A 57033-nucleotide genomic window follows, 5' to 3' on the forward strand; every position below is an offset into this window, starting at 1 on the left:
GGATCGTCCACGGCCCATTCGCCATGCGTGAGCGCAACCAGCGTGCGGCCATCCTCAAGATCGGAGAGCTGAAAAGAGAGGGTTTTTCCGGCGTGGCTGTCGGTTTCAATCAGCGAGGTCTGAACAATGCGTTTGTCTTGCTCAAGCGTCTCTGTACGCCAGCTAAAGTGGGTTTCCGGTTTCGGCCGCAGCGTCAGGATTTTACCTGCGACAATTTCCCCTTCGATTTCACCTGCATGCCAGGCAGCCATCTGTTCGATATCGGTCAGTGCGGCATATACCGCCGGGCGCGGCGCGGCGATCTTAATCGCGTGATGAAGCGTGATCATAATAACCTCGCAGGAGGAGGCCCTGGCGGGCCGGTAAGCAGGAACTACAACTGATGAGAGTATAGGCAGGTCATCAGCCGCGTCCGTCAGAGTTACGTTTTGATATGTAACAAAACTCCTGATGTACGCTTACCGGCTTATTCACCTGGAATGATCAGCGTTTTACGGCGAAAGCGGTCCCTCTCACTTTCATCAGGGTCAATGTCATAGAGGCCAGCGCCAGCAGAATAAGGATCGCGCCCAGCGCAGCCATGGCGTGAAACCCCGCCAGCCGAAACAGCCAGAGCCCGGCGATGCCGCCGCCCAGAAACGAAAAGATCGTCGTCAGATGCGTTTTTAACTGCTTCTTTTGCGCATGCGCGTTTTTCGACGGATCGCGTCGCAGCATGGCGCTGAGCACAGACGCCAGCGAGATGCCCGCATCGGTCAGGGTGCCGGTAATGTGAGTGGCGCGCACGCGCCCGTTAGATAATTGCGTCGAAGTGGCGTTATGTACGCCCATCAGAAAACCCAGCAGCACCAGTATTTCCCGGTTATTGCCGGAAGAGTAGAAAAAGATTTCGAACAGCGACAGAGACAGCAGCGCAACGCCTTCCACTGCCAGCACCTGACAAAATATGGTGCGCTGATTGTGTTTAAGGCCAGCGATAACCGCCAGTCGCGCCGTTACCGCACCCGCGACAAAGGCAAGCAACAGGCAGCCGAGAAAAGTAAGGTCGCGCAGATCGCTGTTATTCACTTCGCTGGAGAGCTGCGACGTATTGCCCGACATATGCGAAGGAAAAAAACCAAATGCGCCCAACGCCATGGCATTCAGCAAACCGGCCGCCGTCGCCAGCCAGACAGCAAGATAACGGTCTTCAGTATGCGATCGCTCTCGCTTCATTTTTATTAACATGCACGCTTCACCTTTTATTAATGCCTGAGATTAAGCGTAGGGAGGGAAGCGATCCTTGTCGCAGCGTGAAACTTAAAGGAGTGAATAAAAACGTTAGTTAACTTCAATAAAACGGCGCTATCTCAGTTACTGTAAAGGCGCGACAGCGTTAAGAAAAAGTCAATCAGCGGCGGGAGCAATAGTGCGCCAGCCGCAGGAATGGCTGGCGCTGAGGGTAACGCTTAGCGGCGGGCTCTTACCACCTGATACCGACGCGTGAGGTATTCCACCGGCGCGCTCCAGACGTGAACCAGACGCGTGAAGGGAAACACCAGGAAGATCGTCATACCGAGGATCAGGTGTACGCGGTAAATCCACTCTACCCCATCCAGCCAGTGCGAGGCGTTGCCCTGGAAGGTAACGATCGCCTGCGCCCAGCCGACCAGCTTCATCATGCCCACGCCGTCGAGATGCTGCATGGAGAAGAGGATCGAGGTCAGGCCCAGCGTGCACTGCACCACCAGAATACCGATGATGACGATATCGGCGCGTGTTGAGGTGGCGTGGATGCGCGGGTTAAGCAGACGACGTTTCAGCAGCAGGAAACCGCCCACCAGCGTCATGATGCCGAAGACGCCGCCTGCGCCCATGGCGATTTTCTGCTTGGTGGCGATAGCGAGGAACGGCTCATACATCCAGTGCGGCGTCAGCAGGCCAAACAGATGGCCGAAGAAGATGCCGAGAATGCCGATATGAAATACGTTCGAGGCGAAGCGCATGCCCTTTTTATCCAGCATCTGGCTGGATGAGGCGCGCCAGGTGTACTGACCGTAGTCATAACGCAGCCAGCTTCCGACAAGGAAGATGGTGCCGCACAGATAAGGGTAAATATCAAAGAACAACACATTTAAATAGTGCATCAGGCTGTTCCTCCAGCGGAGAGATCAAGATATTGCGGCGCGGTTTCGGCGCGAAAGCGCCGCTGATGTTGCTGTTGCGCCGAGCCGTCGCAGGCGTTGTTATCCATAAACTTCACCTGCTCCTCTTCCCAGACCGCATCCATCGCAGCGGGCGTATCGTCACGCGTCTCGCTGGCGACCTGAGCCGCCACGCTTTCGCTGCTCAGCGGGCTGTTCGCCACCTTCAGCAGCGTATCGAATAAGGCGCTGAAGTCGCTGCCGCGCTCTTTCAGGCGCCCGCCGATCAGCGCCAGGATTGGCGCGACATCCAGCAGTCCCTGCTGCGCCTCAGCCTCCGGTTGCAGGCTGAGATACTCCAGGTAGAGCGGCAGGTAATCCGGCAGTTCGCGGCAGTCCAGTTCCAGTCCGGCGCGCTCATACTGCGCCATCAGATCGACCATCGCCTGACCGCGATCGCGCGACTCCGCATGCACATGCTCAAACAGCAGCAGCGAGGTTGCGCGGCCGCGTTCGAACAGCGCGCACCATTCCGCCTGCATATCCAGCGGCGGCGTGGCGAAGTAGCGGTCAATAAAGGGCAGCAGCGCCGGATCCTGCGCGCTGACCGGTTCGCGAACGTCGTCCTGCAACGGCCAGAGCGCCTCGTCGGGATACTCCAGCAGCAGGGCGACAACTTTAATCAGCACCATTATTCGCCTCCCGCTTTATCGCCGATATTGATCGCGTCAATACGACGGCTGTTGAACAGGTTGAATTTGGTGTCGCTGCCGTGGCAGCCGTCGCCAAAGGTAAAGCCGCAGCCGTTGCGCTCCGGGAAAGCTTCGCGCGCCAGTTCGCGATGGCTGGTGGGGATCACGAAGCGGTCTTCGTAGTTAGCGATCGCCAGATAGCGATACATCTCTTCTACCTGCGCCTCGCTCAGGCCCACCTCTTCAATGGCGCGCGTGTCGGTCACGCCTTCCACGCTCTGCGCGCGTTTGTAGTGACGCATCGCCATCATGCGCTTCAGGGCGCGCAGCACCGGCGCGGTATCGCCAGCGGTCAGCAGGTTGGCGAGATACTGCACCGGAATACGCAGGCTTTCGACGTCCGGCAGCACGCTGCTCTGCGATACCAGTCCGCCCGCATCCACCACTGACTGGATCGGCGACAACGGCGGCACATACCAGACCATCGGCAGCGTGCGATATTCAGGGTGCAGCGGCAGCGCCAGTTTCCAGTCCATCGCCAGCTTCCACACCGGCGACGCCTGCGCGGCATCAATAACGTTTTGCGGGATGCCCTGCTTCAGCGCCTCTTCGATCACCTGCGGATCGTTGGGATCGAGGAAGACGTCGCACTGACGTTCGTAAAGATCGGTTGCGTGCTCGGTGCTGGCTGCTTCGGCGATCTTGTCGGCGTCATACAGCAGCACGCCGAGATAGCGAATGCGGCCGACGCAGGTTTCCGAGCAGACGGTCGGCATACCCGACTCAATGCGCGGATAGCAGAAGATGCATTTTTCCGACTTGCCGCTCTTCCAGTTGAAGTAGATCTTTTTATAGGGGCAGCCGCTGACGCACAGACGCCAGCCGCGGCATTTGTCCTGGTCGATCAGCACAATGCCGTCCTCTTCGCGCTTGTAGATCGCGCCGCTCGGACAGGTTGCCGCGCAGGCGGGATTCAGGCAGTGTTCACACAGGCGCGGCAGATACATCATGAAGGTGTTTTCGAACTGTCCGTACATCTCCTTCTGCATCGCATCGAAGTTTTTATCCGCCGAACGCTTGCTGAACTCGCCGCCGAGGATCTCTTCCCAGTTCGGGCCACCGTGGATTTTGTCCATGCGCTGCCCGCTAATCAGCGAGCGCGGGCGCGCCGTCGGCTGGCTTTTGCCCGCTTTGGCGGTGTGCAGATGCTGGTAGTCGAAGGTAAACGGCTCGTAGTAATCGTCAATGCCGGGCACCACCGGATTGGCGAAGATTTTCATCAGTACCGAGGAGCGGTTGCCGAGGCGCGGCTCCAGACGGCCTTTAATGTTGCGGATCCAGCCGCCGCGCCATTTTTCCTGATCTTCCCAGGCGTGGGGATAGCCGACGCCAGGTTTCGTTTCCACGTTATTGAACCAGGCGTATTCCATCCCTTCGCGGCTGGTCCAGACGTTTTTACAGGTGACGGAGCAGGTATGACAGCCGATGCACTTATCGAGATTCAACACCATGCCGACCTGAGAGCGGATTTTCATTTTGTCGCCTCCTGTACCTGATCGCGGCCTTCATCATCCAGCCAGTTCACCTTGTTCATCTTGCGCACCATAATAAATTCGTCGCGGTTGGAGCCGACGGTGCCGTAATAGTTGAAGCCGTAAGCCAGCTGGGCGTAGCCGCCGATCATATGGGTCGGTTTCGGGCAGACGCGCGTCACGGAGTTATGAATGCCGCCGCGCTGGCCGGTCACTTCCGAACCCGGAATATTCATCAGGCGCTCCTGGGCGTGATACATCATGGTCATGCCAGCCGGGACGCGCTGGCTGACCACCGCACGCGCCGTCAGCGCACCGTTAGCGTTGAACACCTCGATCCAGTCGTTATCCTCAATGCCCAGCTCTTTCGCATCCGTTTCACTCATCCAGACAATAGGGCCGCCGCGTGACAGGGTCAGCATCAGCAGGTTTTCGCTGTAGGTGGAGTGAATGCCCCATTTCTGGTGCGGCGTCAGGAAGTTGAGCGCCTTCTCCGGGAAGCCGTTAGAGGGGATATGACCCAGGTTCTGCACGCTGCGCGTATCGACCGGCGGTCGGTAGGCGCAGAACGCTTCGCCGAAGGCGCGCATCCACGGGTGATCCTGATAAAGCTGCTGGCGGCCAGAGAGCGTACGCCATGGGATCAGCTCATGCACATTGGTGTAACCGGCGTTGTAAGAGACATGCTCATCTTCCAGGCCTGACCAGGTTGGGCTGGAGATGATTTTGCGCGGCTGCGCCTGAATATCGCGGAAGCGGATCTTCTCTTCCTCTTTCGGCTGCGCCAGATGGGTATGGTCGCGGCCGGTAAACTCGCCCAGCGCCTGCCAGGCTTTAACCGCTACCTGGCCGTTGGTTTCCGGCGCCAGGGTTAAAATCACCTCGGCGGCGTCGATGGCGCTGTTGATCATCGGCTGGCCTTTGGCGACGCCGTCCGCTTTGGTGTAGTTGAGACGGCGCAGCAGATCGACTTCCTTATCGGTGTTCCAGCTGATGCCTTTGCCGCCGTTGCCCAGTTTTTCCAGCAGCGGCCCGACAGAGGTAAAGCGTTCGTAGACGGCGGGATAGTCGCGCTGCACGCTGATAATCTGCGGCGCGGTCTGGCCGGGGATCAAATCACATTCGCCTTTTTTCCAGTCGCGCACCTCGCCTGCCGCCAGCTCGCCGGGGGAGTCGTGCTGCAGCGGCTGCAGCACCACGTCGGTCTCTTCGCCGAGATGGCCGACGCAAAGTTCCGAGAAGGTTTTCGCGATGCCTTTATAGATTTCCCAGTCGCTTTTCGATTCCCAGGCGGGATCGACCGCCGCGGAAAGAGGATGAATAAATGGATGCATATCCGAGGTATTCATGTCGTCTTTCTCGTACCAGGTGGCGGTAGGCAGCACGATATCGGAGAAGAGACAGGTGCTGGACATACGGAAATCGAGCGTGACTAACAGATCGAGCTTGCCTTCCAGCGCGGCGCTGCGCCACTCCAGCTCTTCCGGGCGCTCATCCTCATCGCTCAGCGGCTCGCCCTGAATGCCGCTCTCGGTGCCGAGCAGATAGCGCAGCATATATTCATGGCCTTTACCCGAGGATCCGAGCAGGTTTGAGCGCCAGATAAACATATTGCGCGGATGGTTATTGCCGTTGTCAGGATCTTCGCACGCCATACGCAGCTTGCCGGACTTCAACGCCTCGACGGTCCACGCCTGCTCAGACTGCCCGGCGCGTTTCGCCTCTTCGGCGATGCGCAGCGGGTTGATGCCAAGCTGCGGTGAGGATGGCAGCCAGCCCATACGTTCGGCGCGCACGTTGAAGTCAATCAGCTGGCCGCTGAACTGGCTGGCGTCGGCGAGCGGCGACAGCAGTTCGCTGACCTGCAGCTTCTCAAAGCGCCACTGACTGGCGTGGTTATAGAAGAACGAGGTGCTGTTCATCTGGCGCGGCGGGCGGTTCCAGTCGAGCGCGAACGCCAGCGGCGTCCAGCCGGTTTGCGGGCGCAGTTTCTCCTGGCCGACATAGTGTGCCCAGCCACCGCCGGTCTGACCGACGCAGCCGCAGAACACCAGCATGTTGATCAGCCCACGGTAGTTCATGTCCATGTGATACCAGTGGTTCATGCCCGCACCGACGATGATCATTGAGCGTCCGTGCGTTTTGTGCGCCGTCTCGCCGAACTCGCGCGCGATTTTTTCAATCTGGCTGCGCGGCACGCCGCAAATCTGCTCCGCCCAGGCGGGCGAATAGGCGCGCACGTCGCTGTAGTCGCGCGCGCAGTTAACATCGTCAAGGCCGCGATCCAGGCCGTAATGGGCCAGCGTCAAATCATAGACCGAGGCGACCGGCAGCTGGCGTCCATCGGCCAGCGTCAGGATTTTGACCGGCACTTTATGCAGCAGCACTTCATCCTGTTTCACATGGCGGAAATGCGGGTTTTCGATGCCGCCGAAGTAAGGGAAAGCGACGTCCATCACCGCATCGCGCCGATCGAGCAGCGAGAGGGTAAGCTCAATCGCCGTACCCGCCGCTTTCGGCTCAAGGTTCCATTTGCCCTTTTCGCCCCAGCGGAAACCGATCGAACCATTCGGCACAACCAGATCGCCCTCCTGGTTACAGGCCACGGTTTTCCACTGCGGGTTGTTCTCTTCGCCGAGGCTGTCGGCGAGATCCGCCGCGCGCAGCTGGCGTCCGGGTACATAGCTGCCATCTTCGCGCGGTTCCAGCAGTACCAGCATCGGCATATCGGTGTAGCGACGCGCGTAGCTGAGGAAGTAGTCGCTGGGGTTTTTCAGGTGGAACTCGTTCAGGATAACGTGGCCCATCGCCATCGCCAGCGCGCTGTCGGTACCCTGCTTCGGCGCCAGCCACTGATCGCACAGCTTGGCGACTTCTGAATAGTCAGGCGTGATAGCAACCGTTTTGGTGCCTTTGTAACGCACCTCGGTAAAGAAGTGGGCGTCCGGCGTGCGCGTCTGCGGCACGTTGGAGCCCCAGGCAATAATGTAGTTAGAGTTGTACCAGTCGGCGGATTCAGGCACGTCGGTCTGTTCGCCCCAGGTCATGGGCGACGCCGGCGGCAGATCGCAATACCAGTCGTAGAAGCTCAGGCAGGTTCCGCCAATCAGCGACAGATAGCGCGTCCCTGCCGCATAGGAGACCATCGACATGGCCGGTATCGGCGAGAAGCCCGCAATGCGGTCTGGACCATAATGTTTAATGGTCCAGATATTGGCGGCGGCGATCAGCGGGTTCAGCTCTTTCCAGCTGGCGCGCACGAAACCGCCGCGGCCGCGCTGCGATTTATAAATTTTGCTCTTTTCGCTGTCCGCCATAATGGCGTTCCAGGCATCGACCGGGTCGCTGTGCTGCGCCAGCGACTCGCGCCACATCTCCAGCAGCACCTTGCGCACCAGCGGATATTTCAGCCGGTTGGCGCTGTAGAGGTACCAGGAGTAGCTGGCGCCGCGTGGGCAGCCGCGCGGCTCGTGGTTGGGCAGATCGGGGCGCGTACGCGGGTAGTCGGTCTGCTGCGTTTCCCAGGTGACTAAGCCGTTTTTGACGTAGATTTTCCAGCTGCAGGAGCCGGTGCAGTTAACGCCATGCGTCGAGCGTACGATTTTGTCATATTGCCAGCGCTGCCGGTAACTGTCTTCCCAGTCACGGTTGGTGTTATAGACCTGACCGTGCCCCTCTGCGAAGCTGTCGCCTTTCTGTTTGAAATAGCGGAAGCGGTCGAGAAGTTTGCTCATTGCGCATCTCCAGTATGGTTAGTGCTCATTGCTCTGCTTAGTTGTTATTGGTTTTGCGACGGCCATACAGCAGCCAGGTCAACAGCAGACAAACGATGTAAAAGACCAGAAAAATTTTCATGGCGCCGACGGGCGAACCGGTCAGCGTGAGTGAGGTACCGAACGCTTTCGGGATAAAGAACCCACCCACCGCGCCCAGGGCGGAAATAAAGCCCAGCGCGGCCGCCGTATCGGTTACCGCGGCATGTTGCGCCTCTTCCGCGCTACGACCCTGCGCAGTCATGCGGTCCATGGTGATTTGGCGGAAAATCACCGCGATCATCTGGAAGGTTGAGCCGCTGCCGAGTCCGGCGGTAAGGAACAGCCCCATAAACACCACATAGAAGCTCAGGAACGAGCCGCCGGAGGTGCCGGGCAGGGTCAGGAACAGCAGCGCGGAGAAGATCGTCATCAGCAGGAAATTGATGGCCGTTACGCGCACGCCGCCGAATTTGTCAGAGAGAAAACCGCCTGCCGAGCGCGCCAGCGCGCCGAGCAGCGGGCCGAAAAAGGCGAGATGGATAATGTCCACCTGTGGAAACTGCGTTTTCGCCAGCATGGCGAAGCCCGCCGAAAAGCCAATAAAGGATCCGAAGGTAGCCAGATAGAGCAGCCCCAGCGTCCAGAGGTGTCCCTGCTTCAGCACCGGCAGCTGTTCGCGCAGCGAGGCGCGCATGCCAGCGATATCGTTCATTCCGTTCCAGGCGGCGATAGCGGCGATGGCCAGCAGCGGCACCCAGATCCAGGCCGCGTTCGCGAGCCACAGCTGGCTACCATCCTCCAGCGTCGCGCCGCCTACGAAGAACGGCACCACAATAATCAGCGGCGCGATCAGCTGCATCACGCTGACGCCCAGGTTGCCCAGGCCGCCGTTAATGCCGAGCGCCGAGCCCTGTTTGCTTTTGGGATAAAAGAGGCTGATATTGCCCATGCTTGACGCGAAGTTAGCGCCTGCCAGACCGCAGAAAAGCGAAATGATGATAAACACGCCATAAGGCGTATTGGGATCCTGAACGGCGAAACCCAGCCAGACGCAGGGAATGATCAACACGGCGGTGCTGATCACCGTCCAGAGACGACCGCCGACTACCGGCACGACAAAAGAGTAAGGCACGCGAAACAGCGCCCCGGAGAGAGAAGGCAGAGCCGTTAACAAGAAGAGCTGATCGACGGTGAAATTAAATCCCACCCGGTTAAGGTTGACCGCCACGGTGCTGAACAGCATCCAGACGCAGAACGCGAGCAGCAGCGCGCCAACGGAAATAATTAAATTACGCCGGGCAATATGTTTGCCCTGGCTCTCCCAGAATTGTTTATTTTCCGGCGCCCAGTTTTCAAGTGCGCTGTGCCTGGTGTGCGTGGAATGAGGTTTTACGCTCACATATCCTCCCAATAAGCAGCAGACGGATCTCTCCCGCTGTCTGCGAGTAGTATTTAAAATTAATAAATGAGAAACTGAATAAATCCGTATTTATACGAATCTGAATGATAATCAGATGACGACGCCAGAAACGTTTTGCCTTTAATAAAGAAATAGCGGTTAAATCAGGCGTCGTTATTCGGCGAAATATTCCGTCCTGTAGAATAGGTAATAAGCCTATCGCAGCAGGCCGTAAAAACAAGAGGATTTGTAGGGGCTTTTATGATTCAGCGCAAAGCAACGCTGAGTTGAGGAATAAGGGGCACAGAGTTAACTACCTAATTTTAGGTATATTTTAGCAGCCTTAAAATAGATGACCAGTTGCGCAGCGAGTCAATTTGATAAAAATCAAAGAAAATGGCAATAAAAGTCAGAAATAGCTTTAAGCTGCCCTTCCCTGAATCCTGTCCTTTAATACAAGAAAAAAATCAGAAAGCTTTTCGAGGGGAATAAAGATTCTTATCCATGGGCTATCGTTATTTACAAATATATATAACGATTTTTCAGGGAGCCTTTTCTGAGCGATATCAAATACAGCAGCTTTTGCTGGCTAAAAGCCGCATGAAATTAAAGCCAGAAAGTTCTGCCAGCGCCCTTTTCTGCTTCATTTTCCTCCCGTCTCTTTTTGCTGTTGGGCTTGTTTAAGCTGCACTGGGCACTTTGCTGACTGTTTTATTTATTTCTCACAAAGTATGTTGTAACTACAAAGTCCTTTACTTATCGCGACGCCTGCTTGTTCTGCTGTTCAGGTCTGCAGCAGACGCTGCTTCAGCGATCTCCCCGCTGAAACAGCCGCGCCACCAGCTCGCAACAATAGTCAGACGTGGGTTCGCGATCTTCAAACAAAATGTGATAGATCACCGGCGCTACGACGACGTCCATCGCCTCGTCAACGGAGAACCCCGTTTCGCCGCGCTTTATCGCGCGCTTTTGCAGTGTTTCCAGGTGCTGATAAGTAAAGCCGCAGCATTTCACCGTCGCGCTGCTGCCGCCGCTGCCGATAATATCAGCGAGCATCTGCCGCCCGACTTTCGACGACATCTCTTCGGCATACTGCTGGATAAACGCCTCCATGTCGCCCTGCATATCGCCTCTGTCTTCGGGTTCACTGACCGGACGCATATGCGCAACGGCGACGTCGGCCAGCAGCTGCGACAGGTCGCCCCAGCGGCGATAAATCGTAGATGGCGTGACGCCTGACGACTCTGCCACCATCGGTACCGTAAGCTCGTTGCGATCATATGTTTTCAGCAGCGTATTGACCGCCTTGTGCACTTCTTCCTGAATACGCGCGCTGCGTCCACCCTGCCTGATCATCTCCCTGGCCATCTTTTTCCTCTCAGCAAAGACTAAAAACGACAGAAATTGTTTAATGCAAAGATATTGCGTTAACGCAAAAAAGCAAGTATATCTCACTTAAAGCTAATATTTTGCTTTAAGGTGATTATCATGACTTCCGCTTCGCCAGCACTGCCCGCAGCCGACGCTGCACGTATTACGCTTTACAGCTTTGTCTGCGCTACGCTTATCTCCGCGACCAGCAGCGCGCCGACGCCGCTCTACCCGCTCTATCATGCCCTCTACCATCTGTCGCCGGTCACCATTACGCTGATTTTCGCCAGCTATGCATTTAGCCTGCTTATCGCCTTGCTGACGTTTGGCCGCCTTTCCGACTTTACCGGTCGGCGCGTGATGATCCTGGCGGCGCTCTTGTGCAATGCCCTGGCGCTGGCGCTGTTTATGCTGGCGGACTCGGCAGGAATGCTGATTGCCGCGCGCATTATTCAGGGCGTAGCGACCGGCATCGCGCTGCCGACCTTTGGCGCGACGATCCTCGACGGCGATAAGGTGCGCGGCCCGCTGCTGAATTCCATTACGGCCTTTCTTGGCATGCTGGCAGGGACAATGACAGGCGCGCTTCTGGTGACCTTCGCGCCTTTCCCCACCGTTTCGGTGTACGCCCTGCTGTTTATGCTGATGCTGCTGGCGCTGGCGCTGCTGCCCCTGATGCCCGAAACCGTATCCCCTGTGCCGGGCGCGCTACGCGCTTTAAAACCGAACGTCGCCATTCCGCCGCGTGCGCTTGGCCCACTACTGCGGCTGGCGCCGGTAAATGTGGCGACCTGGGCGCTGGGCGGATTTTATTTGTCGCTGATGCCGACGCTGGTCATCCTCACTACCGGGCTGACTTCGCCGTTCGTCGGCGGCTCCGTGGTAGCAACCTTGATGCTCAGCGCCACGGCATCGGTATTTATCTTCCGCCGCTGGCCGCCGCAGCGCGCGTTGTTTATCGGCACGCTCGCCCTGATAGCGGGCATTAGCCTGACCTTGATCGGCATTAATCATCATCTGACGACGCTGCTGTTTTTTGGCACGGCTGTAGCCGGACAGGGATTCGGTTCAGTATTTTCGACCATTATAAAAATCGTGATGCCGCTGGCGGAGAGCCATGAGCGCGCCGGGCTGTTCGCCGCTTTTCTGGTAAAGAGCTATCTGGCCTTTGCGCTGCCGGCGTTGCTGGCCGGTTTCGCGGTGCCGCTACTGGGCCTTGCCGCTACGGCTAACTACTACTGCTGGGGGATTATTTTGATGGCTGCGATGTCATTGCTGGCGGGACGGTCTGCGGTGCGCCTGAAGGCGGAGAGAGGATAAAAAAATGGCCGGTTCAACCGGCCATTTTCTTTTAGTTTGTCGCTTTATTTTTCAGGCCTTCAGCGCCTTGCTTGGTTTTATCCCAGGCTTTTTCGCTGCCCTGCTTGGTGCTGTGCCAGGCTTTCTGCGAACCTTCGCTGATTTTGCTGGTGGTCGCGTCGCTTTTACCTTCGGCAGCATGTTCCGCCTTCAGCTTCTGCTCGGAACCGGTGTCCTGCACTTTATGCAGTTTTTCTTTCGCCGTATCTGCGCCTTTATGCGCTTCAGCCACGGTGTCATCGGTAGCATGTGTAGTCGCCGCAAAAACCGGAGCAGCCAGCATCAGAGCAGAAAGTGCAATAATCGTCTTTTTCATGATTCCCTCACTAAAATTATCAAGTCCAGTTTCAGTATAGACAAATAATACAGTCGCACAGCAAAAGGCATGTAATTTGCCATGGATTCAGCATATTCCTGGATTTTTATCTGGCCTGATGCACTGACTCAGCGATGCCAGAGAGGAAGAGAGGCAGCGGCGGGCATCCCTCGCTACACTTCATCCAGTCTTTACTTATAAGGAATAGCAATGTTCTCTTTTTCCCCTACCGTCGAACTCACCGTCATCGCGCTGGCGCCGGGCTTTCGCGCGATCAGTATTCTCGTTGAGGCGAGCGAGGTGCAGCACCCACAGGTTGCGCGTGATGCGCTTAACGACGCCTGCCACGCTGTTATCGCCCAGGATGTGCCTTACGCTGAGGCGCATATTGCCGCCTGGCGCGAGGCCTTCAAAGCGTTCGGCGCAAAACCCGCCCGGACGCCGAGTTCGGTTGAAGCCTTACGTAAACGCGTTGTCCGCGATGGCTCACTGCCCGCCATCGATCCGGTCGTCGATCTCTATAACGCCATCAGTATTAAATACGCCTTGCCGATCGGCGGCGAGAACGCCGCAGCCTATGTCGGCGACGCGCGTCTGGTGCGCGCCGACGGCAGTGAGCGGTTTGATACCCTGAACGCAGGCGAACCCTGCGAAGAGACGCCAGAGCCGGGCGAGGTGATCTGGCGCGACGATCTCGGCGTTACCTGTCGGCGCTGGAACTGGCGCCAGGGCGTGCGTACCCGCCTGGACGCCAGCGCGCAACACATGTGGTTTATTCTGGAGAGCCTGCCGGAAATGCCGATGGATGCGTTGCATCAGGCCAGTGACGAGCTTATTGCGGGTCTGCAGGCGATGATGCCCGGCTGTCGTGTTGAAAAACAGCTGCTGGGTGCGGGCTTTAGCTAAGTCCAGGTTATCAATCAAAAAGCCTCTGTTGGATAAGCGGGGCTTTTTCTTTTTGATGCTCCGTCATGCTCCAGCCGTGGTGGCTGAGGGCGGCTCGCCCAGAACCAGGCGGATGAAATCCGCTATATCTTCTGTGGCAGTGCGGTGTTTTTCCGGGCTGGGGTTAACGATCAGGGTTTCCGCATAGCCGTTGAGGAGGGCTCCCAGCTGGCGGGTCACCCGGTTTATGTCTGCGGGCCGAAAGGCCTCTTTTTCTACGCCTTCATCAATGATCCCGGCGACCAGCGTCATCCATCGACTGATATTGGCCTCCGCCAGATCGGCATACGCCTGATTGTTGGCCGCCATGCGCCAGAGGGAGTCATAAAGCTGCCATTCAGCTAAGGGCGCGCTGGGAAGGTAGTAGCCCACCAGCGCGGTGAGTTTTTCCCATGGCGAAAGACCTGCCATCTTTACCGCAATCTCATCAAGTTCGCGTTCCATAAAGCGCGCCAGCGCGGCGAGGCAGAGTGATTGCCAGTCGCTAAAGTAATGGTAGATATGGCTGCGGGATATGCCCAGATAGCCGGTCAGTTCACGGGTGGTGACTTTTTCTATCCCTTTTTCGATGAACAACGCCACTGCGCCATCCAGTATGCGTGCTTTTAGCTCCTCTGCGTTTTTCTTCACCTACTCCCCCTTTGACTTTGAGCAACCGCTCAAATAGACTGCGGCAACATTATTGAGCAGTTGCTCAATATTTTTCTTACGTTGAAAATACACTATGCAACCCCTGAATTTAAATGAAAAAGCGGACGTAAAGCCAGGCGCAGCCACTACCCTGAAACTGCTGGGGCAGCGTCACCGCAGGAAACTGGCCGTGACGCTGATGCTGGTGGTCGGCGAAAATCTTATCTATCTGCTTTATCCGCTGCTGGCGGGCTTTGCCGTTAACGCCATCCTGGCAGGTAAAGCGATACATGCCGTACTTTACGCCGCGCTGGTTTTTGTTATGTGGTTGACCGGCGCCGCCCGGCGAAGCGTGGACACGCGCACCTTTGCGCGCATCTATGCCGAGCTGGCGGTATCTGTTGTGCTGGCGCAGCGTCGGGAAAATCATCCGCCTTCTACCGTTGCCGCCCGCGTCACGCTCTCGCGGGAGTTTGTCGACTTTTTTGAAAAGCACCTGCCGGTGCTGATCACCACAGTAGCATCGATCACTGGCGCGACGGTGATGCTGTTGTTTATCGAGTTCTGGTCCGGCATCGCCTGCCTGGGGATCCTGGCGTTTTTTAGCCTTTTCCTGCGGCGCTTTACCAGCACCAATGAACGGCTTTTCCTGCGGCTGAATAACCGTCTGGAAAAAGAGGTCAGTATGGTCAGCAGCGCAGCGGCATCTCCTCTGGTGCGCCACTACCGCGTGCTGGCCAGGCTGCGCATCGCCTTGTCGGACCGCGAGGCGCTCGGCTATCTCTCTATCGGCGCGGTGGCCGCCCTGCTTTTCGGTTCGACCATTCTGATGATGACAATGCGGGAAAGTCATGATGCCGGGCACGTCTATTCGGTCATGACTTACATGTGGATGTTTGCCATGAGCCTGGATGACGGGCCCCAGTTGCTGGAGAAATACTCTCAGCTCAGGGATATCGGCAAGCGAGTAAAAACCGGCAAGGTTTAAACCAAACCGGGCAATTCCAGTCTGGCGGCGAAAAGGCCTTGTCGCGTCAGCGCGGGGGCCAGAGGCAGCCCCGCGTTTGCGTACGCCTTTTCCTGAACCCACGATTTTATGTGACTCATCTTACATTTATTGCGCTCTCCACTGGCAACGCAGCCGCTTACACCCGCACAATGGAATATATAATCCTTAATGAATATATATTCACACGTGGGTTGCTGCGGCAATCCGACCACGCTTCTGTCTGCATCCTGAACGGAGAATATCGGCAATGAGTCACTATAATTATCCGAAGTTTGGCGCTGGCCTGTGGCATTTCGCGAATTACATCGATCGTTACGCGGTTGACGGCTACGGCCCGGCGCTCAGCACGCTGGACCAGATCAAGCTGGCCGCCGAAGTTGAAGATCTCTCTTATGTTGACGTCCCCTATCCTTTTACGCCCGGCGTCTCGGTTGACGAGGTGAAGCAGGCGCTGCAGGAGGCAGGGCTGAAAGCGATTGGCGTCACGCCGGAAATCTATCTGCGCAAATTCTCTCGCGGTGCCTTTACCCACCCAGATGCGGCGGTACGCGCCGACGCGCTGGTGCTGATGAACGAAGCGGCCGACGTGGTGCGCGAACTGGGCGCGAACTACGTTAAAGTCTGGCCCGGCCAGGACGGCTGGGATTACCCTTTCCAGGTCGATCATAAAAATCTCTGGAAGCTGGCGGTTGACGGCATGCGCGAACTGGCCGGGGCGAACCCGGATGTGAAGTTCGCCATTGAATACAAGCCGCGTGAGCCGCGTGTAAAAATGACCTGGGATTCAGCGGCGAAATCGCTGCTGGGTATTGAAGAGATCGGTCTGGACAACGTAGGGATCCTGCTCGACTTCGGCCACGCGCTGTTTGCCGGGGAGTCACCGGCCGGTTCTGCGCAGCTGATTATCGATCGCGGCCGCCTGTTCGGTATGGATGTGAACGATAACCTGCGCGGCTGGGATGATGATCTGGTGGTCGGCACCGTGCATATGACCGAAATTTTCGAATTCTTCTATGTGCTGAAGTGCAATAACTGGGATGGCGTGTGGCAACTCGACCAGTTCCCGTTCCGCGAAGATCATGTAGAAGCCGCCAACCTCTCTATCCGCTTTCTCAAGCACATCTATCGCGCGCTCGATAAACTGGATATGCCCGCGCTGCAGGCGGCGCAGCGGGAGCAGAATCCGCTCAAGGCGCAGCGCATTATTCAAAATGCGCTGCTGACCTCTATCGAAGAGTAAGCCGTTACGCCGCGGCGCGCAGCGCGTCGCGGCATCAGCTTTATAGCCAGCCCGACTTGCGCAGCCGTAGCCAGAGCAGGAAGCAGCCGACAATGGTTCCGCCTAGCGCTATCGGATAGCCCAGCGGCGAGTTCAGCTCCGGCATATCTTTAAAGTTCATGCCATACATGCTGAAAATCACCGTAGGGATCACCAGTATCGCACCCCATCCCGCCAGCTTTTTTGTGACCTCGTTCTGCTGTACCGCCACCATCGCCAGGTTAACGTGCATGGCGCTGGTGAGCATTTCACGCATGTCCTCCGCGTCGGTCACCACATGACGCGCATGATCCTGCACGTCGCGCAGGTAGGCGCGCAATTCTTTCGGTACGATATCTTCATGCAGGCGAACCAGCTGCTGGCAAATCTCTTCCAGCGGCTGCGCCGCATTGCGCAGGCTTAACAGTTCGCGACGCAGACGATAGACCTTTTTCACCGCGAGATTATCGAATTCGGATCGGAATAGCGCCGCCTCCATCTCATTAATTTTGTCGCCGAGCGAGGCGGTATATTCGCCATAGCGATCGACAATAAAATCGAGAATACAGTAGAGCGGATAGCCTGGGCCGTGATCGAGCAAGTCGCTGTTTTGCGCCACGCGCTCGCGGATCGGGGAATAGCTGTCGGAGGCGCCGTGGCGCAGCGTTATCAGGAAATTTTTACCGATAAAGATATGCGTTTCACCAAAGTGAAGATGTTCGTTTTCCGAACTGACGGTCTTCACCACGATAAACATCGACTCGCCATACTGTTCGATTTTAGGCCGCTGGTGCGCGCATAACGCATCCTCTACCGCTAAGTCATGCAGTCCGAACTCGCGCTGAATTTTATACATAAATTCCGCTTCGGGCTGATAGAGCCCCATCCAGATAAAGGCATCTGGATCGCTGATAACGTCACTGATTTTTTCTACATCTAATTCCTGCCCGGTCTGGCCTGGGCGATATACCATGCAATTTACAATCATGATCCCTTCGCTACACGGTTGTCTGAAGTAGTAAGAGCATAACCGCTTTTATTGCATTCAAATGAAGAGGTTTGTAACAGAATGCCCGCCGAACAGCGTCCGGCGGGCAACAGGCAAGATAAGGCGCTTAACCGCGGGGATCGGTAGCCGGAACGTTCTGCACCCGGGCCGGTTTCAGACCGAACAGCAACGCCATCAGCGGCAGCTGTTTAATGATCAAATAGAGCACGGCGCTGCAGATCAGGCCAAGCAACGTGACCACCGCGACATAGGTCACCGGCAGCGCATCCGGCAGGTAGCCGTCCAGCAGCCAGGCGAAGGTGATCACCAGCGGGTAGTGCATGATATATATCACCAGGGCGGAATCCACTACGCCTCTCACCAGACGGCTCTCTTTCATGCGCAGCTTCTCAAAGGTGAATACCACCCAGTAAGAGAAGATGACCGAGAAAAGACTGGCGCACAGCACCGGCAGGTATTTCAGGCTGCTGGTGATGTTGTAGTGGTAGATGGCATAGAACACCAGCCAGCAGGCCACGCCCAGCGCCAGCACCACTTTGGTGTTGACCAGAAAATTACGCGCCTGACGAGGGATCTGATCGCTGTTGAGATAGAGCGCATAGCCCGCCGCGTAGAACACCATAAAGCGCGCGGTAACCGGAATTAAGTTGACCCATTCGCCAAAGTCTTTAACAAAGAACTTCACCACAAAGAACATGTTCGCCGCGACAACCAGCGCCGCCACCAGCAGCGGGAAAGGCAGGCGTCGCATCAACGCCGCCGCGCGCTGATAGAGGCTCACCGGAATCAAAAACGACATCGCCGTAAGGGACACCAGGAACCAGAGATGGTGCAGCGAGGTATAGGCACCCAGCGCGCCCTGTGTCGTTAAGGGTTCGCCGTCGATTAAGGCGTTAATGAGATACATCAGTCCGGGAATAAACAGGAAAGCGGAGATCAGCGGCACGACGACGCGCATCTTGCGGTTACTGTAAAAGAAGTCGGTGCCTTTACGCAGGATGACCATCGCCGAGAACATCCCCGACAGGAAGAAAAAGGCTTCCATACGAAAAGTATGCACAAATTCGATCAGCGCGGTAAAACCGTCCGCCTCATTTTTCCCGGAAACATAGTACCAGTTATTTCCACCAGGAAGACTTCGCGCGGCATGATATAAAACCCCTTCCAGAATTAACAGCGCGCGCAGGAAATCCAGGCCGATATTCCGGCTTGAGAGAAACGCTTTATTTTCCACGTTATACCCTTCTCAAAAAGTCGTCAGAACGCAGCCCCTCTCGCGTCGCATTTAAACAACGAAACGTGAAAGAGAAATAATCCTGACCTGATGAAGTGAGCCACGCAAAAATCGGAATATCCCTGAATGGCCGGTGTTGGCAAAGCGTATCATTACTTAACGTTAAAAATCATTCCGCTGACCGGACATTAGGAATATGCCTGGAGGTAACCAGACTAATTAGGAAAAACGCCAGTTAAAAATAGCCTGATCAAATAAATCCCCATAAAAATAAAACCGAAATTAAGCTATAAAATACAATAAGTTAATTTTATATCACCCTTTCTGGCCTTTACCGTATGCGCTGACGCTGGCCTTACTTCCCCAAACGAGGCGACAGATAAGACCAGACAAAATAAGAAATAGCGCTTACGAATGAGGATTTGCTTAATTTATCCAGCGAAAATGAGACCCGAGATCGGCTCATCTTGATTAACCCTGAAAAGAGAGCCCGCAAAAAAACAAAGCATTGATATAATTTTGCCGCTAACCATCGGCAGTTTTAGGGTTGTTGGCTGCTAATTAAATTTGTTACCTTGATGAAAGTCACACTTTATTCGTGATATTCCATTCAGACAACGCGCTGAGAACGATATGCTGCAAAAACAATTCCATTTGAAAATGGCGCTATATATTGCGCTGATGATGAAAGTTTCATCCCCGGCGGTCGCGCAAACCACCTCGCCCGGCACCTTTATTATTGAAGCCTGGGGAGGATCAAGCACGAAAGGGGTACTGGCGGTGCGAGAAGAGGGTCGGCTGCGCAATATCGTCAGCGAGCACAATGAAATTGCCGTACTGAATCAGCTTTTACAGGCGAAGTACGGCAGCGGCGTACGCGTCCTTAATCGCGGCGCGCCCTCAGCGCAGGCGATCGAGCTGCTGAATGGCCGCTATAAATATGAGCATAACCCGCCGTGGCAGGAGGCGATGAAACGCTCAAACGCCCGTTTAATCCTGCTCAATTTCGCCACCAACGACGCACGGCATTACCACTTCCACGATATAGAGAAGCCCTATCAGGTGAGTCCGCAACGCTACAGCGAAGTAATGACAGCCTTGATCGACAGCGCCAGAGCGAACGGCAAAGCCGTGGTGCTACAGGAGCCGCATCCGCTGTGCGGCAAAGCGGAAAAATGGGATGTCGCGCCTTATGCCGCGCGGCTCGACGCCGTCGCCCGCGCGGAAAAGGTGCCGCTGGTCAGTCAGTACCAGCGTATTCAACAGATGCCAGCGTGGCGCGCGATGATGTCGCCCGACTGTATTCACCCTTCCGAACAGCTCTACCGCATCAAGGCGCTGGAAACGTTTAAGGTGATCGAACAACACTTCGGCGCGCAGCTCTCGCAGCTTAACGCCGCCTCCTAAAACAGCGAGGCGCCGCCACAGATCACCATCTCCTGGCCGGTAATCGCGGCAGCCTGCGGCGAGAGGAGAAAAGCCGTCAGCGCAGCCACTTCCTGCGGCTGGATAAGCCGACCAATCGGCGGCATGACCGGCTTTGACGCCTCGCGTCCCGGCTGCGAGAGCATCGGCGTTTCCGTCGCGCCCGGCGCGACCACATTTACCGTAATGCCGCGCGGCGCCAGCTCGATCGCCCAGCTGCGCGCCATACCGACCATGGCGGCTTTGGTCGCGACGTACTGTGAGCGACTGGCCGCTCCGCGCGAGGTGCGGCTGCCAATCAGTACAATCCGGCCGCCCTCGCCCATTACAGGCGCAAAGCGGCTGGCAAGGATTTCCGCCGCGCGGACGTGCAGCGACCAGAGGCGCGAGCTGACGCCGAGATTAATCTCGCCTACCGGCGCGGCGGCCATCATACCGGCGGCATGCACCAGCGCATCCGGTGCGGGCAGATCGGCAAGGGTACGGATAAGCGCAGGCTCATCCGTCATATCCACCTGAACGCTGCGGAAACAGGCGTTATCGCGCGACACCCGGCTACGGCTCAGTCCCGTCACCTGCCATCCCTGGTCGAGCAGTAACGTGACGATCGCCTCGCCAATGCCGGAGCTGGCTCCGGTCACAATCGCATGCGGCATCTACACCTCCAGAAGCGAACGTGGAATTTTAAACACCGCCTTGCGCACCCTTTCCGATTTCGGCGCCGCGCACAGCGCCTGATGCGGCTCGCCGGGCAGAAACACCGCAAAGTCTCCCGTGCTTAAGCGCATCGAGACCGGCAACGCCTGCACGCTGGCGATAAACAGATCCGCTTTACGCTCTTCATCCTCCGGCTGCGCCAGGCTCTGCTGACTGGCGTTAATGATTTCATCGCCGTCCAGCACCAGCTGGATATCGGCCCACTGGCGGTGATATTCAGTATGGCGCTGCGCGGCTGGTTCGGTTTGCGCCGGACCGATATGGCAAAACCACTCTGCATCCTCCGGCTGAAAACGGCCATCTTCGCGCTGCCGCAGCGCCGCGAGTCTGCAATCCTCGCGCTCAAGGATGGCGCGCAGCGCAGCAGGCAGGCCCGCCATTGCTAACGCCTGCACATTACCGATAATCATGGCGTCTCCTTAACCCAGTCTGGCGAAAGGCGCACATATTTGATCGCCTGCCGATACCAGGTGTAGGCGATATGCAGATCGCCGTCTGCGCTCTGCTTGATGCTGGGGTAAGAAAACTCGCGATTGAGTTTCTGCTGTGAATTGTTCGTCATGCAGTAGCCATCGCCTTCGTCGAGGTTGCGCTGCCACGGCCAGCTTTTGCCGCCGTCCGGTGAGATCGCCACCGTCATCGGCGCGCGCGGTGCTCCCCAGAATGCGCTGCGCCCTTCGCGCGCTTCCGGCTCTTTTCGGCTATCGTCGCCGTCATCAATTTCGTCATAGAGCGAGGCGCGCCGCTCCGTCGCGCCCGCCGCGCTCATATTGTTAAATACCAGCGCCAGCGTGCCGTCCTGCAAGGTGGTGGCCTGGAGGGAAGAGTTGTTATTGGGCAACGAGGTGGGCTCCGGCTGCGACCAGCTTTCACCGCCGTCCTCTGAGTGGCTGTAGTAAATATGATCCGCCCAGCGGCTGCGATAGAGCGCCAGCAGCGTACCGCCCGGCAGCGGGGTGATATTCATATGCACGCAGCCGAGACTTTCAGGCACCTCGACGTCGCGCCAGCTTTTGCCGTTGTCGCTGGAGATTTTCACGGCGCTGATATCATCATTGCCGACCCACTTCTCACCCGGCCGGGTACGGCAGTAGAACACCGGCAGGAGCCAGTTACCGTTCTCCAGCACGGTGATCGGCTGGCGGATGAAGGTGCCGGGCTGGTCGAGCAGCGTGTCAATCGCTCCCCAGGTTACGCCCAGGTCGTGCGACTGGCGAAAGCGCACGATAGCCGTATCCTGATTGCCAGAGACCTGTGCCGTCCAGAGCAGCCACAGCACCTTGTCCGGCGCAAGAAACAGCACCGGGTTTTGTTCCGATCGTGCCGGGTCGTCAGAGAGCTTCACCGCCTCGCTCCAGCGATCGGCGCCGGGCGTCAGCCGCGAGCTGTAGACAGAGATATCCGCCACGCCTTCCTGGGTGCCGCCAAACCAGACGCACATCAGCGAGCCGTCCGGCAGCGGGAAGATATTGGCCGCATGGTTTTGCGGACAGGGTGACGGCAGCATCGCCGTGATGACGCGTGCGTCCTGTTCGGCCGGGCGCAGCACGCCATCGCGGTTAACGGTTACAGACATATCAGACTCCCCTCTGTTCAACTCTCTGATGCGATTTATGTTCTTGTCGGTTTGGGATCAGGTGATCGATCGCCATAATGATGGCCGGCGTGACCAGCGCGATATACATATTATTGATGCCGAACGGATCGCCCAGCAGATACCAGACTGACGTCGCCACGCAGGCGCCAATCAGACCGGCGTTAGCGCCGCGGGCGCTTTTGAAGAATGGCGCGTAAAAGGCGATTACCGCCACCACCGAGATCGACAGGCGGATTGCGCGGGTAAAGAACGAGAGTTTCAGCACTTCAGGCACCAGCAGCACAAAAATCAGCGGCAGGAAGCCAATGATCAGCGACAGCCAGCGCGTCGCCCTGAACTCCTGCTCCGGCGTCGGCTTGCGGTACGGCACGTAGAAATCCTTCACCACCAGCGAGGCGATGGCCAGCGCGACGGTGCTGACGCTGACGAAGATCGACGCCACCAGTGACGTTGTCACCATTCCGGCCATCCAGGGGTTCATATCCTGCAGGAAAATCGGCATGGCGTAGAGGCTGTTGATCTCCGGGTGCAGATATTTCGCCGCCACGCCGATAACCGCAATCGCCAGACCGATCGGCAGACAGAAGAAGAAGGCGACCCAGGTAGCGCGCTTCGCCGAACGCACATCCTTTGTCGAGGAGATCGCCTGAATGACAAACTGGGTGCAGAAGATGGAGCCGATAGTGCCGATGAGCCAGGCGACGATGGTGCTGGCGCCGATATGGCCATCCCACGTCCAGTAGTAGCTGGGCATCTGTTCAATCATCGGCGTAAAGCCGCCTGTCTTATAAAGCGCGAAGCTCATTATGGCGATAATGCCCAGATACTTCAGCCCGCTGTGCAACATGGTGACCCATGCCAGCCCTTTCATGCCGCCGAAGCTGAAATAGAAGGTGCTGACGATGGCGGTAATAAAGGCTGCTACCGGAAGATTAACCTTCAGGATGGTCGCGATCGCCGCCGCGCCGCTGACATAGTTGCCTACGTTCACCAGCAGCAGTGCATAGATCATGATCACCGAAATGATGTTTTTAGTGGTGTTGCCATACTTTTCCGCTATCGCGCCGGAAATAGTAATTTTGCCTGTGCTGTAGATGCGTTTGACCAGCAGGAAACCAAACAGAGGAAAGCCGATCGCCGCGCCGATAACCGACCAGGAGGCGGCAAAACCATCTTCAAACGCAGCCTGCGCGGTACCGACGGTCGATTTGGCGCCGATATATTCCGACATCAGCAGGATGCCAACGACCAGCGCCGGCATGGCGCGCGATCCTTCCATAAAATCGCCGCTGCTTTTGCTGCGCAGCCGCCAGGTCAGCCAGGTGGTGAACAGGATATAAGCCGCCACGATGCCGACAATGATCAGGGTGTCTTCAGCGTTAAACGTATTCATCTGAGCCTCTCTTGAGGACGAGCGAAACCGTGGAGGTATTAACCCCCGTCTGTGTTCTGATGAGTGATGCCCCGTGCTGGCGAGCTAGCGCCCCGCCACGATCAAACCTGAAATGCAGAGGCGCGCGTCGTAGGGTTTACAGCGGCGCGATGGCGCAGCCTCAGGTTCTGAGCAGCGAATGCTACCGTTTTGATTTGCCACGTTGGTCTCCTGTAGGGAAGCAGATTGATTAAATTTAATCAGCGCACTTTCTTGGCGAAGGCGTCACGTGAGAATTTATAGGATAACGGGCGAAGGAATAAATTGATCGTGCTCACATATGCTCAATTATGATTGCATATAATCAACAAGAGAGAGATAAAGCTGTGGCATGCGGTCATGCAGGCCGGAGAGCGATAAAGAAGGGAGAAATTGAGCGAAATGGCGAGGCCGGTCAGCCTGTGACCGGCCCGGAGGCGCGCTTAGCCTTCGGCAGGCGGCGTCCATTCGGTAAAGGTGGGTTTATCGCTTTTTACTTCATAGGCGACATGTTTTACTTCGCCCTTCGCGGTCGTGACTTCGACCGGATTGATGGTCACGCGTCCCAGACCAAACAGGGTGGCTACGTAGCCGCCGATTTTATGTTTACCCGGCGTCAAAAAGAGATCTTTACTCTGCCCGCCGTTCAGCGTACCGGCGTCTTTGCCGTCCACGGTCACATACACCGATGAGCCGTCATCCGTACGCGTCATGACATGGGAAACGCTGACCTGTGCGGGGCCAGCGCTAAACGAGGGATCGTCCTGGTAAGAGTGTTTTTTCGCGCATCCGCTGAGTGCGACAACGGCGAAAAGGGCTATCGGGGAAAAACGTGCAATCATTATATTTGTCTGACCTCTGCTGCGACCAAGGCGTTATTTTAGCGCTACGTCACACTTTCTCCCAGCAGACAATGCGTCGGCATGTTCCGAATTCGCCTGTTTCGCTGCTTTTTACGCCAGCCGCCGCACGCTTTGTTCAGCGAGACGGCGGCTGGCGATTTCAGCCTGAAACTGGCGGCAAAGCGGCGAGTATCCGCTCCGCTTCATCAGCGCGCAGCGGGTAATCATAAAAGCGCTGATAAAAAGCCCGGGTGGCGGCGACAATATCGAGCTGGCTGAAGAGCTGCGGATGCAGCTGCTTTGCCGCCCACAGGATCTGCAACGCCACCTCCGTTCCATAGCGATCCCAGGGGAAAACGCCTGACGGATTTTGCAGCACGCGATGCTGCTGCACCGCCTTCACGCCCCTGAACAGCGCGGCATACTGAGAATCTTCCAGCCTGCCCGCTCCCGCGCCGATAATAATGACGTCAGGATCCCAGGCGATAATCTGCTCTGGCGAGACCTCCTTCATATTACCTTTCACCTGCGCCGCCGCGTTTCTTCCTCCGGCGAGCCGGATCCAGGTATCAATCAGCGTCTGGCTGCCGTCAATCTTCAGCGGATGCAGCGACTGAATATGCAGCACGCGGGGTCGCTGTGCCTCTGTCAGCGATGCGGTTTTGGTGCTGACGGCGGCGATTTGCGCATCCAGATAGCGGTTATAGCGCTGCGCCCGACGCTGCGCCTCCGGCGTGCCGACGACCTGGGCGGTCGTCAGCAGGGAGCGCTTCATCGAATCGACGTCGTCAAACTGCATGCTGAACGTCGGAATGGCAGCCTGACGATAGCCGATCGCATCAGGATCCTGCGCGGGAACGAAGATCGCATCGACGTGGTGCGCCACTAACGCCTCGCTGGAAAAGGTTTTGCCGTGCGCCTGAAGCGCCTGCCCCAGTGACGGCTGCACCTTAAACATCCACGGCCGGTCTGCCGGATGGTTGACGGTGGCGACGATAAGATCGCCCGCGCCCAGCGTCATCAACAGCGAGTGGTGCGCATACCAGGCATCGGCGATGCGATGCGCCGGATGCGGCAATTCGATCTTTTGCCCGAGATCGTCGGTAAGCGTGGCGGCAGGCGCCACGCCCGCCCATAGCGCCAGCGCCAGGGCGCTCCCTATTAATGTCTTCATCGCTCCGGCTCCTTAAAAATCGAGCTGCATCGAAACCTGCACCTGGCGCGGCTCGCCGATCGACGCGCTGGCATAGCCCGCGCCGCTGTAGCCATTGAGGCCGCCCGGCACGATATTGGTCCAGTAGTGACGGTTGGTGAGATTAGTCACGTCGAGGCGGAAAGTAGTGTCGGTGTTCATCAGACGGGTTTTGTAAGCGGTGCCCGCATCCAGCGTGGTATAGCCGCTCACCCATCCCTCATTCGCATTGTCCGTTGCGCGACGCCCGACATAGCGCGCGCCGCCGTGCAGATCGGCGCCACTGATGCCAGGCAGATCCCAGGAAGCAAACAGGCTGGCGGTATAGCGCGGCAGCCCGACAATTTGCTTGCCCTGCGTCGCGCTGCTGGCGGTATCAAACAGGCGCGGGTCGAGCCAGGTCATGCCGCCATAGAGATGCAGCCTCTCCGTTACGTCGCCATCCGCCATCAGCTCAACGCCGCGGTTACGCTGCTCGCCGTCAACCGCGTAGTCGCCGCTGCTGTTGGTATAGGCGAACGGACGTTTGATCTCAAACAGCGCCGCCGTCAGCAGCAGCCGGTTAATCGCCAGCTTGGAGCCAATTTCCACCTGCTTGCTGCGATAAGGGGCAAGAATATTGCCTGCGTTAGTTGCGCCCGTCGGCGCGGTGTCGCCCTGTTGCAGGCTGTCCGCATAAGTGACATAGAGCGTCAGCGGATCCACCGGCTTATACATCAGGCTGGCGGAGCCGGAGAAGCCGCTGCTGGAGGATTCGCTGCTGCGCGCGCCGCTTTTAGCGTAGTTTGCCGAGCTTAACAGGCTTTCGCTGCCTGCCAGCAGCAGGCTCCACTGCGGAGAAAACTGAAGATTATCGCTCAGCAGAAAGGCGTGCTGCGTCGCCGTGGCAGAGTGATAGCGATCGGTAAAGTCAGGATAGTCAGGTTCATTAAAGCGCGCGGGCTGTTCCAGCGAGGCGCTGCCCAGCGTCGACGTGCCGCCATGGACCGGATTCATGTTCTTCCAGACAAAGCCGCGTACGCCGGTGGCGATCTGGTGGTGTAGCCAGCCGGTATCCACTTCGCCGTTAAGGTTCGCCATATAGCTGTTGATGGTAAAGCGGCTGGCGGTCGAGGATGAGGTGGTGGTGGTGTAGTGCCCCGCCCGATCGGTAAAGGTATTGGTCACGCCGGTCGATTCGCGATCGGCTATCTGGCGCAGCACGCCAATCTCGCCCTGCCAGTTGCCGTCGAAATCATGTTTAAGATGAAGCCCTGCGGTGAGGGTATGGTTATCATCGCCTGCATAATATTGTCCCAGACCCGCCTTTTTTGGATCGGGCGCAGCCGGGAAAGTCAGCCCTTTGCCCAGCGCGAATTTGCCCGGCAGGCCTTTGTCATAATAGTGGTAGTAGCTGAAACTGGTCTCCAGCACGGTGCTGTCGCTGAGATTAGCGTCGAGCGCCAGGCTGAACAGCTGACGACGTACCTTGCTGCCGCTGACATAGCCGCCGCCTTCGTCATCCAGGACATTGAGGCGGTAACGCAGGCGATCGTTCTGATCCAGCGGCCCGCTGAAATCCGCAGCAACCTTGTGATTGCCTCCGGTGCCACCGCCGACCGTCAGGCGGTGCTGCGGCAGATCGGTAGCGCGCTTCGCAACGAAATTAAACAGCCCTGCCGGGTTAGCCGGGCCATAGAGCGAACCGGCCAGGCCGTTCAGCACTTCAATATGGTCGAACTGCTCCGCCGCGTAATCGGTCGTCGAGACGACGTTCAGGCCGTCAATCATGCTGTTCTGCACCACGCTGCCCTGCATGCCGCGCGTCTGGGGACGCGCGCCGTCGCCCTGAACAGACGGCATATAGCGATAGAGCGCGCTGACGCTTTTCAGCTGCTGCTGCTTCATCATGGCACGGGAAAGCGACTGAACAGAGAAAGGCGTGTTGCGAACCGCCTGTCTGCCTGCGTTGCCCAGCATGGCGCTTTTTTGCGTAGCGTCTTCGTGACCTGAATCGGTCGTCGGCGCGGCGGAAACCACCAGCGTGTCATCAGTTGACGGCTGTGCGCCCTGCGTCTGCAGGGCAGCGAAAATAAGTAAACTGAGGAGACGGGGTGGGAAAAGCGCGCGGGATGTAAATTTCATTTTTATTTTGCCAGTTTTTACAGGTGATATTAACGGCAGGAAATGGTGACGGATAATAACCACTTTCGCTGTATTTACAATTATATAGCGAAAAAGTGCTTTATTAACAGCGGCAATAGGTTATCGCGCGATTATGATGGTCAATGGCAACAAGCCAGCCGAAAAAGCGAAATCGAATAATTGTCACGTTACTGAACTATATTGTTGACTGGCGGTAAGGCAGATATTGCGCGTTATTTCACTCTCCCGAAAAAAAAAGGATTATGAATATGGCAGCCATTGAAAGAATAAATTATCCCGCGCTGGGTGAGGTAAAAGCGCCCTATGTTCATGCGGTGAAACAGGGAAACAGACTTTACATCTCTGGTCTCACGGCGTTCGGCAGCGCGGCGCAAACAGGGTCGATTGCAGAACAGGCTGAGGTAATATTTAAACAGTTCCAGCATATCGCTGAGGCAGAAAACACCACGCTCAGTGCGCTGCTGAAAGTCACGTTATTTATCACCTCTTTTGCGGATATTGATGCTCTGCGCAAGGTGCTGTTTCGTTATTATGGCGATCATTTGCCCGCCAGTTCGCTGGTGCAGGTGAGTGGCCTTTTTTCACCCGATCTTAAAATTGAGATCGAAGCGATTCTGGCGCTTTAATCCTGTTCTTACGCCTTCCGTCATTACTAAAAGTAATCAACCCATTAGCCTGGCTCATGCGGCTAATTTCCGGTGCTAAAGTCAATACGGAGCGGACGCAATTTGTTCAATTTATGAGACAACTCAAGGAACTGAAAAGTGACAATAAATTTCATCTATGCAACCTCCATGCAACATTTCGGCATCTTTATTCAGTGCAGTCGCGCTTAGCTGCAGTATTTATGCACTGTACTGCACCAAAATGAAGCAGAAGCGCTTTTTTCGACGGCGTAAGAAAAATTATCTTTCTTCTGTAAGTGGTAAATTATCGGGGAGCGGTCAGATCCGCTATTCATCCACGGCAACACATAATAAACGACTTTAAAAAAGAAAGGTCTTTATGGAAAAGTTATCCTACGCGTCTGAAAACAGTACATCTGCCTGGTCCACCTACCTTCAGCAAATCGACCGCGTCGCGCCCTATCTGGGCGAACTGGCACGCTGGATCGATACGCTGCGTCATCCTAAACGCGCGCTGATTGTCGATATTCCTCTACAGATGGATGACGGCTCTATCCGCCACTTTGAAGGCTACCGCGTACAGCACAACCTGTCGCGTGGCCCGGGTAAAGGCGGGGTTCGCTACCATCCAAATGTGGATCTGAACGAAGTGATGGCGCTCTCCGCGTGGATGACCATCAAGTGCGCCGCGGTCAACCTGCCATACGGTGGCGCTAAAGGCGGCATCCGCTGCGATCCCTTTGCGCTGTCAGAAGGCGAACTGGAACGTCTGACGCGCCGTTATACCAGCGAAATCGGCATCATTATCGGACCGCAGAAAGATATCCCCGCGCCGGACGTCGGCACAAACAGCAAAGTCATGGCGTGGATGATGGATACCTACTCCATGAATAACGGCACCACCGTGACCGGCGTGGTCACCGGCAAGCCGGTTCATCTTGGCGGCTCGCTGGGACGTGAGAAGGCGACCGGGCGCGGCGTCTTTATCACCGGCCGCGAAGTGGCGCGCCGCGCAGGCATTCCCGTCGAGGGCGCCCGCGTAGCCGTTCAGGGCTTCGGCAACGTTGGCAGCGAGGCGGCGCGTCTCTTTGCTGAGGCAGGCGCATCTGTGGTGGCGATTCAGGACCACAGCGCAACCATCGCCAACGCTGACGGCATCGATATGGCCGCGCTGTCGCGCTGGCAGCTGGAGCACAAGCAGATCCTCGGCTTCCCTGGCGCGCAGAAGATCGATGAAGAGGCGTTCTGGCGCACCGAGATGGATATTCTTATTCCAGCGGCGCTCGAAGGCCAGATCACACGCGCGCGTGCCGAGAAGCTGAGCTGCAAGCTGGTGCTGGAAGGCGCTAACGGCCCAACCTATCCCGAGGCGGACGACATGCTGGCCGAGCGCGGCATCATCGTGGTGCCGGACGTTATCTGTAACGCAGGCGGCGTAACCGTCAGCTACTTCGAATGGGTGCAGGATATGGCGAGCTTCTTCTGGAGCGAAGAAGAGATCAATGCGCGTATGGATAAAATCATGACCGACGCCATGGTGCACGTCTGGAACAAAGCCAATGAGAAGAGCTGTTCGCTGCGTACTGCGGCCTATATCGTCGCCTGTGAACGCATCCTGATGGCGCGTAAAGAACGCGGTATCTATCCGGGATAATCGCTTAGCGGGCAGCCCAGGCTGCCCCTGTTTTAATAGCGCACCAGTCCGCCATCGACCGCGTACTGGCTGCCGGTCACATAAGAGGCGTCGCTGGAGAGCAGAAACAGCGCAACCGCCGCCGCCTCTTCCGCTTTCCCTGCCCGCTTCAGCGGCACCTGACTGACAATAAAACTCTCAAACTGCTGGCGCGCCGTTTCCGGCATGAAATCGCGAAAGTGCGTCTCGATCGGTCCCGGAATCACCACATTTACCCGGATGCCTCGCGGTGCGAGCGCGGTCGCCCAGCTGCGCGCCATCGCCACGATAGCCCCTTTGGTGGCAGCGTACAGGCTGGTGGTCGCCGCGCCTTCATAGGTTGACGACGACGAGGTCACCACTACCGACGCGCCGGGGTTAAGCAGAGGCGAGAGCCTGGCAAGCTGCAGCATGGGTCCGCGCACGTTCGCGTTCATCATGGCGTTAAAGGCTTCCGCCGTAACGGATTCCAGCTCGCCCAGTTCGGCATAGCCTGCATTGAGCCAGAGTCCATCCAGTTTGCCCCACTTTTCCACCGCTTCGCCCAGCGCGTCGATATCCGCCTCCAGCGAGGCATCATTGCGCAGCAGCAGCGCGTTATCATGCAGCACGCTGTTGGCGTACTGCAGTCGGCTTGCATTGCGGCCGGTTACCGCAACGCGGCCACCTTCCGCCTGAATGCGCTGCGCGCCAGCCAGCCCCATGCCGCTGGTGCCGCCGGTAATCAGGATACGCTTATCACTAAATCGGGCCATAATCCCTCCAGAAAGCGAGCCGTACGCCTGCGCGACGTCCGGGTACGAATTAACTTCATCTCTGAATGTTAGCTGGCGGCGGCGATAACGCGTTATTTTGTCGGTGACAGATTGATGACATTACCGAGCGGCTTAAATCCATATTTAAAACAGGGTTAATTCTGCTGAGTTTGAAAAGCAAAATACCTGAAGCCTATAACCTTACTTCACGTCAGGTTATTTCCGCTCCGATTTACCTTTCCGCAACATTATTGCCAAATAGACTTATTTTCTGACGACGTCCTTTTCTGGATAACTCGCTGAGATACAGCGTTTAAAACCAGCGTGCCGTTTTACTGCGGCAGCAATTGCCTGGTTAATCGGCTATGCCAGTCTAAAAATCTGCTAATTTGAAAGCGAGGCCGTTTTTATAGTAAGGTAAATTCGTGTAAACGAGCTGCCGTAATTTATTTTAACAGGCTGCTTATAGCTTTCTTCCCCTTGTTTTGCTGGCAGTACGGCGACGAAAGCTATAAGAGCCTCATTATTTCAATGAGGATAATATGAGCACCGGGAATCAATCCACAGATAAAGCAAAAAAGCATTTCTGGCAGAAAAAGCAGAAAGAGCAAAAAGAACTGACGGTCGACGATATCACTATTGTCGACAATGACATGCTGAAGCGCGCAGTCGGCGCGGCGGCGCTGGGCAACGCGATGGAGTGGTTCGACTTCGGCGTCTACAGCTATCTCGCCGTCACCATCGGTAAGGTCTTTTTCGCCAATGCCAGCAACACCGCGCAGCTGATCGCGGCGTTCGGTACCTTCGCCGCCGCCTTCCTTGTGCGCCCCATCGGCGGGCTGGTGTTTGGTCCGCTGGGCGATCGTATCGGTCGTCAGAAAGTGCTGGCGATGACCATGATCATGATGTCGATCGGTACCTTTTGTATCGGCCTGATCCCTTCTTACGCCAGTATTGGCATTCTTGCGCCGATACTGCTGCTGGTGGCGCGTCTGGTACAGGGCTTCTCCACCGGCGGTGAATATGGCGGCGCGGCGACCTTTATCGCTGAATATTCAACTGATAACCGTCGCGGCTTTATGGGCAGCTTTCTGGAGTTCGGGACGCTCGGAGGTTATCTGTTAGGCGCAGGTCTGGTCACGGCGCTGACCTCTGCTCTGCCTGAGCAAACCATGCTCGACTGGGGCTGGCGCATTCCTTTCTTTATCGCCGCTCCGCTCGGCCTGTTCGGTCTCTATGTCCGTCTGAAGCTGGAAGAGACACCGGCGTTTCAGCAACATATGGAAAAGCAGGAGGCGCTTGAGCACAGCAAACCGGCACTGACGGTTATGCAGATGTTGAAGAAGTATCGCAAGCCGATGCTTAAATGTATCGGTCTGGTGCTGCTGTTCAACGTCTCCAACTACATGCTGACCTCTTACATGCCAAGCTATCTGACCGGTATTCTCGGCATGGGCGAGCTGAGTAGCCTGCTGCTCATCATGGTGGTGATGTTTGTCATGATGCCGCTGACGCTGTTCTGGGGACACTGGGCGGATCGCCTGGGTCGTCGTCCGGTGATCGGCAGCGGTGCGGTCGGCCTGATCCTGCTGGCAATTCCCTGCATGATGCTGGTGACATCGGGCAATATGTGGCTGGTGTTCATCGGTTTGATCGTGCTGGGCGTGCTCCATACCTGCTTTAGCGGCACCATGCCCGCTACGCTGCCGGCGCTGTTTGTTACCGACATTCGCTACAGCGCGCTGGCGATCGGCTTCAACCTGTCTGTGTCGCTGTTTGGCGGCACCACGCCGCTGATCACCGCCTGGCTGGTGGATACCACGCATAACCTGATGATGCCCGCTTACTACCTGATGGGCGCAGGCGTGATTGGTCTGCTGACCGTGCTGACGCTACATGAATCGGCGCGCAAACCGCTGCGCGGCTCCTCGCCTGCGGTAGCCAGCGAAGCGGAGGCGCACCGTCTGGTGAAAAAACTGCGTTCGCGCAGCAAACAGCGGGCGGCACAGTAATCGACTCGTCCTGCTGACTGAACAAAAAAACCCGCCGACGGCGGGTTTTTTATTTCATCAGAAGCGATATTGCAGACCAACCGTCATCGTATAGTTCTTGTTGGAGATGCCCGCCGCGTCGCCGCCATAGGAGACCGACTCGCCGGTTGGATTATAAATCGCCTGCGTGCCGCCCTTACCTTCTTCGTATTTGTTCCAGGTAAACTCAGCGAATACTTTCGCATGTTCGGTCAGGTAGTAGCCTGCATCGACCGCTGCGCCGTAGTAACGTGAACCGGAGGTTTTTTCGCGGAAGGTCAGGTCGCGCATATAGTGTTCATCGTTGTCATGGGCGCGTACCCAGTCGCTAAATTTAAACAGCGCGTTGAACTCGAAATCGTTAATGCGATACTGGCCGACCAGACCGACATAAGGCATAGAGAAGCGCTGGCTGTAACCAATACCGCGCTCGCGATCGGCGAAGCTGCCGATAAAGTTGCCGTTGTCGTAGTTAAACGTGCCGCCATAGGCTGTCCAGCTAAAGCGCGTCTCCTGATAGCCCGCGACCGCGCCGACTTTATAGTTGTCATCCTGCAGGAACCAGCCTTTCACGTTCAGATCGTATTCGTTGGCGTAGTTCACATCGGTGCTCGGATGTGACGAGTGATCGGTCCAGCCCGACTGGCGAGCATTTTGCCAGTCGTAGTCATCCATATGACCCGAACCGGAACCCAGCGATGTCCAGCCGCGCGCGTTCAGCGTCAGGAAGGAGAAGGCATCCCAGGCGATGTCGCCTTTCAGAATAGCGACGTTCCTGATTTTCCAGTCAAGCTGGCTGACTTTACGCGCATTACTGGCGTCATACACCAGCTCTTTAGATTTTCCGCCCAGCATGCCCACCGAGGTGGAAACGCTGAGGCTGTCAGAAGAGAAATTCGGCGTAAAAGGAGAGGATGCGGCAAACGCGGTTCCTGAAAGCGCGGCCATCATCATTACCGCAACGGTGCTCTTTTTCATTTAATATCCTGAGTGAAAATTAAGTTATCCTTGAATAGCGCGCACAGAATAAAAGGCAGGATTTCGTCAGGCAAGTGTAAGTTTTTCGATAAAAAAACAGCGACGTGAGTTAAACAAAATTAATTAATGGTCGGCGAATAACCGACGATAACCTCTCACTGGTCAGCGCAAAAAAATGAATGCATTTTAGCCATGCCGCAGGTGATTCTATTACTGCCCCTCCCCTTTCCTGCCGCTTTACCTGGGTTTATTTTTCCCGCAGTTAACGTCATATCGCTACCTAAAAGCACAGATCTTCTCTTTAGAGCGTGGTCTGGTGTTTATTTGACTTAATGCCGGAGTGAGCAATAAATGCGCACAAATAACATTCTCTGGCAGTACCTGAAATATTTTCAAGACAGCCACAAAGCCAAATTTTAACGGCAGGTAATATCAGTGCAGATGTGACTGACGGATAAAATTGCTATGTTAATGTCTCCTCCTGACAAAAGAGACATTAGCATGGTGTCAAAAGAGAATGCCGAACACTATTTATGGGGTTCCCAGTGCGATGGCTAGACGTTGCTTAAGCGACAGGATCTCAGCGTTATTCATGAGCGTATGCCACCTAAAACGCAGGAAATACGCCACTATCACGCGCAGAGCAGACAGTTCTTTTTTGTTTTAAGCGGAACGCTACGAATGGAACTTGAAGGGGAGGTTCATTCGCTCAGCGCGCATGAGGGGCTGGAAATCCCGCCGCAGGCGAAACATCAGGCTCGCAATGAAAGCGATAGCGACGTCGAATTTCTGGTGATCTCCCACCCGACCACGCGCGGCGATCGCACCGACCTTCTCTGAATATCTCGCTGACGTTCCCCTCCACGTAGCGGAAAAAAACGTTTATTGCTATGTTAAATGGAATTTACATTCCATTTAACAGGGCGTAACTATGCAGCTAACCGCGCAGGATATCCAGCAACAGCAATTTGAAAGCCGCTTATCTCATTTTGATTTCCAGCTCTCCTGGCAACTCGGACAGAGCCTCCAGCAGCGCGCCAGCGCAGAAAACTGGCCCGTCGCGATTGAAGTTTACGCCTTCGGCCAAACGCTTTTTCTCGCTGCGTTGCCCGGTTCCAGCCCGGATAACCTCGCCTGGATGACGCGCAAGCGCAACACCGTCCTGCGTTTTGGCCACGCTTCAATGTTAGTCGGCCTGAACAACCAGCAGAACGGCAAACCGATGGAGCAACAGAACTGGATAGCGCAGAGCGACTATACCGATCACGGCGGCTCTTTCCCGTTAATTAATATGTCCGGCGTCGTCTTCGGCGCGGTCAGCGTCAGTGGACTGCCCTCAGAAGAAGATCATCAGCTCGCTCTGTGGGGCATTCAGCAGCTCCAGCGTCACCTGAGCCAGGCCGAATAAAGGAAAGAGGATGACGAGATACGGCTCACCTGCGCTAAGCGCGCTGCTTTTTGCGCTACTGACCAGCGTGGTAAGCGCCGCGCCGGATAAAACGGTGTTAATCCGCGGCGGCTATGTGATGCCGATGACGTCCGACGGCGACGATCTGCCGCAGGGCGATCTCCTTATCCGCAATAATGCTATCGTCGCTGTCGGCGAGCACCTCTCGGCGCCAGATGCTGAGGTCATTGAAGCAAAGGGCAGCTTTGTTCTGCCCGGCTTTGTCGATGCCCACTCTCATCTCTGGGTGAACACCATGCGCGGTCAGTTTCGCAACGGCGAGGGGAAATTTTTCCCCGTCAGCAGCGCGCTGGGTCAGGCGATGCAGCCAGAGGATATCTATACCGCCATTTATACCGGCGCGCTGGAACTAATAAATGGCGGTATCACCACCAGCGGCGACTTCTTCGATAACATTCACGGCCCGGCATGGGGCGATGCCGGCTTTAGCGCGCTCAGAGACGCAGGCATTCGCGCCATCCTCTTTTACGGCGGCCCGGATAAAACAACGCGCTTTCCCATCGACACGAAGCACGCCGCCACGCTGGCCGATCGCCACGATCCGCGCGTGAGAGTGGGTCTCGCGTGGCGTCTGCCGCGCGAGCTAAAAGATGAGCAGAACTGGGCGATGCGCGATCGCGAATACCAGTGGGCCAGAGATCATCATCTGCCTGTACAGGTGCATATCAGCGGCGAGCCGGACGCCATGTTTAATGCGCTGATTGCGCGGCACTATCTTGCGCCCTTTGTTACGCTGGTACACGCCACCGATGCCCGTCCAGCACAGCTTCAGGCGCTGGAAAAAGCCCGCGCGTCGCTGGCCGTTACGCCCTTAAGCGAGGAGCATGTTGGTTACGGCTTGACCCGGCTCGATCATTTCGCGTCGGTCACACGTCTCGGGCTCGGCATTGACGGCAATAGCCTGGCGGGCAGCGGCGATATGTTTGCGAATATGCGCCTGGCGGCGCTGACGATGAGCGGCGCAGCGGCTGACGAAGCCCTGCCTAAACCACGCCAGCTATTAAGAATGGCGACGCTTGGCGGCGCTGAAGCGCTCGGTCTGGATAAAGAAACGGGATCGCTGACGGTGGGTAAACGCGCCGATATTCAAATCATCACGCCCGATACGCTGAACATGAGCGGCTTTGGCGGCGGCGATCCGGCAGCCCTGCTGCTCTATTCAGCGCAGCCGCAAAATGTAACCACGGTTATCGTCGATGGTCGCGTGCTAAAGCAGCACGGGAAACTGAACGGCGTCAGTCTCGACGAAGTGCTGGCCAGCGCACAGCGTTCGGCGGAAAGAATAAAGCAGCGCGCGGCTGAAAAATAAATTATTGATCTGAGCCGTTTTGGCATTTCACCGCTGTATGCAGGTTTTTTGATCCAGAACAATCCACGTCAGGACGCCTTCTGTCAATTTGTGTCAACGGTTTGTACAACCGCACATTTAATGGAGGCAGGCTTATGACAGGTAAAATGGGTTTGACGGTGGGTTTAGTGGTCTGGCTGTTCTATGTGGCGTGGATGGCGAGCTACTATTTCGGCACTTTCTCTCTGTTCGCTCGCTGACACAGGCGAGACCTGCGGGTCTGACATATCTGTGACCCTGACGATAAATATCCTTCCTGTAAAATAAAAACGCGCCGCAAGCGAAAGCGCTGCGACGCGTTTTTTATAAAAATTAAGCAGCTTTAACGGCGCGCACTTTCTTTGCCTGTGCGGTTTCGCCTTCAACGCTCTCATCAGCATTTTCTGTTGCGCGAACCTTTTTCGTCGCGTCCGCTGAATCCGCGGCGTCTGGCAGCTTGCTGGTGCGCAGAATATGCTGAATCGCATCTTTCTGCTCGGCGAGCAGCAGGCCGAGGGTTTCTGCCTGAGACTCATCCATATCGGGTTGCTGCTGCGCTAACCAGTCGGTAAAGGCCTCCGCCATATCGAGCATCTTATCGTAGGCATCCGCCTCTTTTTTGCTGGCAAACGTCATTTTCTCTTCACCCTTCTTGACGACTACGTATTTAATTTCGACAGCCATTTTTGCCTCTCCGATACTGTTAATATATACAGTATATCCCTCCTGCAGCGAGATTGCATCCTTTTTTAAAATGCGTCGCCGTGCTGAATGGATGAATATTTTTTCTTATGAAATCAAATCATTGAGAAATTCCGCCAGCGCTTTTCGCGGGTCGTCCTCTTCCGACACGATCATCTCGATCCCCCATTGTCCCAGCACTTCACGCGCTACTGGATTGTTGCGGTTAGTAAAGAGATAAGATTTCGGACGCGCGGTAGCCAGCCCTGTTCTGCTCCACATTTTGGTCAGACGGTAGAACAACAGGCGAATATTAAAATCGCTGATGCTGTAGCCGACAAACAGGACCGAATTTCCCATCACGTCGTGCGTCAGTTTGATATCAAGCGGTGAGTCGAAATAGAGGCGTTCAAAATAGCTGCTTTCATCCAGTACGATGGAGGTATCGTCGTCGAAATCGCCGTGCAGCTTGATGATATGCCGCTTGTCTTCGGTCAGCGCCACCAGATCGGCAGCGTTCGCGACTTTGCTGTAGGGCACGCCGTGCGCCTCGTGCGCCGCTTCCAGCCAGCGATCGTAATTGGTGGTATAGATGCGGCTGAAATTGCCCTGCGTAATCATCGTATGAATTTCGGACGATCGGACATCAATGTCCGGCCGGTGCCATTCACGATCCATCCAGCTGCGCAGCGGCCCCAGCGAGCCTTTTTTCTGTTTGTAGTATTCCGCCAGCGACAGATGAGTCCCGTATGTATTAAATATTTTGGGATCGTAGCCCAGCTCGTTAGCCAGATGGGCAATAAGTTCATGCCACTCCGGCAAGCCCAGATTGCGTGATATTCCCGCGCCAGCGAACAGAATCAGTTTGCCGGAATCGTAGGCGCGTTTCAGTTCAGGTTTCATGCCACTCCTCGGGCGTTTTTCAAAAAGTCGGCGAAGCGATCGAGCGCCAGCTTACGCATGGAGATCTCGTTTTTAAGCTCGCCCATTTCAGCGAAGGTCTGGTTATAGCCTTCCGGGATAAAAACACAGTCCCACTGAAACTCGCGCGGCCCGGCGGGCTTAGCTGCGATAGTGCCGCGTACTTCGCCATGAAACTGATACATTTTGCGTCCGTCGCAGTAGCCCAGCACGGTTTTCGCCGTCACCGCCTGGCTGTCCAGCCCCTGCACCAGCTTAGCGAAACGTTCAGCCTCTAGCCGGTTCCAGAAGATGCGCGTCAGACCGGCGGGCAAACCGTTCAGTCCGTCGAGATAGAGCCCGGTGTGTTCGACAAAGAGCGGACGCCCGATAATGGAAAACGCCTTGGTCAGCTTGTCGCGGACCAGTTCAAGTTCGTTTTCCGTCTGGATTTCTTCGATACGGCGCGCGATGGGCAGTACGTCGACGCCGACCGGTTCGAGGATTTTGCGTACCTCGGTCAGCTTATGCTCATGGGCTGACAGAAAGCGGATTTTCATTGCAAGCCTTTAAAATTATTATGGTTTTATCAGGAACGCAGGGGAATTTGTTCCTGCCTGTTATCCTGTTTTTTGCTGCTTCACGTAAAAAGACGTGGCTGATGGAGTAGAGTCTAGCTGACGCAAAGAAGGGACTAAAAGAATTATACTGCTGGCAGCGAATGGCGCGCAAAGGCCGCTGCCCCACCTTTTGCGTTTCCCAACCTGTTTTACCCGCTTCAGTTAGACGGTTGAGGCAGGGGGTAAAAGATTCGGTTTTGAACCCCGGCTTGCCGTTGGCGTTTCGCCGCGCTTTCACTGTTTCGAGATGTTTTCCGCTGTTAAGCCGGGGTCGTCATTGTAAAAAATCCAGTCTGAACCATCAGGATGCTCGCCTGCAGCAATGAAATTTCCCAGCAGCCTCGCCTGGTATGTTTCACTGCCTTCAGCGCTGAAAATTTCGCTTACCCGCTGGGTGAACGCACCTTCTGTGTAATCCTGAAAATTTCACTTAAGTTCCATCCTGCCTGACTTATTTAAGTGAATTTCAAAGGATAGAAGACAGCCTGCCCGTTTAGCCCTCGTCAGGCAGGGAGAGAGGCCAGATTTCATACGGCTGCGATGTTAATGATAAAACGCGTTTCAGAAAAAAGACGGCAGCGGACGCTTGCAAAAAGAACTCGTGCTGCAGCCGATCGAAAGCAACGCTATTTCTGACAATTATTCGCTATTATTCTTCACAACAGAGTTCTTGATCATAAAGCATGTTTTAAATTAACAAAGTCAGCCATGCTGCCAAACAAAAATAAAACGTCACCACAGTAAACCGTGCAGCAGGGGAAGGCTCATTGAGCTTATATTTAAGCTCATCTGGATATAATTTTTTTGAAATGGGCTTATGTCTTCCTGTCAGATTGCAACTCAAGGTCTCTTTAATGAAAAAGTTATTGCTACTCCTTCCATTATTCCTTACTGCCTGTAGCGCAAATCATCTGGATGCAAACGCGCAAAATGTCAGAGTCATGAATGGCGATCCAAAAGGTGACTGTACTTTCTTAGGCACGGTTACTGGCGATCAAGGTAATTTTCTTACCGGAGGATGGACATCGAATGCAAATCTGGAAACGGGCGCGTTGAACTCACTGCGTAACCAGACAGCAAAACTGGGCGGCAATACCGTTTCATTAATTACCAACCGCGCTGGCACCAGCGGCTACTATGACGGTTCAGGCGGCGGTTCCCAGGAGACGAATGTCGTGATTACCGGGGGAGCATGGCGCTGTAATTAATTTTAGCAAGGCGTTCCGATGGGATCAGGATAGAGTAGAAGAAAGGCAAAACATGCCAAGGCGGAAATATGTCCTACAAATGTTTTATCACGCTTCTCTCTATAAGCGCCCTAATATTAAGCCTGGTAATCATGCCAAAAGTGCTGAAATCAGTGCGAAGCAACCCTGAAATTGAACGACTGGTTAAAGCACCGAACGCTACCTTTCGTCTGTTTAGCGAATGTAAAAAGCATGTAGCGGATGCAGAACGGTGCTATAACGCCTATAGCGCAGCCGTTTACCTGGCTAATCTCAATGATTGCACCCCCTCTGGCATCGAGCTTAAGCGAAAATTTAAAGGGCTGGTGGAGCACGCGAAGGCCCGCGACATTGAGGATGAAATAAATAAACAGTGTCGGCCGATGTCTTTTCCCCAGCCAAACGCTTAATCACGAGCTCGCCTGTTAAGGAGCAACACGCTATTATTGCTGACGTTTCCTGATTATTCGGCTTTTCATGAAAGTCAGGCGAATGGATATGGCATCGCGTCTGATGCACATCCCCCGACAATAAATCAGCGCATTGTATTGATAAAGGTCAATACAGTACTCAGCAAGTCATGTAAATTATGCCGCGCGTTAGCAACGTAGCGCCAGACTCTATGGTATGATTACTTTTAATTTTATTATTACCAGGACGCCATTTATGCTCAACGACGGCTCAAAAAGTTTAACAGGAAAAAAGTTCTGCCTTTTCAGCCGTTACCGGTTGAGGACGGGAACAGGTATTGTCCTGATGGCCATTGTCGGCGTCATTTTTATCATGCAGCAGCGCCAGTTTGTTCAGGCCTTCGATACCGGGACCTGTGTGATAAACGCCAACGCGACGGATATAGATATTTTCCTTAAACATATTCTCCATGTTATGTATCGTTTGATTTTCAAAGTCTGTGAGTAAATCGTTTACATCAGAAGCGTCCATCACGCCCTGTTCGCAAAGTGATGCCCTGATTATTAAAGTAAATAACCTGCACTGCAGGTTTGCATTCCCGCCGCCTTTTGCAATCTGCCACCTTTTTGCTGCGCTTCCTGCAACCGGCGACTGAGCAGAAACGGATGCGGGAGTTAACCGAAGCCCCTCTCCCTGTTGCAGACAGCGTCAGTAAACAATTCCAGCCGGATTCACCTGCGACGTTTCTATCGCCTCATTCTGCTCACCCCAGCGCTTCAGCACCTGCTGATACTGCCCGCCTTTCATGGTGCCGTTCAACGCCGTCTGCAGTGCCGCCGCCAGACCGTTGCCTTTTTTGGTTGTCACCGCCACCCAGGATCGCACCGGCCCATAGCCGACAATCTTCATATCGCTGCGCGAAGCCACCTTCCAGGCGGCCATCGACTGCGGCCCAAACAGCGCGTCGGCACGCCCTGAGAGCAGCGTTAGCGTTGCCGCCGCCTCGTCAGTGAGATAAACCGGCGTCACCGGCTTTAATCCTTTCGCGCGGTTCTGCTCATCCCAGCCGAGCAGAATACGCTCCTGATTCGTGCCGGAGCCGACAATAATCCGCAGCCCTGCGATATCCTCCGCTTTGTTAATGGCGCTGATGGCGCTATTTGCCTTTACCAGAAACGCATGACCATCGGCGCGGTAGGTAGCGAAGTCAAACGTCTTCTTGCGCTCTTCCGTCACCGCGATATTAAACAGCGCGATGTCATAGCGTCCGGCCGTTACGCCGAGCGGCCAGTCCTCCCACGAGGCGGGCACCAGACGCAGCTTCAGCCCAAGACTATCCGCCAGCAGCCGGGCAAAATCGGCGTCGCTGCCGATGCGCGTTTTATTGTCGCTCGCCAGCAGCCCAAGCGGCGGCGAGTTGTTGCTGGTGGTCGCCACGGTCAGATAGCCCGGCTCGATAAAATGGAAGCCCTGCGGGATTTTGTTTATCGCCTCTGGGTTCATCGGCGCGTCAACTGGCGTCTCATTTTTCGTGACGTCGAGCGGTTCCGCCAGCGCAGGCTGGCCCGCGCCGAGCAGCAGCGCGGCGAGTAAAATACGTTTCATCATGTTTGCCCTATAACACGCGCGCCAGGAAGCGGCGCGTGCGCTCATGGCGCGGATTATTCAGTACCTGCGTCGCGCTGCCCTGTTCGACGATTTTGCCATCCACCATAAACACGACGTTATCCGCCACTTCGCGCGCAAAGCCAATTTCATGCGTCACAATCACCAGCGTCGTGCCCGATTGCGCCAGCTTTTTAATCACGTCGAGCACTTCGCCGACCAGTTCTGGATCGAGCGCCGATGTCGGTTCGTCAAACAGCATGACGCGCGGGTTAAGCATCAGCGCCCGCGCAATAGCGATACGCTGCTGCTGACCGCCGGACAAATGACGCGGCCAGGCGTCGGCTTTATGGCGCAGCCCGACAATATCCAGCAGCTCGCCCGCGCGCGTAACGGCGTCGCGCTTCGAGAGCTGGCGATGCGCGACAGGCGCCTCGATAAGGTTTTGCAGCACCGTCAGATGCGGAAACAGATTAAAGTTCTGGAACACGTAGCCGACGTTAATGCGCTGGCGCAAAATCGCCTTCTCCTTGAGCTCATAAAGTTTGTCGCCGCGCCGCTGGTAGCCGATATAGTCACCGTCGATTTGGATGAATCCCTCATCGACGCGCTCCAGATGATTAAGCGTACGCAGCAATGTCGATTTGCCGGAGCCGGACGGGCCGACAATCACCGTTACCGAACCGGGATCCAGCTCAAGCGAGACGTTGTCCAGCGCCTTATGACGGCCGTAGCTTTTGCTGACGCCGGTGATGCTGATGGCACCGGCGGTATGCGCCTTACGGTAATCAATGGCTTCGGACATGGCTAATCTCCTCATTTACGGCGACGGGGTTCAGGCGGCTGCGCCACTGGCGCCAGCGCGAAGGTTGCGCATCGCGGGTTACGCTGCGCGCCAGCCAGCGCTCGGCGCCGTGCTGGATCACCGACAGCACCGTAGTGATAATCAGATACCAGGCGGCGCCCACCATCAGCAGCGGAATAACCTCCTGATTGCGGTTGTAGATCATCTGGATGGTGTAAAACAGCTCCGGCATCGCCAGCACGTAAACCATCGCCGTGCCTTTAGCGAGGCTGATGATCTCGTTAAAGGCGGTGGGAATAATGGCGCGCAGCGCCTGCGGCAAAATAATGCGGAAGGTACGGCGCGTCGCGGAGAGGCCGAGCGCCGAGGCAGCCTCTGTCTGGCCATGATCGACGCCGAGAAAGCCGCCGCGAATGATCTCCGCGCTGTAAGCCGCCTGCACCAGCGTCAGGCCGATCACCGCCGCCGGAAACTGCCCCAGCACGTTAATGGTCTGGAAATGCCCCCAGGCCAGCGCGGTAAAAGGGATGCCGAATGACAGCGTGTCGTAGAGATAGGAAAAATTATAAAGAATAATCAGCACCACAATCAGCGGCAGCGAGCGGAACAGCCAGATGTAGCCCCAGGCCAGGCCGCTGAGCAGCCATGACGAAGAGAGGCGCGCCAGCGCCAGCACGCCGCCGAAAATCAGGCTGAACAGGGTGCCGAGCAGCGTCAGCAGCAGCGTCTGCCCCAACCCGTGCAGGATCACCGGGTCGAAGAACCAGCGGGCGAATACGCCCCACTCCCAGCGTGGGTTGAGCGCTACCGACTCGGTTACGCCAGCCAGAATAAACAGGGCGACAAGCGCCCCCAGGGTGCGGGCCGGATAACGCGCCGGCACCACTTTTAACTGTTGATGATCGCCGTTCATTTTCGCTCCTTAACTCGCCTGGGCGACGCCGTTGACGTCGATAACTTTGGTAAAACGCAGACGGCCGTCGTAGGGCGGTTGCCCGTAGCGCTCCAGATCGCCGCTGGGGTCAAACTGTGGCTGGTAGCCGTGCGCGCGATAGAGACGCACCGCTTCCGGCTGACGAAAGCCGGTGGTGAGGTAGAGACGCCGGTAGCCCGCGCGCCGCGCACGCCGCTCCAGCTCCTGCACCACTTGCAGCGCCAGCCCCTGACGGCGCAGATCGCCGCGCGTCCAGATACGCTTCAGTTCGGCGGTCTCTGCGTCAAAGGGCTTATAGGCGCCCATGGCGATAATCTCGCCGTTGCGCTCCAGCACGATAAACAGGCCATGCGGCGGCAGATACCATTCGGTCTTCTCCACTTCCTGGCTACTGCGGAAAAAGTCGCCGTAGCGCGAGGCGTAAAAGGCGAAAAGTCCGCTTAAAATCGGCTGCAGCTCAGGTGCTTCCGGCGACACCTCGCGAAAAGTTAGCTGGCTCATGCTTCACCTCTCAGTCGCCCAGCCCAGGCGGATTGATTTCTGAATGGTCGATCTTCTCCACGCCCTCGCCCCAGCGGTTCAGCACCTTGAGATAGTCGCCGTTCTGGATCACGCCGTTAAGCGCGGTGCTGATCGGCTCGGCCAGGCCGCTGCCTTTTTTCACCGTAACGGCGATATGCGCCACCTTCGGCCAGCCGCCGTCAAAACTGCCCACCAGACGCGTTTTGCCGGTCAGCGCCGCCTTCCATGCGCCGATAACGTTTGGTCCGAAATAAGCGTCAGCACGGCCCGACTGCAACGCCAGCGTCTGAGAGGCGTCGTCTTTGGTGTAGATCGGAGAGAAAGGCTGCAGCCCCTTCGCCTGATTGGCTTTATCCCATGCGAGCAGTACCGCCTCCTGATTGGTGCCGGAGCCGACGATAATGCGCAGTCCGGCAATATCTTCCGGCTTGCCGATCGCCTTGATTTTGCTGTCGGCCTTAACGTAGAAACCGAGCGTATCGCGGCGGTAAGTCGCGAAATCGAACTTCTCTTTGCGCGCTTTGGTTACGGTGACGTTGGAGATAGCCGCGTCATATTTGCCGGAGGCGACGCCGAGCGGCCAGTCTTCCCAGGAGGTGGGTACAACGTTGAGCTTCAGGCCAAGGCTGTCAGCCACCAGCCGGGCAATATCCACCTCGCTGCCCAGCAGGGTTTTGTTATCGTCCGAGAAGACCGTCAGCGGCGGCGAGTTCTGTGCCGCGACCGCCACGGTAAAGGCGCCCGGCACCACAAAGCGATGGCCCGCGGGCAACTGCGCCACTGCCTGGTCATTTTTTGCGGTATGAATGGGCGCTTTATTCGCTTCAAGGCTGACGCGCTGGCCGTTGTACGCGACGCTGGTCCCTGCGGCGTAAGCGGAGCCGGCGGCGGTCAGCAGCAGAGCGGCGATGAAAGTTTTATTATTCTGCATAGCGAAGGTGCTCTTATTGTTGTGAGAACTGATTGACCGGTTCCTTCAGGCCAAAGCTGGCGCGCAGGGTGGTGCCGGGATAGTCGCGTCGCGTCAGACCGCGCGCCTGTAGCACCGGCACCACGCGGTCGACGAAGCGTTCAAAGGTATCGGGAGTACCGCCCTGAATGATGTAGCCATCGGCGGCTAAGTGCTCGAACCAGTGCTGTAAGCCGTCTGCGACCTGCTCCGGCGTGCCGTGAAACAGCGGGCGCGGCGTCGCCGCTTCCAGCGCCGCCTGGCGCAGCGTATGGTGGTGTTCGCGCGCCTTGCGTTTGATCTCATCGGTCGTGCTGCGGAAACTGTTCTGGCCGATATCGCCGATATCCGGGAAAGGCGCATCCAGCGGGTACTGCGAAAAGTCATGGTGATCGAAGAAGCGGCCCAGATAGTTCAGCGCATCCTGAACAGAGACCAGCGCGGCGGTGGTCTGATACTGCTGCTCCACATCCTCGGCGTTGTCGCCGACGATAACGCTTACGCCCTGAAAGATATGCAGATCTTCCGGCTGACGGCCATTGTCCACCAGCTGCCGCTTCACGTCGCGGTAGAACGCCTGCGCCTCTTCCAGCGTCGCCTGATGGGTGAAAATGGCGTCGGCATGGCGCGCTGCCAGCTTTTTGCCATCTTCGGACGCACCCGCCTGGAAAACGATGGGACGCCCCTGCGGCGTGCGCTGAATATTCAGCGGCCCGGCCACCTGAAAGAAATCACCATGATGGTCGATGGCGTGCAGCTTGCTGGCGTCAAAGAATTTGCCGCTCGCTTTATCGCGTACGAAGGCACCCTCTTCCCACGAATCCCACAGCCCTTTCACCACGGTGAGATATTCGTCGGCGATGCGATAGCGCAGCGCATGTTCCGGATGCTGCCTGCGCGAAAAGTTTTTCGCCGAGCCTTCCAGCGGCGAAGTCACCACGTTCCAGCCCGCCCGGCCGCCGCTCAGGTGATCGAGGCTGGCGAACTGACGCGCGGTAATAAAAGGTTCGCTGTAGGAGGTCGATACCGTTCCCACCAGCCCCAGATGTTCAGTGACGCCCGCCAGCGCCGACAGCAGCGTCAGCGGCTCGAAGCGGTTCAGGAAATGGGGGATCGACTTTTCATGGATATAGAGGCCGTCGGCGACAAACAGAAAATCGAGTTTGCCCTCTTCCGCCTTGCGTGCGATGCGTTTCGCGTAGTCGAAGCTGATACTGGCATCAGCCTGCGCGGCGGGATGCCGCCAGGCGGACATATTGCCTGATGCGCCATGCAGGATGGTGCCCAGTCGAAGTTCTCTCTTCGTCATGATGTTCTCTCTGTTTTTGTGGCAGCGGTGCATCGCGTGCGGCGGATCGGGCCGCGCGAATGCCGTTCAGTTGAGGGGATCAGGTCAGGATGGCGTCGCGACATCGCGCGTTAAGCTGTTGCAGCGCGTGCTGCGCCAGCTGTGCGAAGTAGCGCGCGGCGGGCGCGATCAGCGCCTCGTCGGGGTTAAAAGAGGCGTGATGCAGGCCGAACGCGCTGGCGCTGCCGATGCTGACAAACGCGCCCGGTACCTGCTGCAGGTAGAACGCAAAGTCTTCACCGCCGAGATGCAGATCGGCGGTCTGCACGCGATAGCCTGCCTGTTCGGCGATCTCGCTGGCGACGCGCGCCCAGTGCGCATCGTTGACCAGCACCGGCGGCCCCGCATGCCAGCTCAGGGTCGCTTCCGCGCCCGCCGCCTCGGCGAAATGGGTCACCAGCGCACGCACGCGCGCTTCCAGCCCGGCGCGCACGTTGAGATCGTGGGTGCGCGCGGTGCCGCCGAACTCCGCGCTGCCGGGCAGCACGTTCCAGGTTTTTCCTGCATCGATACGCGTAATGCTCAGCACCAGGCTGTCGAGAGTATTGAAACTGCGGCTGGTCAGGCTTTGCAGCCCCTGGATAATCTGGCTGGCGGCGACGATAACGTCTGTGCCCTCTTCGGGATGCGCCGCGTGCGCTCCCCTGCCGCTGACGCGGATAATAAACTTATCGGCATTAGCGTAGAACGCGCCGCCGCGCGTGGCGAAAACGCCGGTCGGCAGGCCCGGCTCGTTATGCATGCCGAAGATCGCCTGTACGCCCTCCAGCACGCCGGCATGGATAAATTGCCGCGCGCCGGCGGCGATCTCTTCTGCGGGCTGGAACAGGATGCGCACGCGGCCCTTGAGCTGCGCTTCATGCTGCTTCAGCAGCAGCGCCGCGCCCAGCATCACCGCGCTATGCACGTCATGGCCGCAGGCGTGCATCACGCCGGGATGACGCGAGTGAAAAAGCATACCGCTCGTTTCATGCACCGGCAGCGCGTCAATATCGGCGCGCAGCGCGATCAGGGCGTCGCCCTGGCCGATCTCCGCGACCAGCCCGGTTTTCAACGCGTAATCAGGCAGCCTGATATCCGCCGCCTGCAGCCACGCGCGCAGGCGCGCGGTGGTCGCCTCTTCTTTGCCGGAAAGCTCCGGCCAGGTATGCAGCTCGCGACGCCACGCAATCAGCTGTGAATCAAAAGTAGTGCTCATCGCTGTTTCCCTCCGCCAGGGTCAGGCCGCGACCAGATGGGTGGCCGCCAGCAGCTCCAGCGAACGTATGCGCGCTTTCGGCTCGCCGATCGGCGTATCAATAATGAACTCTTCGACGGCATAGCGCTGATGCAGCGCGTCCAGCTGGGCACGCACCTGCGCGGCGGTGCCTTTGAGCAGCGAAGGCGTACGCGGCTCGATAACATAATCAGTAAAGCCGCCCTGGCGCACGTAGCGTTCCGCCTGCTCCAGGCTGCCGACGTTGACTCCCTGCCCGCCGTTGACCTTAACGTGATAGTGACGCAGGCCGTTTACCAGTAAATCCGCTTCAGCAGGAGAGTCAGCCACCACCGCCTGGACCGCGACGAGGGCGCGCTGACCGCTGAGGCGATAGTAGGTGGCGAGGGTATTCTCCATAAGCTGGCTGTCGCCGTTGAGGTGCGCGGCGAATACCAGCTGCCAGCCCTGCTGCGCGGCCAGCGTCGCGCTCTCTTCGCTGGCGCCCAACAGAAAGCGGCTGGCCGGGCGCGACGGCAGCGGCGTGGCGTGCAGACGCTCTTCGTCAACCGACTTTTGCGGCGGCGCATCGAGCCACTGGCTCAGCTGTCGCAGCTGATCGGCAAAACTTCCTTTCGCCTCTGCGTTCACGCCTGCCTGCAGCGCGCGGGTCGATAGCGGCAGCCCGCCCGGCGCTTTGCCGACGCCAAGGTCAATGCGGCCCGGCGCCAGCGACGCCAGCAGGTTGAAGTTTTCCGCTACCTTATAGGGGCTGTAGTGTTGCAGCATTACGCCGCCGGAGCCGACGCGAATGTGCTGCGTCTGCGCGATAATCCAGGCGATCAGCACTTCCGGCGACGGGCTCGCCAGCTGCGCGATATTGTGGTGTTCAGCCAGCCAGAAACGGTGATAGCCCCAGCGTTCCGCCAGCTGCGCCAGCTGCAATGTGCGCTGCAACGCGCTGCTGGCCGACTCATCCGCCAGCACCGGCGATTTATCCAGCAGACTCAGACGATATGACATTCACCTTTCCTCACTCATATTCAGTTGCAGCTCAGTGTGAGGCGAGGTTAATAGTTCGTAAAACATGTTATTGTTTCATACATATTTAATTTATTCATATCGGGCAGATCGGATGCTGGGTTCCACTACAACACCTTTATAAAACATGCCATTATGTGCGGATTCTTTGTATATGTTTATTTACTTTCCCTGGTGGGACAGGGCTAACAAACTAAACGGGAATGTTTTGCCGAAACAGGCATATAGACTGACGGTGAGTGATGGTGACAAAACAGAAGAAGTAACACTAACCAGTAATTACCGAAAGAGACGCTTGGGTGAGCAGAGGAAGCAAAAATTTGGCTTTCTGGAGTTAATTGAACCCCGCTTTAAAACCACAGCATATAAACATAACAATCAAAAGCGGCGGACTTGATAAGTAACATCCCCTCCTAAATGGGAAGCAATACTTTCAGGAGATATATTTACTAAATAAGTAAATTAATTAATATAAAATAGTTGTTCGTCCTACACTCTCTCAGACAAGTCTTTCATGCCCTGGCTGGCGGTTAATACTTTTTACTGGCTAAAGGAACAAGTAAATGGCTCTACAAGGGACTTTTATATTAAACGATGCCGATTACGCGCCTTTTAATCTCTACGGCGTTGGCGTATTCATGGCGCACTCAGGCAATGGAATATATCGTAATCATGCGGGGTGCAAGGCCATAGCATTTAATGGGCCAATTCCACCTGGTAAATACTGGATAGTAGAACGTGGAGAGGGCGGGTTTATTTCCAGAAAAATTTCCGGTGTTAAAGATTTGTTTAACAAAACATTTCACGGTGCTGAATTTAGCCATTCGGAATGGTTTGCTCTATATAAAGATGATTTCGGAATAGATGACGGCACATGGGTAGATGGTGTTCACCGAGGCCTGTTTCGCCTTCATCCCGGCACCGTGTCAAAGGGATGTATAACTATCGCTCACAACTCTGACTACGCGATAATCAGGAATGCATTATTAAGAACCACGCCCATGCAAGTTCCTTGTATGCGCTCCCTGATGGCTCGCGGCTGGGTTGAGGTAATTGCTAATGCATCGAATACCTGTTCTTAAAATCATTAAAAGACTAATCAGGTGGCTTTCTAAAACCATCCTTTTTCTCTTTTTTTTCTATATATCTGCCATGTCCATCGATGCTTCAAAGTTCATAAGTTATGAAACTTCGTCAAAATTCTCCCACTGGCTTTATGGATATTCAAGCCAGGAGAACTTCGATGATCTCTTTTTCTTCACTGATATAGTAATGTCAACGTTATCAGCTGTTTTCCTGTATGTTATTTCAGCAAAGATTATTTATAAAATAAGGAGTAGATGAATGCCAATTCCTCCCTGTATTTGGAAAAAGACGACGACAACGGCATTAAAGTCTCTGTAGAAGTGCAGGTTCTCCAAGGTGTTAATGCCATTTGTACTCGCTAAAGGAACAATTAAATGGCTCTACCGGGAACTTTTATTTTAAAGGACGCCGATTTATCACGGGATTTTTAGATTGCATCCTGGCACTTTATCAGAAGGATGCATAACCATTGCCTATGATACTGATTATGCACTTATCAGGAATGCACTGCTTAATACAACGTTGGTACAGGTTCCTTGTATGCGTTCACTAATGGCTCGTGGCTGGATTGAGGTAATATCCAATGGCACGAATACTTGCCCGTAAGTTCGCTAAAGTAACATTATTAATAACAATTTTCATTACCACAGGAAGAACGCTCTCGAATCCAGATAGTTTCATAAGTCATGATTTTGCATGCAAACTGGCTCTTGTTATAAGCGGAGATATAAACGCTGAATCACTCGGTGATGCTTATTTTTATACCGATGTAGTTATAGTAACCTTAATCACTGCACTAATTTACTTAACTATAATGAAAACCTTTCGTAAAATAAGGAAACATTAATATGCCAATCCCTCCCTATATGTGGTTAAAAGATGACGGCGGTGCCGATATTAAAGGCTCTGTAGACGTTCAGGATCGCGAAGGCAGTATAGAAATTCTCGGATTAAGTCATGGTATTAATCTGCCCGTAGACAGCGCAACGGGTAAAATCACTGGCACGCGTCAACATTCAGCAATGATGATCGAAAAAGAGGTTGATAGCTCAACCCCTTATCTTTACAAGGCCGCGGCTACTGGCCAGACGCTTAAAAGTGCAGAAATTTGTTTCTATCACATCGACGATGCCGGACAGGAAGTCTGCTATTACAGCGTGCTGATGGAAAACGTCAAAATCACCGGCGTCAATTGTGGCGTGCCTAATGTTAAATTAGCAGGGAATGAAAAAATGAATCACGTTGAGAGCGTAAGCTTACAGTATGAAAAAATCAGCTGGAAAATTGTTGATGGTAATATCCAGTATACAGATTCATGGAATGAGCGTCGCACATCCTGAATTACACATCGCTAAAATTTAATTTTTATCATCTATGGCTTCCTCTTTAAGAGCAGGCGTTAAAATTTTCGCGCCCCATAAGGAGCATACCCGGCAGGTTTCCTGCCGTTTTTACGCAAAATGAATGTCATTAGCGGACATTACACTTAAGAAACTCTATAGCATTTTCGTAAACCAGTTCTGGCCTCTGGACGGTAATCACCCCCTTACTTTTAAAAAGAAAATTAAAAAAATGGCATAGTGCCATTTCCCTCGCACCAGGAAGACTGTCTTATTTATCCCCAAAAAACATAACCAAAAAATATATCCGCTGCCTTCTGTGATAAACGCTGTTCGCCTGTGCGAACCGCCATTTGTTATTTTCAGATAAGCTTTGCTCAATTCGTTGGTTCATTTGCCTTGCGCCGCGTCCGATGATGAATTCCGCCTCTGAGGCAGCTGATAACAAAGGAATTCACATGACGCGATTTTATTTTTCGCCGCTGCCGCGCGCACTGGCATTTGCTCTGCTTGCAGGGAGTTTCACGGTTCACGCGGCGGAGACGCCGGTAAAAGGCGGCACGCTGATCTACCTTGAGCAGCAGGCGCACACCACGCTTTATCCACCCGCCGGCGGCTTCTATCCTAACGGCGGCATACTTAACCAGATCACCGATAAGCTCACCTGGCAAAATCCTGAGACGCTACAGGTCGAGCCCTGGATTGCGGAGAGCTGGAGCAGCAATGCGGATAACACCGAATACACCTTTAAAATTCGCCCTGGCGTGACCTTTTCTGACGGCACGCCGCTGGATGCCAGTGCAGTCGCGAAAAACTTCGACACCTACGGGCTGGGAAATAAAGCGCAACGCCTGCCGGTATCCGAGGTGATTAATAACTATGATCACAGCGAAGTTACCGATCCGCTGACGGTGAAGTTTTATTTTAAAAAGCCGTCGCCCGGTTTTTTACAGGGCACCGCGACCATTGGCTCCGGCCTTGTCTCGCTCAGTACGCTGGCGCGTAATTTCGACCAGCTTGGCGACGCGCGTCATATTATCGGCTCCGGCCCCTTTGTGGTCAGCGACGAAAAGCTGGGCCGCGAGGTCGATCTGACCGCGCGTAAAGATTATCAGTGGGGACCGAAAAATGTGCAGCAGCAGGGTCCGGCCAACCTTGACGGCATAAAAGTCATCGTCACGCCGGAAGACAGCGTGCGCATCGGCGCGCTGCTGGCGGGCCAGGCCGACGTGATCCGCCAGGTGCAGGCTTATGATGAGAAGCAGGCGAAGGATCAGCAGTTTCCTCTCTACGCGGCACCGACGCGCGGCGTGAACGACAGCATCAGCTTCCGCCCCGACAATCCGCTGGTAAGCGATCTGCGCGTGCGTCAGGCGCTGCTGCACGCCACAAATGCGAAACAGGTTGTCGATACCCTCTTCTCCCCCGCCTATCCGCAGGCAAAATCGGTCATTGCCGCCAGCGCGGCGGGCTTCGTCGACCTCAGCGATAAATTAACATTCGACCCGGAACAGGCGAAAAAGCTACTGGACGACGCGGGCTGGAAAAGGGGTGCCGACGGCATTCGCGTAAAAGAGGGCAAACCGCTGGCGCTGATGGTTTATGAATCGCTGCCACAGCCGCAAAACAAAGAGGTATTGCAGCTAATCGCCCAGCAGTGGCGTCAGGTTGGCGTTGCGCTGACGGTTAAAGCGGGCGACGCCGGCAGCAAAACCCTCGACAGCCTCGATCCGCTGAAGACGCCGCTTACCGTCTCGGAAGTGGGCCGCGCCGATCCGGATGTAGTGAAAAGTCAATTCTATCCCGCCAACCGCGACGCGCTGCTGCAAAAAGGCGGCTCCAGCGACAAAGTCAGGAGCTTTCGCGACGACAGGCTGAATAACCTGCTGCTGGCTATCTCCGCCGAGGTCGATCCGGCGAAACGCCTGCAGCTGACTGGCGACGTGCAGCGCTATCTGCTGGATAACGCCTACGTCATCCCGATCTTCGAGGAGCCGCAGGTCTTCGCTGGCGCGCCCTGGCTAAAAGGCTTGCGCTTCGAAGCGGTCGGCCGCCCGGCGTTCTACGGCGTCTGGCTGGAAAAACATTAAGGCGGGGTGAACGATGAGACACTATCTGCTGCATCGGTTGAGTACCGGCCTGCTGGTGTTATGGGCGGCCTTTACTCTCTCTTTTGTCCTGCTGCAGGTGTTGCCCGGCGACGCGGTGCTGATCAAATTTCAGAACCCCGACCTTGGGCTAAGCCCACAGCAGATAGCGGAGATGCGCCTCGCCTACGGCGCGGACAGTCCGCTATGGCGGCAATATCTGCATACGTTGTTCGCCATGCTGCACGGCGATTTCGGCTTTTCGGTACAGGCAGGCGTGGCAGTCAGCGCGCAGCTCGCCGACAGCCTGCCGGGCACGCTGCGCCTGGCGCTGTGCGGTTTTCTGCTGGCGACGCTGCTGGCCTTCGGGCTGGCGGCGCTCTCCCGTCTGCCCGCGCTGCGCGGAGTGCGGTCGCTGTTACAGTCGGTGCCCGCGCTTTTTATCTCGATACCGACTTTCTGGCTCGGCATTGCGCTGATTCAGATCTTCTCTTTCCAGCTGCGCTGGATCCCGGTAATCAATCCTTCGCCGTGGCAGGGCTTGCTGTTACCGATCGTGACGGTGGCGGTGCCGATCTCCGCGCCGCTGGCGCAGATCCTGCTGCGCAGCATCGACGAGGTCTCTACCCAGCCCTTTGTGGCAGTGGCACGCGCCAAAGGCGCAAGCGAAAGCCGCGTGCTCTGGCGTCACGTACTGCGTAACGCCATGCTGCCGGTGCTGACCATCGCCGGGTTGCTGCTGGGCGAACTGATCGCCGGCGCGTTAATCACCGAAACCGTGTTCGGGCTCGGCGGTCTCGGCCAGCTGACGCAGCAGGCGGTCAATAACCAGGATGTCGCGGTTCTTCAGGCCGTCGTGATGATCTCCGCGCTCGGCTTTGTGGCGATCAACCTGCTGGTCGATCTGCTGATGCCGCTGTTCGACCCGCGTTTGCAACCTGTTTCCGGAGGTGCCCTGTGAGCCTGGTTGATTACGCCTCTGCGCGGCGCGCCACGCCGGCCGCTGGACGTCGGGCGCTGCGCATTCAGCCGGGCCTGTGGCTGGCATGGCTGGTTTTATTGCTGGCGGCAGGCGCGGCGATCGCGCCGACGCTCTTTACCCACTACAGCGCCACTGAAGGCATCTCCGGCGCGCAGCGCCTTGCGCCGCAGGCGGGACACTGGCTCGGCACCGACCAGCTGGGACGCGATCTCTGGGCGCGCATGGTTTACGGCGCCTCGGCGTCGCTCTCCGCCGCGACCATCGCGGTGGCAATGGGGCTGACGGCGGGCAGTGCGCTCGGCGTGCTGGCGGGCGCGACCGGGGGTAGAACCGAGGCGCTGATCATGCGCGCCGTCGATGTCCTGCTCTCAATTCCTTCGCTGCTGCTGTCGCTCAGCGTATTGATCCTGCTCGGCTTCGGCACGCTGCACGCCGCGCTGGCGGTGGGCGCGGCGTCGATCGCCAGCTTTGCCCGGCTGACGCGCGGCGAAGTCGTGCGTATCCGCCACAGCGACTATGTCGAAGCGGCCTTCGGCAGCGGCGGCACCTTTTTCGCCGTGCTGCGCCGCCATATTGTGCCCAATGCGCTGACGCCCGCGATTGCCTTCGCCGCGCTGCAGTTCGGCCAGGCGATCCTGGCGCTCTCGACGCTCAGTTTTCTCGGCTATGGCACGCCGCCACCCGCGCCTGAATGGGGACTGCTGATCGCCGAAGGGCGGAATTATCTCTCTACCGCGTGGTGGCTGACCACGTTCCCCGGCCTGCTGGTGATCGCCGTGGTGCTCGCCGCCAGTCGCATCAGCGTTCAGATTTCAGGAGGACGCCGATGAGCACATCTCTACCGCTGCTGGCGGTTAAACATCTCAGCCTGAGCTATCGCAGCGGGCATCAATGGCGTCAGGTGGTACACGACGTCAGCTTCGAACTTCAGGCCGGTGAAATGGTGGCGCTGGTAGGCGAATCAGGCTCCGGTAAAACCACCACCGCGCAGGCGATTATCGGACTGATGGCGGAAAATGCCCGCCGCGACGGCGGAGAGATCCGCCTGAACGGCGAAGATATCGCCGACTGGTCGCAAAAACGCCTCGACCGACTGCGCGGCGTGCGCATCAGCCTGGTGCCGCAGGATCCCGGCAACGCCCTTAATCCGGTAAAAACCGTTGGCGCGCAGGTCGAGGAGATCCTGCGCCTGCATACTGCGCTCAACGGTGAAGAGCGCCAGCGTCGCGTGGTGGAGTTGCTGACCCGCGTCGGCCTCAGCCATCCCGAACAGCGGGCGCTTCAGTATCCGCACCAGCTATCGGGCGGCATGAAACAGCGCGTGCTGATCGCTATCGCGCTGGCGCTCAGCCCCGATCTTATTATTGCCGACGAACCCACCAGCGCCCTCGACGTCACGGTGCAGAAGCGCATCCTCGATCTGCTCGACGCGCTGCGCCGCGACTCCGGCACCGCCGTGTTGTTCGTCACCCACGATCTGGCGTTAGCCGCCGAGCGCGCAGATCGCATTATGGTGTTCCGCCATGGCGAAATTCAGGAGTCGGCGCCTGCTGCGCAGCTGGTTGGCGCGCCGCAGCACGCCTATACCCGCCAGCTGCTGCGGGATGCCGCGCCGCATCGCATTACGCGCCGCGTCCCGGACCGCCTGGCGACGCCAGCTATCAGCGTCAGCGCTATCGGTAAAGCCTTCACCCTGGGCAAAAACCAGCGGCTGCAGGCGCTGCATAACGTCAGTTTCCAGGTCGCGCGCGCCTCGACCCATGCGCTGGTAGGCGAATCGGGTTCTGGTAAAACCACGCTGGCGCGCATTCTTCTCGGCTTTGAGCAGGCGGACAGCGGCAGCGTCACGCTGGACGGCACGTTGGTCAACGGGCTGCGCGGCGAAGCGCTGCGCCAGCTGCGGCGTAAAATTCAGTTTGTCTATCAGAACCCCTTCGCCTCGCTCGATCCGCGTCAGACGCTGCGGGAGATTATTGAGGAGCCGCTGCGCAATTTCGAACGGCTCAGCGCCGCTGAACGTCGGCAGCGCGCCGAGGCGGTGGCGGAGCGTGTGGCGCTGCCTGCCGGGCTCCTGTCGCGCGGGGCGCGCGAGCTTTCCGGCGGCCAGCGCCAGCGCGTCGCCCTTGCCCGCGCGCTCATCCTCAACCCCGATATTCTGGTGCTCGACGAGGCGACCTCAGCGCTCGACGTCACTGTTCAGGCGCAAATTCTGCTGCTGCTGCAACAGCTACAGAACGAGCTGGGCCTCACCTATCTGTTTATCACCCATGATCTGGCGACGGTGCGCCATATGGCTGACAGCATCACGGTACTGCGCGCAGGCGAAGTGGTTGAGAGCGGTGACGTTGTCACGCTCTTTGCCGCTCCCCGGCACGCCTATACCCGCGAACTGATCGCCGCTATTCCCCGCTTTACTCAGCGAATGAGGGCTTCCGCATGACGCGACGCATTGGCTTTTTTACCCGGCTGCTGGAGAAGGTGTCT

Annotated in this window: 53 protein-coding genes and 2 pseudogenes (2 of these 55 only partly in view); 22 read left to right on the plus strand and 33 right to left on the minus strand. The window is 56.4% G+C overall.

The features are described 5' to 3' along the window. From EKL29_RS11115 to EKL29_RS11150, 8 genes are all read right to left on the minus strand, one after another. A protein-coding gene (locus tag EKL29_RS11115) for an SRPBCC domain-containing protein (RefSeq protein ID WP_126689697.1) crosses the window boundary here: on the minus strand, positions 1 to 329 show its 5' portion. Its footprint begins 73 nt before the window's first position; 329 of the gene's 402 nt are visible here — the first part of the coding sequence; the start codon lies at positions 327 to 329; its stop codon lies off the left edge, out of view. 154 nt (positions 330 to 483) lie between these two features. After that, positions 484 to 1227 (minus strand): YoaK family protein, encoded by a 744-nt coding sequence (locus EKL29_RS11120; protein ID WP_126689698.1) that lies wholly within the window; start codon positions 1225 to 1227, stop codon positions 484 to 486. 221 nt (positions 1228 to 1448) lie between these two features. After that, positions 1449 to 2126 (minus strand): respiratory nitrate reductase subunit gamma, encoded by a 678-nt coding sequence (gene narI, locus EKL29_RS11125; protein WP_126689699.1) that lies wholly within the window; start codon positions 2124 to 2126, stop codon positions 1449 to 1451. Then, positions 2126 to 2815, minus strand: coding sequence for a nitrate reductase molybdenum cofactor assembly chaperone (narJ, locus tag EKL29_RS11130; protein ID WP_126689700.1), 690 nt, complete (start codon positions 2813 to 2815; stop codon positions 2126 to 2128). The genes narI and narJ overlap by 1 nt, the downstream gene beginning before the upstream one ends. Further along, on the minus strand, positions 2815 to 4350 hold the full coding sequence (gene narH, locus EKL29_RS11135; RefSeq protein ID WP_126689701.1) for a nitrate reductase subunit beta: 1536 nt from the start codon (positions 4348 to 4350) through the stop codon (positions 2815 to 2817). The genes narJ and narH overlap by 1 nt, the downstream gene beginning before the upstream one ends. Further along, on the minus strand, positions 4347 to 8081 hold the full coding sequence (locus tag EKL29_RS11140) for a nitrate reductase subunit alpha (RefSeq protein ID WP_126689702.1): 3735 nt from the start codon (positions 8079 to 8081) through the stop codon (positions 4347 to 4349). The genes narH and EKL29_RS11140 overlap by 4 nt, the downstream gene beginning before the upstream one ends. Before the next feature lie 37 nt (positions 8082 to 8118). Then, positions 8119 to 9501, minus strand: coding sequence for a NarK family nitrate/nitrite MFS transporter (locus tag EKL29_RS11145; protein WP_126689703.1), 1383 nt, complete (start codon positions 9499 to 9501; stop codon positions 8119 to 8121). 807 nt (positions 9502 to 10308) lie between these two features. Beyond that, positions 10309 to 10869 (minus strand): TetR/AcrR family transcriptional regulator, encoded by a 561-nt coding sequence (locus tag EKL29_RS11150; protein ID WP_126689704.1) that lies wholly within the window; start codon positions 10867 to 10869, stop codon positions 10309 to 10311. Positions 10870 to 10989: 120 nt separating this feature from the next. Between EKL29_RS11150 and EKL29_RS11155 the strand changes: the two genes are divergently transcribed. Continuing rightward, positions 10990 to 12192: an MFS transporter gene (locus tag EKL29_RS11155; protein WP_126689705.1), complete on the plus strand. Its 1203-nt coding sequence runs from the start codon at positions 10990 to 10992 to the stop codon at positions 12190 to 12192. Between the two features lie 31 nt (positions 12193 to 12223). On the opposite strand, the gene EKL29_RS11160 is transcribed toward EKL29_RS11155, so the two are convergent. After that, positions 12224 to 12547: a hypothetical protein gene (locus EKL29_RS11160; RefSeq protein WP_120456394.1), complete on the minus strand. Its 324-nt coding sequence runs from the start codon at positions 12545 to 12547 to the stop codon at positions 12224 to 12226. A gap of 210 nt (positions 12548 to 12757) precedes the next feature. On the opposite strand from EKL29_RS11160, the gene EKL29_RS11165 reads away from it, so the two are divergent. Further along, complete coding sequence (locus EKL29_RS11165) at positions 12758 to 13453, plus strand: B3/4 domain-containing protein (protein ID WP_126689706.1); 696 nt, start codon at positions 12758 to 12760, stop codon at positions 13451 to 13453. Between the two features lie 63 nt (positions 13454 to 13516). Here the strand turns inward: EKL29_RS11165 and EKL29_RS11170 are convergent, their stop codons facing one another. Next, positions 13517 to 14122: a TetR/AcrR family transcriptional regulator gene (locus tag EKL29_RS11170; protein WP_126689707.1), complete on the minus strand. Its 606-nt coding sequence runs from the start codon at positions 14120 to 14122 to the stop codon at positions 13517 to 13519. Positions 14123 to 14216: 94 nt separating this feature from the next. On the opposite strand from EKL29_RS11170, the gene EKL29_RS11175 reads away from it, so the two are divergent. Together EKL29_RS11175 and EKL29_RS11180 are read left to right on the plus strand one after the other, a co-directional pair. Next, a complete protein-coding gene (locus EKL29_RS11175; protein WP_126689708.1) occupies positions 14217 to 15110 on the plus strand; it encodes an ABC transporter six-transmembrane domain-containing protein in 894 nt (297 codons plus the stop codon). A gap of 268 nt (positions 15111 to 15378) precedes the next feature. Then, positions 15379 to 16371, plus strand: coding sequence for a sugar phosphate isomerase/epimerase (locus tag EKL29_RS11180; RefSeq protein ID WP_126689709.1), 993 nt, complete (start codon positions 15379 to 15381; stop codon positions 16369 to 16371). 40 nt (positions 16372 to 16411) lie between these two features. Here the strand turns inward: EKL29_RS11180 and corA are convergent, their stop codons facing one another. Both corA and EKL29_RS11190 read right to left on the minus strand, forming a co-directional pair. After that, complete coding sequence (gene corA / locus EKL29_RS11185) at positions 16412 to 17377, minus strand: magnesium/cobalt transporter CorA (RefSeq protein ID WP_120456404.1); 966 nt, start codon at positions 17375 to 17377, stop codon at positions 16412 to 16414. A 127-nt stretch (positions 17378 to 17504) separates the two neighbouring features. Further along, positions 17505 to 18632 carry an acyltransferase family protein gene (locus EKL29_RS11190; protein ID WP_120456405.1) on the minus strand — a complete coding sequence of 376 codons (1128 nt, stop codon included), beginning with the start codon at positions 18630 to 18632 and terminating at the stop codon, positions 17505 to 17507. 633 nt (positions 18633 to 19265) lie between these two features. On the opposite strand from EKL29_RS11190, the gene EKL29_RS11195 reads away from it, so the two are divergent. Further along, entirely contained in the window at positions 19266 to 20039 is a 774-nt protein-coding gene (locus EKL29_RS11195) for an SGNH/GDSL hydrolase family protein (protein ID WP_240629469.1), read from the plus strand. On the opposite strand, the gene EKL29_RS11200 is transcribed toward EKL29_RS11195, so the two are convergent. The 7 genes from EKL29_RS11200 to EKL29_RS11230 form a co-directional block, all read right to left on the minus strand. Beyond that, entirely contained in the window at positions 20036 to 20713 is a 678-nt protein-coding gene (locus EKL29_RS11200) for an SDR family NAD(P)-dependent oxidoreductase (RefSeq protein ID WP_126689710.1), read from the minus strand. The genes EKL29_RS11195 and EKL29_RS11200 overlap by 4 nt on opposite strands. Then, entirely contained in the window at positions 20714 to 21184 is a 471-nt protein-coding gene (locus EKL29_RS11205) for a YhcH/YjgK/YiaL family protein (RefSeq protein ID WP_126689711.1), read from the minus strand. It abuts the gene before it with no gap. Continuing rightward, a complete protein-coding gene (locus EKL29_RS11210; RefSeq protein WP_126689712.1) occupies positions 21181 to 22350 on the minus strand; it encodes an exo-alpha-sialidase in 1170 nt (389 codons plus the stop codon). The genes EKL29_RS11205 and EKL29_RS11210 overlap by 4 nt, the downstream gene beginning before the upstream one ends. A 1-nt stretch (position 22351) precedes the next feature. Beyond that, complete coding sequence (locus EKL29_RS11215; RefSeq protein ID WP_120456412.1) at positions 22352 to 23764, minus strand: sodium:solute symporter family protein; 1413 nt, start codon at positions 23762 to 23764, stop codon at positions 22352 to 22354. Between the two features lie 461 nt (positions 23765 to 24225). Then, positions 24226 to 24624, minus strand: a complete 399-nt coding sequence (locus EKL29_RS11220; protein WP_126689713.1) for a hypothetical protein — start codon at positions 24622 to 24624, stop codon at positions 24226 to 24228. A 160-nt stretch (positions 24625 to 24784) separates the two neighbouring features. Continuing rightward, complete coding sequence (locus tag EKL29_RS11225; RefSeq protein WP_126689714.1) at positions 24785 to 25798, minus strand: ABC transporter substrate-binding protein; 1014 nt, start codon at positions 25796 to 25798, stop codon at positions 24785 to 24787. Between the two features lie 12 nt (positions 25799 to 25810). Further along, entirely contained in the window at positions 25811 to 27940 is a 2130-nt protein-coding gene (locus EKL29_RS11230; protein ID WP_126689715.1) for a TonB-dependent siderophore receptor, read from the minus strand. 269 nt (positions 27941 to 28209) lie between these two features. On the opposite strand from EKL29_RS11230, the gene EKL29_RS11235 reads away from it, so the two are divergent. Together EKL29_RS11235 and EKL29_RS11240 are read left to right on the plus strand one after the other, a co-directional pair. After that, positions 28210 to 28587 (plus strand): RidA family protein, encoded by a 378-nt coding sequence (locus EKL29_RS11235; protein ID WP_126689716.1) that lies wholly within the window; start codon positions 28210 to 28212, stop codon positions 28585 to 28587. A 379-nt stretch (positions 28588 to 28966) separates the two neighbouring features. Next, positions 28967 to 30241, plus strand: a complete 1275-nt coding sequence (locus EKL29_RS11240) for a Glu/Leu/Phe/Val dehydrogenase (RefSeq protein ID WP_120456420.1) — start codon at positions 28967 to 28969, stop codon at positions 30239 to 30241. Positions 30242 to 30273: 32 nt separating this feature from the next. On the opposite strand, the gene EKL29_RS11245 is transcribed toward EKL29_RS11240, so the two are convergent. Further along, positions 30274 to 31014 (minus strand): SDR family oxidoreductase, encoded by a 741-nt coding sequence (locus EKL29_RS11245; RefSeq protein WP_120456422.1) that lies wholly within the window; start codon positions 31012 to 31014, stop codon positions 30274 to 30276. 542 nt (positions 31015 to 31556) lie between these two features. On the opposite strand from EKL29_RS11245, the gene proP reads away from it, so the two are divergent. Beyond that, positions 31557 to 33026 (plus strand): glycine betaine/L-proline transporter ProP, encoded by a 1470-nt coding sequence (gene proP, locus EKL29_RS11250; RefSeq protein ID WP_126689717.1) that lies wholly within the window; start codon positions 31557 to 31559, stop codon positions 33024 to 33026. 57 nt (positions 33027 to 33083) lie between these two features. Here proP and EKL29_RS11255 read toward each other — a convergent pair whose 3' ends face one another. Beyond that, positions 33084 to 34022: an omptin family outer membrane protease gene (locus EKL29_RS11255; RefSeq protein WP_120456426.1), complete on the minus strand. Its 939-nt coding sequence runs from the start codon at positions 34020 to 34022 to the stop codon at positions 33084 to 33086. A 561-nt stretch (positions 34023 to 34583) separates the two neighbouring features. Here EKL29_RS11255 and EKL29_RS11260 point away from each other — a divergent pair. From EKL29_RS11260 to EKL29_RS11270, 3 genes are all read left to right on the plus strand, one after another. After that, positions 34584 to 34862, plus strand: a complete 279-nt coding sequence (locus tag EKL29_RS11260; protein WP_311779008.1) for a cupin domain-containing protein — start codon at positions 34584 to 34586, stop codon at positions 34860 to 34862. 91 nt (positions 34863 to 34953) lie between these two features. After that, entirely contained in the window at positions 34954 to 35430 is a 477-nt protein-coding gene (locus EKL29_RS11265; protein ID WP_126689718.1) for a heme-degrading domain-containing protein, read from the plus strand. A gap of 10 nt (positions 35431 to 35440) precedes the next feature. Continuing rightward, positions 35441 to 36799, plus strand: a complete 1359-nt coding sequence (locus EKL29_RS11270; protein ID WP_126689719.1) for an amidohydrolase family protein — start codon at positions 35441 to 35443, stop codon at positions 36797 to 36799. A gap of 351 nt (positions 36800 to 37150) precedes the next feature. On the opposite strand, the gene EKL29_RS11275 is transcribed toward EKL29_RS11270, so the two are convergent. The 4 genes and pseudogenes from EKL29_RS11275 to EKL29_RS23290 form a co-directional block, all read right to left on the minus strand. Next, positions 37151 to 37501, minus strand: coding sequence for a YebG family protein (locus EKL29_RS11275; protein WP_120456433.1), 351 nt, complete (start codon positions 37499 to 37501; stop codon positions 37151 to 37153). Between the two features lie 105 nt (positions 37502 to 37606). After that, entirely contained in the window at positions 37607 to 38401 is a 795-nt protein-coding gene (locus EKL29_RS11280; protein WP_120456434.1) for an SIR2 family protein, read from the minus strand. Next, positions 38398 to 38958 carry a non-canonical purine NTP pyrophosphatase gene (locus EKL29_RS11285; protein ID WP_120456436.1) on the minus strand — a complete coding sequence of 187 codons (561 nt, stop codon included), beginning with the start codon at positions 38956 to 38958 and terminating at the stop codon, positions 38398 to 38400. Before EKL29_RS11285 ends, EKL29_RS11280 begins: the two co-directional genes overlap by 4 nt. Before the next feature lie 294 nt (positions 38959 to 39252). Further along, positions 39253 to 39429, minus strand: a pseudogene (locus tag EKL29_RS23290) (bacteriocin immunity protein); the annotation flags it as partial. A gap of 443 nt (positions 39430 to 39872) precedes the next feature. Here EKL29_RS23290 and EKL29_RS11295 point away from each other — a divergent pair. The 3 genes from EKL29_RS11295 (at position 39873) to EKL29_RS11305 (ending at position 41162) form a co-directional block, all read left to right on the plus strand. Continuing rightward, positions 39873 to 40226, plus strand: coding sequence for a DUF4156 domain-containing protein (locus tag EKL29_RS11295; protein ID WP_126689720.1), 354 nt, complete (start codon positions 39873 to 39875; stop codon positions 40224 to 40226). A 68-nt stretch (positions 40227 to 40294) separates the two neighbouring features. Next, positions 40295 to 40654 carry a hypothetical protein gene (locus tag EKL29_RS11300; protein WP_126689721.1) on the plus strand — a complete coding sequence of 120 codons (360 nt, stop codon included), beginning with the start codon at positions 40295 to 40297 and terminating at the stop codon, positions 40652 to 40654. Between the two features lie 256 nt (positions 40655 to 40910). After that, a complete protein-coding gene (locus EKL29_RS11305; RefSeq protein WP_126689722.1) occupies positions 40911 to 41162 on the plus strand; it encodes a hypothetical protein in 252 nt (83 codons plus the stop codon). A gap of 201 nt (positions 41163 to 41363) precedes the next feature. On the opposite strand, the gene EKL29_RS11310 is transcribed toward EKL29_RS11305, so the two are convergent. From EKL29_RS11310 to EKL29_RS11345, 8 genes are all read right to left on the minus strand, one after another. Further along, on the minus strand, positions 41364 to 42260 hold the full coding sequence (locus tag EKL29_RS11310; RefSeq protein ID WP_126689776.1) for an ABC transporter substrate-binding protein: 897 nt from the start codon (positions 42258 to 42260) through the stop codon (positions 41364 to 41366). 10 nt (positions 42261 to 42270) lie between these two features. Continuing rightward, positions 42271 to 43065, minus strand: a complete 795-nt coding sequence (locus EKL29_RS11315) for an amino acid ABC transporter ATP-binding protein (RefSeq protein ID WP_126689723.1) — start codon at positions 43063 to 43065, stop codon at positions 42271 to 42273. Further along, the gene (locus tag EKL29_RS11320) at positions 43049 to 43978 is read right to left on the minus strand and encodes an amino acid ABC transporter permease (protein ID WP_126689724.1); all 930 of its coding nucleotides are present in this window, start codon (positions 43976 to 43978) and stop codon (positions 43049 to 43051) included. Before EKL29_RS11320 ends, EKL29_RS11315 begins: the two co-directional genes overlap by 17 nt. A gap of 9 nt (positions 43979 to 43987) precedes the next feature. Next, positions 43988 to 44500 (minus strand): GNAT family N-acetyltransferase, encoded by a 513-nt coding sequence (locus EKL29_RS11325; RefSeq protein WP_120456448.1) that lies wholly within the window; start codon positions 44498 to 44500, stop codon positions 43988 to 43990. 10 nt (positions 44501 to 44510) lie between these two features. Further along, positions 44511 to 45452 (minus strand): ABC transporter substrate-binding protein, encoded by a 942-nt coding sequence (locus tag EKL29_RS11330; protein WP_126689725.1) that lies wholly within the window; start codon positions 45450 to 45452, stop codon positions 44511 to 44513. 13 nt (positions 45453 to 45465) lie between these two features. Then, positions 45466 to 46779, minus strand: coding sequence for an LLM class flavin-dependent oxidoreductase (locus EKL29_RS11335; RefSeq protein WP_126689726.1), 1314 nt, complete (start codon positions 46777 to 46779; stop codon positions 45466 to 45468). A gap of 79 nt (positions 46780 to 46858) precedes the next feature. Beyond that, on the minus strand, positions 46859 to 48016 hold the full coding sequence (locus EKL29_RS11340) for an amidohydrolase (RefSeq protein ID WP_126689727.1): 1158 nt from the start codon (positions 48014 to 48016) through the stop codon (positions 46859 to 46861). A 21-nt stretch (positions 48017 to 48037) separates the two neighbouring features. Next, positions 48038 to 49036 carry an MsnO8 family LLM class oxidoreductase gene (locus EKL29_RS11345; protein WP_126689728.1) on the minus strand — a complete coding sequence of 333 codons (999 nt, stop codon included), beginning with the start codon at positions 49034 to 49036 and terminating at the stop codon, positions 48038 to 48040. Positions 49037 to 49617: 581 nt separating this feature from the next. Here EKL29_RS11345 and EKL29_RS11350 point away from each other — a divergent pair. The 8 genes and pseudogenes from EKL29_RS11350 to EKL29_RS11390 all read left to right on the plus strand — a co-directional run. After that, the gene (locus EKL29_RS11350; protein ID WP_126689729.1) at positions 49618 to 50136 is read left to right on the plus strand and encodes a DUF2778 domain-containing protein; all 519 of its coding nucleotides are present in this window, start codon (positions 49618 to 49620) and stop codon (positions 50134 to 50136) included. Positions 50137 to 50551: 415 nt separating this feature from the next. Then, positions 50552 to 50746 (plus strand): annotated as a pseudogene (locus EKL29_RS11355) (DUF2778 domain-containing protein); the annotation flags it as partial. Positions 50747 to 50988: 242 nt separating this feature from the next. Beyond that, entirely contained in the window at positions 50989 to 51480 is a 492-nt protein-coding gene (locus tag EKL29_RS11365) for a type VI secretion system tube protein TssD (protein WP_120456461.1), read from the plus strand. Positions 51481 to 51938: 458 nt separating this feature from the next. Further along, positions 51939 to 53570 carry a TIGR04028 family ABC transporter substrate-binding protein gene (locus EKL29_RS11370; RefSeq protein WP_126689730.1) on the plus strand — a complete coding sequence of 544 codons (1632 nt, stop codon included), beginning with the start codon at positions 51939 to 51941 and terminating at the stop codon, positions 53568 to 53570. Positions 53571 to 53583: 13 nt separating this feature from the next. After that, positions 53584 to 54528, plus strand: coding sequence for an ABC transporter permease (locus tag EKL29_RS11375; RefSeq protein WP_126689731.1), 945 nt, complete (start codon positions 53584 to 53586; stop codon positions 54526 to 54528). Next, positions 54525 to 55379, plus strand: coding sequence for an ABC transporter permease (locus EKL29_RS11380; protein ID WP_126689732.1), 855 nt, complete (start codon positions 54525 to 54527; stop codon positions 55377 to 55379). The genes EKL29_RS11375 and EKL29_RS11380 overlap by 4 nt, the downstream gene beginning before the upstream one ends. After that, on the plus strand, positions 55376 to 56989 hold the full coding sequence (locus EKL29_RS11385) for an ABC transporter ATP-binding protein (protein ID WP_126689733.1): 1614 nt from the start codon (positions 55376 to 55378) through the stop codon (positions 56987 to 56989). Before EKL29_RS11380 ends, EKL29_RS11385 begins: the two co-directional genes overlap by 4 nt. Next, positions 56986 to 57033, plus strand: partial view of a putative FMN-dependent luciferase-like monooxygenase gene (locus tag EKL29_RS11390; RefSeq protein ID WP_126689734.1) — the 5' portion only. The gene runs 963 nt beyond the window's last position; only the first 48 of its 1011 coding nucleotides appear in the window; the start codon lies at positions 56986 to 56988; its stop codon lies off the right edge, out of view. Before EKL29_RS11385 ends, EKL29_RS11390 begins: the two co-directional genes overlap by 4 nt.

Origin of the sequence: Pantoea sp. YU22, assembly GCF_003970755.1 — a bacterium.
Taxonomy (GTDB): domain Bacteria; phylum Pseudomonadota; class Gammaproteobacteria; order Enterobacterales; family Enterobacteriaceae; genus Pantoea; species Pantoea piersonii.

What these genes read in the sequence shown, in the direction of transcription:
- EKL29_RS11120 (WP_126689698.1), bottom strand. Translation starts at nt 1,227, where the DNA reads ATGTTAATAAAAATGAAGCGAGAGCGATCGCATACTGAAGACCGTTAT.
- narI (WP_126689699.1), bottom strand. Translation starts at nt 2,126, where the DNA reads ATGCACTATTTAAATGTGTTGTTCTTTGATATTTACCCTTATCTGTGC.
- narJ (WP_126689700.1), bottom strand. Translation starts at nt 2,815, where the DNA reads ATGGTGCTGATTAAAGTTGTCGCCCTGCTGCTGGAGTATCCCGACGAG.
- narH (WP_126689701.1), bottom strand. Translation starts at nt 4,350, where the DNA reads ATGAAAATCCGCTCTCAGGTCGGCATGGTGTTGAATCTCGATAAGTGC.
- EKL29_RS11140 (WP_126689702.1), bottom strand. Translation starts at nt 8,081, where the DNA reads ATGAGCAAACTTCTCGACCGCTTCCGCTATTTCAAACAGAAAGGCGAC.
- EKL29_RS11150 (WP_126689704.1), bottom strand. Translation starts at nt 10,869, where the DNA reads ATGGCCAGGGAGATGATCAGGCAGGGTGGACGCAGCGCGCGTATTCAG.
- EKL29_RS11155 (WP_126689705.1), top strand. Translation starts at nt 10,990, where the DNA reads ATGACTTCCGCTTCGCCAGCACTGCCCGCAGCCGACGCTGCACGTATT.
- EKL29_RS11160 (WP_120456394.1), bottom strand. Translation starts at nt 12,547, where the DNA reads ATGAAAAAGACGATTATTGCACTTTCTGCTCTGATGCTGGCTGCTCCG.
- EKL29_RS11165 (WP_126689706.1), top strand. Translation starts at nt 12,758, where the DNA reads ATGTTCTCTTTTTCCCCTACCGTCGAACTCACCGTCATCGCGCTGGCG.
- EKL29_RS11175 (WP_126689708.1), top strand. Translation starts at nt 14,217, where the DNA reads ATGCAACCCCTGAATTTAAATGAAAAAGCGGACGTAAAGCCAGGCGCA.
- EKL29_RS11180 (WP_126689709.1), top strand. Translation starts at nt 15,379, where the DNA reads ATGAGTCACTATAATTATCCGAAGTTTGGCGCTGGCCTGTGGCATTTC.
- corA (WP_120456404.1), bottom strand. Translation starts at nt 17,377, where the DNA reads ATGATTGTAAATTGCATGGTATATCGCCCAGGCCAGACCGGGCAGGAA.
- EKL29_RS11195 (WP_240629469.1), top strand. Translation starts at nt 19,266, where the DNA reads ATGCTGCAAAAACAATTCCATTTGAAAATGGCGCTATATATTGCGCTG.
- EKL29_RS11200 (WP_126689710.1), bottom strand. Translation starts at nt 20,713, where the DNA reads ATGCCGCATGCGATTGTGACCGGAGCCAGCTCCGGCATTGGCGAGGCG.
- EKL29_RS11205 (WP_126689711.1), bottom strand. Translation starts at nt 21,184, where the DNA reads ATGATTATCGGTAATGTGCAGGCGTTAGCAATGGCGGGCCTGCCTGCT.
- EKL29_RS11210 (WP_126689712.1), bottom strand. Translation starts at nt 22,350, where the DNA reads ATGTCTGTAACCGTTAACCGCGATGGCGTGCTGCGCCCGGCCGAACAG.
- EKL29_RS11215 (WP_120456412.1), bottom strand. Translation starts at nt 23,764, where the DNA reads ATGAATACGTTTAACGCTGAAGACACCCTGATCATTGTCGGCATCGTG.
- EKL29_RS11220 (WP_126689713.1), bottom strand. Translation starts at nt 24,624, where the DNA reads ATGATTGCACGTTTTTCCCCGATAGCCCTTTTCGCCGTTGTCGCACTC.
- EKL29_RS11225 (WP_126689714.1), bottom strand. Translation starts at nt 25,798, where the DNA reads ATGAAGACATTAATAGGGAGCGCCCTGGCGCTGGCGCTATGGGCGGGC.
- EKL29_RS11230 (WP_126689715.1), bottom strand. Translation starts at nt 27,940, where the DNA reads ATGAAATTTACATCCCGCGCGCTTTTCCCACCCCGTCTCCTCAGTTTA.
- EKL29_RS11235 (WP_126689716.1), top strand. Translation starts at nt 28,210, where the DNA reads ATGGCAGCCATTGAAAGAATAAATTATCCCGCGCTGGGTGAGGTAAAA.
- EKL29_RS11240 (WP_120456420.1), top strand. Translation starts at nt 28,967, where the DNA reads ATGGAAAAGTTATCCTACGCGTCTGAAAACAGTACATCTGCCTGGTCC.
- EKL29_RS11245 (WP_120456422.1), bottom strand. Translation starts at nt 31,014, where the DNA reads ATGGCCCGATTTAGTGATAAGCGTATCCTGATTACCGGCGGCACCAGC.
- proP (WP_126689717.1), top strand. Translation starts at nt 31,557, where the DNA reads ATGAGCACCGGGAATCAATCCACAGATAAAGCAAAAAAGCATTTCTGG.
- EKL29_RS11255 (WP_120456426.1), bottom strand. Translation starts at nt 34,022, where the DNA reads ATGAAAAAGAGCACCGTTGCGGTAATGATGATGGCCGCGCTTTCAGGA.
- EKL29_RS11265 (WP_126689718.1), top strand. Translation starts at nt 34,954, where the DNA reads ATGCAGCTAACCGCGCAGGATATCCAGCAACAGCAATTTGAAAGCCGC.
- EKL29_RS11270 (WP_126689719.1), top strand. Translation starts at nt 35,441, where the DNA reads ATGACGAGATACGGCTCACCTGCGCTAAGCGCGCTGCTTTTTGCGCTA.
- EKL29_RS11275 (WP_120456433.1), bottom strand. Translation starts at nt 37,501, where the DNA reads ATGGCTGTCGAAATTAAATACGTAGTCGTCAAGAAGGGTGAAGAGAAA.
- EKL29_RS11280 (WP_120456434.1), bottom strand. Translation starts at nt 38,401, where the DNA reads ATGAAACCTGAACTGAAACGCGCCTACGATTCCGGCAAACTGATTCTG.
- EKL29_RS11285 (WP_120456436.1), bottom strand. Translation starts at nt 38,958, where the DNA reads ATGAAAATCCGCTTTCTGTCAGCCCATGAGCATAAGCTGACCGAGGTA.
- EKL29_RS11295 (WP_126689720.1), top strand. Translation starts at nt 39,873, where the DNA reads ATGAAAAAGTTATTGCTACTCCTTCCATTATTCCTTACTGCCTGTAGC.
- EKL29_RS11300 (WP_126689721.1), top strand. Translation starts at nt 40,295, where the DNA reads ATGTCCTACAAATGTTTTATCACGCTTCTCTCTATAAGCGCCCTAATA.
- EKL29_RS11305 (WP_126689722.1), top strand. Translation starts at nt 40,911, where the DNA reads ATGCTCAACGACGGCTCAAAAAGTTTAACAGGAAAAAAGTTCTGCCTT.
- EKL29_RS11310 (WP_126689776.1), bottom strand. Translation starts at nt 42,260, where the DNA reads ATGAAACGTATTTTACTCGCCGCGCTGCTGCTCGGCGCGGGCCAGCCT.
- EKL29_RS11315 (WP_126689723.1), bottom strand. Translation starts at nt 43,065, where the DNA reads ATGTCCGAAGCCATTGATTACCGTAAGGCGCATACCGCCGGTGCCATC.
- EKL29_RS11320 (WP_126689724.1), bottom strand. Translation starts at nt 43,978, where the DNA reads ATGAACGGCGATCATCAACAGTTAAAAGTGGTGCCGGCGCGTTATCCG.
- EKL29_RS11325 (WP_120456448.1), bottom strand. Translation starts at nt 44,500, where the DNA reads ATGAGCCAGCTAACTTTTCGCGAGGTGTCGCCGGAAGCACCTGAGCTG.
- EKL29_RS11330 (WP_126689725.1), bottom strand. Translation starts at nt 45,452, where the DNA reads ATGCAGAATAATAAAACTTTCATCGCCGCTCTGCTGCTGACCGCCGCC.
- EKL29_RS11335 (WP_126689726.1), bottom strand. Translation starts at nt 46,779, where the DNA reads ATGACGAAGAGAGAACTTCGACTGGGCACCATCCTGCATGGCGCATCA.
- EKL29_RS11340 (WP_126689727.1), bottom strand. Translation starts at nt 48,016, where the DNA reads ATGAGCACTACTTTTGATTCACAGCTGATTGCGTGGCGTCGCGAGCTG.
- EKL29_RS11345 (WP_126689728.1), bottom strand. Translation starts at nt 49,036, where the DNA reads ATGTCATATCGTCTGAGTCTGCTGGATAAATCGCCGGTGCTGGCGGAT.
- EKL29_RS11350 (WP_126689729.1), top strand. Translation starts at nt 49,618, where the DNA reads ATGGCTCTACAAGGGACTTTTATATTAAACGATGCCGATTACGCGCCT.
- EKL29_RS11365 (WP_120456461.1), top strand. Translation starts at nt 50,989, where the DNA reads ATGCCAATCCCTCCCTATATGTGGTTAAAAGATGACGGCGGTGCCGAT.
- EKL29_RS11370 (WP_126689730.1), top strand. Translation starts at nt 51,939, where the DNA reads ATGACGCGATTTTATTTTTCGCCGCTGCCGCGCGCACTGGCATTTGCT.
- EKL29_RS11375 (WP_126689731.1), top strand. Translation starts at nt 53,584, where the DNA reads ATGAGACACTATCTGCTGCATCGGTTGAGTACCGGCCTGCTGGTGTTA.
- EKL29_RS11385 (WP_126689733.1), top strand. Translation starts at nt 55,376, where the DNA reads ATGAGCACATCTCTACCGCTGCTGGCGGTTAAACATCTCAGCCTGAGC.